This is a genomic window from Dasania sp. GY-MA-18 (assembly GCF_024734385.1).
Taxonomy (GTDB): domain Bacteria; phylum Pseudomonadota; class Gammaproteobacteria; order Pseudomonadales; family Dasaniaceae; genus Dasania; species Dasania phycosphaerae.
On sequence record NZ_JANHAP010000012.1, the window covers coordinates 57,672 to 115,342 of the forward strand.

General features: G+C 48.6%; 55 protein-coding genes (2 of these 55 cut by a window edge). 31 read left to right on the forward strand and 24 right to left on the reverse strand.

The genetic code is table 11. From position 1 onward, the window contains the following. From apbC to NO559_RS14210, 3 genes are all read left to right on the forward strand, one after another. Positions 1–17 carry the 3' portion of an iron-sulfur cluster carrier protein ApbC gene (apbC, locus tag NO559_RS14200; protein WP_258332529.1) on the forward strand. Its footprint begins 1,081 nt before the window's first position, so only the last 17 of its 1,098 coding nucleotides appear in the window; its start codon lies beyond the left edge, outside the window; its stop codon occupies positions 15–17. A gap of 28 nt (positions 18–45) precedes the next feature. Further along, positions 46–615 (forward strand): dCTP deaminase, encoded by a 570-nt coding sequence (gene dcd, locus NO559_RS14205; RefSeq protein WP_258332530.1) that lies wholly within the window; start codon positions 46–48, stop codon positions 613–615. Between the two features lie 272 nt (positions 616–887). Then, entirely contained in the window at positions 888–1,172 is a 285-nt protein-coding gene (locus tag NO559_RS14210; protein ID WP_258332531.1) for a hypothetical protein, read from the forward strand. 141 nt (positions 1,173–1,313) lie between these two features. Here NO559_RS14210 and NO559_RS14215 read toward each other — a convergent pair whose 3' ends face one another. The 3 genes from NO559_RS14215 to NO559_RS14225 all read right to left on the reverse strand — a co-directional run bounded on the left by NO559_RS14215 (position 1,314) and on the right by NO559_RS14225 (position 2,513). Next, positions 1,314–1,610, reverse strand: coding sequence for a DUF6122 family protein (locus NO559_RS14215; protein WP_258332532.1), 297 nt, complete (start codon positions 1,608–1,610; stop codon positions 1,314–1,316). Between the two features lie 9 nt (positions 1,611–1,619). Beyond that, a complete protein-coding gene (locus tag NO559_RS14220; RefSeq protein WP_258332533.1) occupies positions 1,620–2,162 on the reverse strand; it encodes a YaeQ family protein in 543 nt (180 codons plus the stop codon). 117 nt (positions 2,163–2,279) lie between these two features. Beyond that, entirely contained in the window at positions 2,280–2,513 is a 234-nt protein-coding gene (locus NO559_RS14225; RefSeq protein WP_258332534.1) for a hypothetical protein, read from the reverse strand. A gap of 403 nt (positions 2,514–2,916) precedes the next feature. On the opposite strand from NO559_RS14225, the gene NO559_RS14230 reads away from it, so the two are divergent. Next, on the forward strand, positions 2,917–4,548 hold the full coding sequence (locus tag NO559_RS14230; RefSeq protein ID WP_258332535.1) for a methyl-accepting chemotaxis protein: 1,632 nt from the start codon (positions 2,917–2,919) through the stop codon (positions 4,546–4,548). Between the two features lies 1 nt (position 4,549). Here the strand turns inward: NO559_RS14230 and NO559_RS14235 are convergent, their stop codons facing one another. From NO559_RS14235 to NO559_RS14270, 8 genes are all read right to left on the reverse strand, one after another. Next, positions 4,550–6,517, reverse strand: coding sequence for an acetoacetate--CoA ligase (locus NO559_RS14235; RefSeq protein WP_258332536.1), 1,968 nt, complete (start codon positions 6,515–6,517; stop codon positions 4,550–4,552). Between the two features lie 174 nt (positions 6,518–6,691). Then, the gene (locus tag NO559_RS14240; RefSeq protein WP_258332537.1) at positions 6,692–6,904 is read right to left on the reverse strand and encodes a DUF3820 family protein; all 213 of its coding nucleotides are present in this window, start codon (positions 6,902–6,904) and stop codon (positions 6,692–6,694) included. A 17-nt stretch (positions 6,905–6,921) separates the two neighbouring features. Further along, positions 6,922–7,956 (reverse strand): nucleoid-associated protein, encoded by a 1,035-nt coding sequence (locus tag NO559_RS14245; RefSeq protein ID WP_258332538.1) that lies wholly within the window; start codon positions 7,954–7,956, stop codon positions 6,922–6,924. Between the two features lie 25 nt (positions 7,957–7,981). Continuing rightward, entirely contained in the window at positions 7,982–8,266 is a 285-nt protein-coding gene (locus NO559_RS14250; protein WP_258332539.1) for a hypothetical protein, read from the reverse strand. Positions 8,267–8,401: 135 nt separating this feature from the next. After that, entirely contained in the window at positions 8,402–8,959 is a 558-nt protein-coding gene (locus NO559_RS14255; protein ID WP_258332540.1) for an NAD/FAD-utilizing enzyme, read from the reverse strand. Between the two features lie 213 nt (positions 8,960–9,172). After that, a complete protein-coding gene (locus NO559_RS14260) occupies positions 9,173–9,517 on the reverse strand; it encodes a cupin domain-containing protein (protein WP_258332541.1) in 345 nt (114 codons plus the stop codon). Positions 9,518–9,636: 119 nt separating this feature from the next. Next, on the reverse strand, positions 9,637–10,080 hold the full coding sequence (locus tag NO559_RS14265) for a TlpA disulfide reductase family protein (protein WP_258332542.1): 444 nt from the start codon (positions 10,078–10,080) through the stop codon (positions 9,637–9,639). An 8-nt stretch (positions 10,081–10,088) separates the two neighbouring features. Further along, positions 10,089–10,925 (reverse strand): YihY family inner membrane protein, encoded by an 837-nt coding sequence (locus tag NO559_RS14270; RefSeq protein WP_258332543.1) that lies wholly within the window; start codon positions 10,923–10,925, stop codon positions 10,089–10,091. 129 nt (positions 10,926–11,054) lie between these two features. On the opposite strand from NO559_RS14270, the gene arsC reads away from it, so the two are divergent. From arsC to sppA, 4 genes are read left to right on the forward strand one after another with little or no spacing between them, the layout of a single operon-like run. After that, entirely contained in the window at positions 11,055–11,405 is a 351-nt protein-coding gene (gene arsC / locus NO559_RS14275) for an arsenate reductase (glutaredoxin) (RefSeq protein ID WP_258332544.1), read from the forward strand. A 28-nt stretch (positions 11,406–11,433) separates the two neighbouring features. Further along, the gene (wrbA, locus tag NO559_RS14280) at positions 11,434–12,039 is read left to right on the forward strand and encodes an NAD(P)H:quinone oxidoreductase (protein WP_258332545.1); all 606 of its coding nucleotides are present in this window, start codon (positions 11,434–11,436) and stop codon (positions 12,037–12,039) included. Between the two features lie 26 nt (positions 12,040–12,065). Next, positions 12,066–12,470, forward strand: a complete 405-nt coding sequence (locus NO559_RS14285) for a DUF2069 domain-containing protein (RefSeq protein WP_258332546.1) — start codon at positions 12,066–12,068, stop codon at positions 12,468–12,470. Between the two features lie 9 nt (positions 12,471–12,479). After that, positions 12,480–14,333, forward strand: a complete 1,854-nt coding sequence (gene sppA / locus NO559_RS14290; protein WP_258332547.1) for a signal peptide peptidase SppA — start codon at positions 12,480–12,482, stop codon at positions 14,331–14,333. A 14-nt stretch (positions 14,334–14,347) separates the two neighbouring features. Here the strand turns inward: sppA and glpE are convergent, their stop codons facing one another. Continuing rightward, entirely contained in the window at positions 14,348–14,665 is a 318-nt protein-coding gene (glpE, locus tag NO559_RS14295; protein ID WP_258332548.1) for a thiosulfate sulfurtransferase GlpE, read from the reverse strand. Positions 14,666–14,782: 117 nt separating this feature from the next. Here glpE and yeiP point away from each other — a divergent pair, with 117 nt between their 5' ends. Further along, positions 14,783–15,349, forward strand: a complete 567-nt coding sequence (gene yeiP / locus NO559_RS14300) for an elongation factor P-like protein YeiP (protein ID WP_258332549.1) — start codon at positions 14,783–14,785, stop codon at positions 15,347–15,349. 93 nt (positions 15,350–15,442) lie between these two features. Continuing rightward, positions 15,443–16,123: a PilZ domain-containing protein gene (locus tag NO559_RS14305; protein ID WP_258332550.1), complete on the forward strand. Its 681-nt coding sequence runs from the start codon at positions 15,443–15,445 to the stop codon at positions 16,121–16,123. Position 16,124: 1 nt separating this feature from the next. On the opposite strand, the gene NO559_RS14310 is transcribed toward NO559_RS14305, so the two are convergent. Further along, positions 16,125–17,843, reverse strand: coding sequence for a bifunctional diguanylate cyclase/phosphodiesterase (locus NO559_RS14310; protein ID WP_258332551.1), 1,719 nt, complete (start codon positions 17,841–17,843; stop codon positions 16,125–16,127). A gap of 220 nt (positions 17,844–18,063) precedes the next feature. On the opposite strand from NO559_RS14310, the gene NO559_RS14315 reads away from it, so the two are divergent. After that, a complete protein-coding gene (locus NO559_RS14315) occupies positions 18,064–18,678 on the forward strand; it encodes a hypothetical protein (protein ID WP_258332552.1) in 615 nt (204 codons plus the stop codon). 104 nt (positions 18,679–18,782) lie between these two features. Next, entirely contained in the window at positions 18,783–23,816 is a 5,034-nt protein-coding gene (locus NO559_RS14320; protein WP_258332553.1) for a response regulator, read from the forward strand. Positions 23,817–23,827: 11 nt separating this feature from the next. Here NO559_RS14320 and NO559_RS14325 read toward each other — a convergent pair whose 3' ends face one another. Genes NO559_RS14325 through dapE form a run of 3 tightly spaced genes read right to left on the reverse strand, consistent with a single transcriptional unit; the run spans position 23,828 to position 26,061 of the window. Then, on the reverse strand, positions 23,828–24,070 hold the full coding sequence (locus tag NO559_RS14325; protein ID WP_258332554.1) for a hypothetical protein: 243 nt from the start codon (positions 24,068–24,070) through the stop codon (positions 23,828–23,830). Beyond that, a complete protein-coding gene (locus NO559_RS14330) occupies positions 24,067–24,903 on the reverse strand; it encodes a putative RNA methyltransferase (RefSeq protein ID WP_258332555.1) in 837 nt (278 codons plus the stop codon). Before NO559_RS14330 ends, NO559_RS14325 begins: the two co-directional genes overlap by 4 nt. Before the next feature lie 15 nt (positions 24,904–24,918). Beyond that, on the reverse strand, positions 24,919–26,061 hold the full coding sequence (gene dapE / locus NO559_RS14335; protein WP_258332556.1) for a succinyl-diaminopimelate desuccinylase: 1,143 nt from the start codon (positions 26,059–26,061) through the stop codon (positions 24,919–24,921). 130 nt (positions 26,062–26,191) lie between these two features. On the opposite strand from dapE, the gene NO559_RS14340 reads away from it, so the two are divergent. Further along, the gene (locus NO559_RS14340; protein WP_258332557.1) at positions 26,192–27,271 is read left to right on the forward strand and encodes a cyclic nucleotide-binding domain-containing protein; all 1,080 of its coding nucleotides are present in this window, start codon (positions 26,192–26,194) and stop codon (positions 27,269–27,271) included. A 42-nt stretch (positions 27,272–27,313) separates the two neighbouring features. Here NO559_RS14340 and dapD read toward each other — a convergent pair whose 3' ends face one another. From dapD to map, 8 genes are all read right to left on the reverse strand, one after another. Continuing rightward, on the reverse strand, positions 27,314–28,348 hold the full coding sequence (gene dapD / locus NO559_RS14345; protein ID WP_258332558.1) for a 2,3,4,5-tetrahydropyridine-2,6-dicarboxylate N-succinyltransferase: 1,035 nt from the start codon (positions 28,346–28,348) through the stop codon (positions 27,314–27,316). Positions 28,349–28,373: 25 nt separating this feature from the next. Next, positions 28,374–28,721: an ArsC family reductase gene (locus tag NO559_RS14350; RefSeq protein WP_258332559.1), complete on the reverse strand. Its 348-nt coding sequence runs from the start codon at positions 28,719–28,721 to the stop codon at positions 28,374–28,376. 138 nt (positions 28,722–28,859) lie between these two features. Next, on the reverse strand, positions 28,860–30,521 hold the full coding sequence (locus NO559_RS14355) for a fused response regulator/phosphatase (RefSeq protein WP_258332560.1): 1,662 nt from the start codon (positions 30,519–30,521) through the stop codon (positions 28,860–28,862). A 2-nt stretch (positions 30,522–30,523) separates the two neighbouring features. Continuing rightward, entirely contained in the window at positions 30,524–30,820 is a 297-nt protein-coding gene (locus NO559_RS14360; protein ID WP_258332561.1) for an STAS domain-containing protein, read from the reverse strand. Positions 30,821–31,015: 195 nt separating this feature from the next. Then, a complete protein-coding gene (gene nth / locus NO559_RS14365) occupies positions 31,016–31,669 on the reverse strand; it encodes an endonuclease III (protein ID WP_258332562.1) in 654 nt (217 codons plus the stop codon). Between the two features lie 29 nt (positions 31,670–31,698). Further along, the gene (dapC, locus tag NO559_RS14370) at positions 31,699–32,898 is read right to left on the reverse strand and encodes a succinyldiaminopimelate transaminase (RefSeq protein WP_258332563.1); all 1,200 of its coding nucleotides are present in this window, start codon (positions 32,896–32,898) and stop codon (positions 31,699–31,701) included. 26 nt (positions 32,899–32,924) lie between these two features. After that, on the reverse strand, positions 32,925–35,603 hold the full coding sequence (locus tag NO559_RS14375) for a [protein-PII] uridylyltransferase (protein ID WP_258332564.1): 2,679 nt from the start codon (positions 35,601–35,603) through the stop codon (positions 32,925–32,927). A gap of 3 nt (positions 35,604–35,606) precedes the next feature. Beyond that, a complete protein-coding gene (gene map / locus NO559_RS14380; RefSeq protein ID WP_258332565.1) occupies positions 35,607–36,476 on the reverse strand; it encodes a type I methionyl aminopeptidase in 870 nt (289 codons plus the stop codon). Between the two features lie 283 nt (positions 36,477–36,759). On the opposite strand from map, the gene rpsB reads away from it, so the two are divergent. The 18 genes from rpsB to tilS all read left to right on the forward strand — a co-directional run. Then, a complete protein-coding gene (rpsB, locus tag NO559_RS14385; protein WP_258332566.1) occupies positions 36,760–37,512 on the forward strand; it encodes a 30S ribosomal protein S2 in 753 nt (250 codons plus the stop codon). A gap of 107 nt (positions 37,513–37,619) precedes the next feature. Further along, positions 37,620–38,486 carry a translation elongation factor Ts gene (tsf, locus tag NO559_RS14390; protein ID WP_258332567.1) on the forward strand — a complete coding sequence of 289 codons (867 nt, stop codon included), beginning with the start codon at positions 37,620–37,622 and terminating at the stop codon, positions 38,484–38,486. A gap of 176 nt (positions 38,487–38,662) precedes the next feature. Beyond that, the gene (gene pyrH / locus NO559_RS14395) at positions 38,663–39,400 is read left to right on the forward strand and encodes a UMP kinase (protein ID WP_258332568.1); all 738 of its coding nucleotides are present in this window, start codon (positions 38,663–38,665) and stop codon (positions 39,398–39,400) included. A gap of 82 nt (positions 39,401–39,482) precedes the next feature. Continuing rightward, positions 39,483–40,004 carry a ribosome recycling factor gene (gene frr, locus NO559_RS14400; protein WP_375542743.1) on the forward strand — a complete coding sequence of 174 codons (522 nt, stop codon included), beginning with the start codon at positions 39,483–39,485 and terminating at the stop codon, positions 40,002–40,004. 7 nt (positions 40,005–40,011) lie between these two features. Continuing rightward, on the forward strand, positions 40,012–40,794 hold the full coding sequence (gene uppS, locus NO559_RS14405) for a polyprenyl diphosphate synthase (RefSeq protein WP_258332570.1): 783 nt from the start codon (positions 40,012–40,014) through the stop codon (positions 40,792–40,794). A 25-nt stretch (positions 40,795–40,819) separates the two neighbouring features. Continuing rightward, complete coding sequence (locus NO559_RS14410) at positions 40,820–41,653, forward strand: phosphatidate cytidylyltransferase (protein WP_258332571.1); 834 nt, start codon at positions 40,820–40,822, stop codon at positions 41,651–41,653. Between the two features lie 3 nt (positions 41,654–41,656). After that, positions 41,657–42,877, forward strand: a complete 1,221-nt coding sequence (ispC, locus tag NO559_RS14415) for a 1-deoxy-D-xylulose-5-phosphate reductoisomerase (RefSeq protein WP_258332572.1) — start codon at positions 41,657–41,659, stop codon at positions 42,875–42,877. A gap of 44 nt (positions 42,878–42,921) precedes the next feature. Further along, positions 42,922–44,277, forward strand: a complete 1,356-nt coding sequence (gene rseP / locus NO559_RS14420; RefSeq protein WP_258332573.1) for an RIP metalloprotease RseP — start codon at positions 42,922–42,924, stop codon at positions 44,275–44,277. Positions 44,278–44,346: 69 nt separating this feature from the next. Next, positions 44,347–46,983, forward strand: coding sequence for an outer membrane protein assembly factor BamA (gene bamA / locus NO559_RS14425; protein ID WP_258332574.1), 2,637 nt, complete (start codon positions 44,347–44,349; stop codon positions 46,981–46,983). Positions 46,984–47,057: 74 nt separating this feature from the next. Further along, positions 47,058–47,567 carry an OmpH family outer membrane protein gene (locus NO559_RS14430; protein WP_258332575.1) on the forward strand — a complete coding sequence of 170 codons (510 nt, stop codon included), beginning with the start codon at positions 47,058–47,060 and terminating at the stop codon, positions 47,565–47,567. 23 nt (positions 47,568–47,590) lie between these two features. Further along, a complete protein-coding gene (gene lpxD, locus NO559_RS14435) occupies positions 47,591–48,613 on the forward strand; it encodes a UDP-3-O-(3-hydroxymyristoyl)glucosamine N-acyltransferase (RefSeq protein ID WP_258332576.1) in 1,023 nt (340 codons plus the stop codon). Between the two features lie 85 nt (positions 48,614–48,698). Further along, positions 48,699–49,136 carry a 3-hydroxyacyl-ACP dehydratase FabZ gene (gene fabZ / locus NO559_RS14440; protein ID WP_258332603.1) on the forward strand — a complete coding sequence of 146 codons (438 nt, stop codon included), beginning with the start codon at positions 48,699–48,701 and terminating at the stop codon, positions 49,134–49,136. 14 nt (positions 49,137–49,150) lie between these two features. Next, positions 49,151–49,924, forward strand: coding sequence for an acyl-ACP--UDP-N-acetylglucosamine O-acyltransferase (lpxA, locus tag NO559_RS14445; RefSeq protein WP_268904993.1), 774 nt, complete (start codon positions 49,151–49,153; stop codon positions 49,922–49,924). A 160-nt stretch (positions 49,925–50,084) separates the two neighbouring features. Continuing rightward, the gene (lpxB, locus tag NO559_RS14450; protein ID WP_258332577.1) at positions 50,085–51,260 is read left to right on the forward strand and encodes a lipid-A-disaccharide synthase; all 1,176 of its coding nucleotides are present in this window, start codon (positions 50,085–50,087) and stop codon (positions 51,258–51,260) included. Between the two features lie 23 nt (positions 51,261–51,283). After that, positions 51,284–51,889, forward strand: coding sequence for a ribonuclease HII (gene rnhB / locus NO559_RS14455; RefSeq protein WP_258332578.1), 606 nt, complete (start codon positions 51,284–51,286; stop codon positions 51,887–51,889). A gap of 36 nt (positions 51,890–51,925) precedes the next feature. After that, positions 51,926–55,537, forward strand: a complete 3,612-nt coding sequence (gene dnaE / locus NO559_RS14460; RefSeq protein ID WP_258332579.1) for a DNA polymerase III subunit alpha — start codon at positions 51,926–51,928, stop codon at positions 55,535–55,537. Between the two features lie 221 nt (positions 55,538–55,758). Beyond that, complete coding sequence (locus NO559_RS14465) at positions 55,759–56,709, forward strand: acetyl-CoA carboxylase carboxyltransferase subunit alpha (RefSeq protein ID WP_258332580.1); 951 nt, start codon at positions 55,759–55,761, stop codon at positions 56,707–56,709. A gap of 18 nt (positions 56,710–56,727) precedes the next feature. After that, positions 56,728–57,671, forward strand: partial view of a tRNA lysidine(34) synthetase TilS gene (gene tilS / locus NO559_RS14470; protein WP_258332581.1) — the 5' portion only. Its footprint extends 424 nt past the window's final position; 944 of the gene's 1,368 nt are visible here — the first part of the coding sequence; it begins with the start codon at positions 56,728–56,730; the stop codon falls past the right edge of the window.

Here is a 57,671-nt window from a genome sequence, read left to right on the forward strand (position 1 = left end):
TGATAACTAACGATTAATTGATTGAGATAACAGATAGGAAAGCACATGAGTATTAAATCAGATCATTGGATACGCCGTATGTCAGAGCAGCAGGGCATGATAGAGCCCTTTGAGGCTAGCCAGGTGCGCTACGGCGAGAATGGCGACCGCTTGATCTCTTACGGTACTTCCAGCTACGGCTATGATGTGCGCTGCTCTAATGAGTTTAAAATATTTACCAATGTACACTCCGCCACGGTAGACCCTAAAAACTTCGACGAAAATAGCTTTGTCGATGTGGTGGGCGATGAGTGCATTATCCCCCCCAACTCTTTTGCGCTGGCGCGCACAGTGGAATATTTTCGTATACCGCGCAGCGTGTTAACGGTGTGCTTGGGTAAATCCACTTATGCCCGCTGCGGCATTATTGTTAACGTCACGCCCTTAGAGCCTGAGTGGGAAGGCCATGTGACACTGGAGTTTTCCAACACCACCAACTTGCCGGCAAAAATTTATGCCAACGAAGGTGTGGCGCAAATGCTGTTTTTTGAATCGGATGAAGTGTGTGATATCAGCTACAAAGACAGGGGCGGCAAATACCAAGGCCAAACCGGGGTGACGCTGCCAAAAACCTAAGGCTTTTTCACGGTTTATAGCTGTAAGCCTATAAGTAACAAACTTAATTAAGCACGGCGTAAGCCGTGCTTTTTTTATGCCTTTTCGAAAAAAGCAAACTGATAAAATTTGTTAGGACGGCGCTGTCACTATAGGGCTGTGACGCTGCTCTCATTTCTGGGTATGGGTAGGCTAATATCGGCTTTGCACCATGACAAGCTCTAGCTCTAGGGCTTTACTGTGAGGACTTAGCCCCTTTTACACAGAGGCGCCTCCGACAGTAGGAAACTCTCATGAGCATAATCTTTACGCAGGCTAGTATTTTTCATTTGTATCGTTTGGGTTTAGTGGTAATGGGTAAAACTGGCGAAAAGTATCGTTTAAGCGATGAAGGCGATATGAACGCCTTAATTCGATACTGTGATCAAACCCGTGACCCCAGTATTAGCCGTCAGTTTGATGCTTTTTTAGATTCTGTAGACCCCGCCACCCTGGCGCTAATGAAAGCCAAGCGGTTAATCAGTTATGGCAGTGAGGCGCGTAGTGATAATAGGGGGCGCTTGCGTAGCGTAGGTTAGCAAAGCCTTTTTAGTAAGTTGATGTAAGTGTTGGTAGTTGATGTAGCGTAAGTAGTAACCAGGTCCTTCATCCCTGTTAGCCTTAATACTTAGTATTAGGGCTTTTTTTATGCCTAGGGTTTGAGTTAAGAGATAGAGGCCTTATAGACAATCTATGCCATCTAACAGCATATGTATGATTAGCCCCAAGCCGATTAAACGGCTGGGCTGATAAAAACAGGCGGCGGTATAAACGGCTATGGCCCAGTAATGATGTAAGGGATGAAAGCCTATACTGCAGCGCTGGGGATCGTAGATAGGGTTGGCTAATAGGTGGTCGGCATCGACCAGCATGGTGGCCAGCATAATGGCAAAAGCCCGCTGCCAATGCGCTCTAAAGGCAATAAGCGCCACAGCCAGCGGCACAACAACATGTAAAGCTAAGTGCAGGTATTGCATGGCAGTCGCTTAGCGGCGCAGCCAGTATTGCGGGCTGAGGGTGACGCTGCCTTGCTCGCTGCTAAACCACAGTTGCTCATCTTGAATATTGCACTGTAGGTGCATGGTGCGCTGGGTGAGTTCGGTTAAGGCCTGGCTTTCTTCGCTGGCTATATTGACGATGCTTAAATTTTGGCAGCGCTGCAGGGCGTTGGCGTTTTTCTCGTACCAGTGTTCGGCGGGGTTACCGCCATAGCAGACTATAGTTACTCTCTGTGCGCGGCCACAGGCTTTGCGTATGCGTTTTTCGTCGGGCATGCCCAGATCTATCCAATGCAGGATTTCGCCCGAAAGGCTTTTGTGCCACAGGTCGGGCTCATCATCGGTGCTAATACCCTTAGTGAGCTGTAGTTGTTCGTGGGCGTTGAGGGCAAAGGCGGCTAGCCTAACCATCATGCGCTCGTCGGTTTCGGAAGGATGACGGGCGATGGTGAGGTTATGCTCGTGGTAATAATGCCTGTCCATGTCGGCAATATTAAGCTGGGCTTTAAATATAGTTGCGTTTTGGGCCATGAGTTACTGCATCTGTGTGCTTATATAAAGCGGCGCAGTGTACCGTAAATCTCCTAGGCTGGCCTGTAAAAAAGTAGCTTCCTTGCTAAAACAGTGCCTGGGGTAAAACGCTGTAGTTTAAGCTGCCAGCATGACTGAGCCGTTGTGGCCTTGGCTGCGGATAAAGTATTCGGCAGGGTAGCAGCGGCCGTTTTCATCTATGGCGGCGGCATGCACTATGGCTTGTATGGTGCCGCGGTTATCGTAGATAGCGGTTTCGTAACCCTTGCCTTTGATTTTGTTGCCATCGATATTGCTTAAGAACTGGCGAAACTGGCGATAGTTAACAGGGGTAAATACGGACTTATTCATAATTGGCTCCAGCAGCATGGTGGTGCAAGGCACCGTTAGCTTATTTATACGTGCTTTGATAAGTTCTGTTGTTATATACATACTGTATGTAGATACAGCATAGTTATCTATACAGTGAATGCAAGTTTTTTTTCTGTTTTTATAAGGCCTGTTGCAGGGGGTTAACTGTGGCGTTTAGTCACCATAGCTTTTAGCTATCTTTATCTTATTATTTATTGTTTGGGGCTATCTTTTGCTGATGGCTGCAGCGGGCAGCCAATGTGGCGGTAAATTTGGGCTATGCTGAATTAGCTATCGGTTTTGAGGTGGTTAGCTAGGGCTAATAATGCCGCGCATGGGGGGCTAAATTTGTTGCCTGTCTCATGTCTCAATGTTTAACGATCTGACTTACGGGCTTAATTGTATGTTTATTAACAAGCTTCAAATGCGCAATAAGTTTTTATTATTGGTGGCTGCGATTACTTGTATCTTTGTGTTGGCGATGTTTTTTATGAAGTCAGCGAATGATCGTATTGCTAATAATTTTACGCGTTTTTATCAGGACCATTTTACGGTTTCGCAGTTATTGGAAAACATCCATGCGTTGCAGGTGGATTTAGTCGTTAATATACGGGGCTTACAAATTGTTTACTTATTGAACTTGGATGAGCAGGTGCCGGCTAATGTGGCAGCCATTAAAGCTAATTTTGACCAAACCCCGGCGTTACTGGCCAGGTTAAAAACAGAGTATGTGGGAGATCCAACCAAGCTGGAAAGCTTAATTGCTTTAGTAGAGCGTTACCAGGTGAACGCTAGGGCCTTTGTTATAGCTATGGAAGATTCTCCGATTAACAAAGCGCCCTACGAGGTGTTTGCCACTTTTGTTAACTCATATGAAGCGTTGAAAAAAACATTTCATAGCTTTCAAGAATACACAGATCAGCAAGCACAGTTAGCCAATAAAGATACTCAGCAGGCTATTAGCTCAGCCAATAATTTGTTTTTTATTGCCATTATTGTCGCTGCTTTAGTTTCGGTGTTATTTAGTGCTTATATCTCTAAGCAAGTGGTTTCCTCTTTGCAGCAGGTAAAGGATGTAGCGCAACAATTAGCCACAGGTAATTTGCAGATGGTGGTAGGTTTGCAGGGCAGTGATGAAATTGCACAGTTGGGCCAAGCTTTAGATAGCACCATTGTGCATCTAAAGAAAACCTTGTCAGATATTCAAAATTCTACTCAGGTCGTTAGCAATAATAGCTCAACTCTGCTGAGCTCAAACTTGGCGATACAGAATGCGGCAGCAGAAGTTTCTGATCACACCTTGCAAGTAGTGACGGCTATAGAAGAGTTTTCTATGACCAGCAAAAGCATAGCCGAAAACACTACTGAGTCGGCCAGAGCTACCGATGATATGAATGTTTTGGCCGCTAAGGGGATTAGCTCTTCGGTAGATACCATGAATACGGTGATGTCATTAGTGGGTAGCTTAAAAGAAGCCGCCGATGTGGTTAACGCCTTACAGGATGAGTCGCAAAGAATAGAAAGTATATTGGATGTAATACGTAGCATCGCCGAACAAACTAATTTGCTGGCGCTAAATGCCGCCATAGAGGCTGCCCGTGCCGGTGAGCAGGGGCGGGGTTTTGCGGTGGTAGCTGATGAGGTGAGAACCCTGGCGCAGCGCTCGCAGGTGTCGGTTAATGAAATAGAAACCATGTTGTCAGAGCTTAGCGCTGCCAGTAAAAATGCGGTAAAAATTATGACGGAAAGCTCGGCTATAGCTAACTCTACTGAAGCGCGCATGATAGAAAACAACCAAATGATAGAAGAAATACAGCGCATGATAGATAGGGTAAATGGCCAAACCCAACAAATAGCCACAGCCGCAGAACAGCAAAGTGTGGTGGCCGATGATATTAGTAATAATATGCACACCGTGCAGGAGCTAATGAATCAAACCGCTAAAATTTCTAATGAAACTGCGCAATACAGTGAGGAAATGAGCGAGGTAGGGCGGCAGGTGATGCAGCAGGTGCAGTTTTTTAAATTGCATTAGATTAATGCTTGAGCTCTGCTAAATCGCTATAGCATTGCAGTGATTCGGGGTTGACGATATCAGCAATATTACTAATGGTTTGGCCGTGTACTAAGTTGCGCACGGCCAGCTCTAAAATTTTGCCAGAGCGTGTGCGTGGTACATCGTTTACTTGAATAATCTTGGCGGGTACATGCCTTGGGCTGGTATTGGCACGTATGGTGGTTTTTATTTTATCGCTTAAAGCTTTATTCAGCGTTAGGCCTGTGCGCAGCATTACAAATAAGACTATGCGCACATCCCCTTGCCACTCCTGGCCAATAACCAGCGACTCCAAAACCTCATCGACTTTGGTGAGCTGCCGATAAATTTCGGCGGTGCCTATACGCACGCCGCCGGGGTTGAGGGTGGCATCGGAGCGGCCATAAATAATTAAGCCTTCATGTTCGGTGAGTTCGGCGTAGTCACTTTGGCACCAGACCTTTGGGTAGCGGCTAAAATAGGCTGCGCGATATTTTTTTTGCTCAGGGTCGTTCCAAAAACCTATAGGCATGCTGGGGAAGGCTTGAGTGCAAACCAGCTCGCCTTTTTGTTGGCTGATGGCCTGCCCCTGCTCATCAAAAATGTTTACCGCCATGCCCAAGCCGCGGCACTGTAACTCACCGCGCCACACCGGTAATACCGGGTTGCCCAAGGCAAAACAGGAGATAATATCGGTGCCGCCAGAGATGGAGCTAAGGCAGAGATCTGTTTTTATATGCTTATAAACATAATCAAAGTTTTCAGCTAATAAGGGTGAGCCAGTAGAGAGTATGCAGCGCAATGCCGATAAGTCGTGGCTGTGTTTGGGCTGTAGCTGTTGCTGCCGGCAGCTATCGATAAACTTGGCGGAGGTGCCGAAAATATTAATGGCCTCTTGTTGCGCATAATCAAATAAATGCTGTGGGCTGGGGTAAAAGGGCGAGCCATCGTAAAGCATTAGGGTGGCACCCGCTGCCAAACCTGAGGCCAGCCAGTTCCACATCATCCAGCCGCAGGTGCTGTAATAAAACAGCTTGTCGCCGGGCTTGATATCCACATGTAATAAATGCTCTTTTAAATGTTGCAGCAGGGTGCCGCCAGCGCTATGCACTATGCATTTGGGTATGCCCGTGGTGCCCGAGGAGTAGAGTATGTATAGCGGGTGATTAAAGGGCAGCTGCACAAAGGGTATAGACTGGGCTGAATAGGGGGCAATAAAATCCGCCAGCCATGTGGCTTGTTTAAGGTTTTGTGCTGGGGTAGTACCTGCGTAGGGCGCGACGATGACTTGCTCTACGCTGGCTAATTGCGCGGCTATGTTTTGGGTTTGCAGTAGTGAATCCTGCCATTGGCCATTATAAAAATAACCATCGGCGCTAAACAGTATGCGCGGTTGGATTTGTTGAAATCTATCCAGGGTGCTGGCCACGCCAAAATCGGGTGAGCAGGAAGACCATATTGCCCCTAAGCTGGTAGCGGCCAGCATGGCGATAAGTGTTTCGGGCATATTGGGCATGGTCGCGGCTACCCTATCGCCCGCAACTACCCCTGCCGCTGCCAGCGCTTGTGCGGTGCGCGATACCTGTTGATAAAGCTGGCCATGGCTAAGGCGGCGTTGTACTTGGTCTTCGCCCCAAAACACGATGGCATCGCTATCGTCTTGGCGGCGCAATAGGTTTTCGGCAAAGTTTAACTGCGCTTGGGGAAACCACTGCGCCTTGAGCATATCCTCACCATTGTGCAACACGCTGTTGCCGCGCTGGCCGCGAACTTGGGCGTAGTCCCATAGCGCGCCCCAAAAAGCTTGCGGCTGCTGTAACGACCATTGGTAGAGTTGCGGATAATCCTGTAACGGGGTTGGTATCTGCTTGTTAACGTAATGGCGAAAGGCGCTGAGGTTGGCCGCTAGTATTTGCTGCTCGCTGGCTTGCCACAGGGGCTGATGATTATGGCTACTGGTTGGGCTCAAGAGCGCGTCCTCAAACGGGCAGTGGTGGCTGCAAGGGGGCGCGGGTAGCAAAAAATGCTGACTAGCTTAATGCAGCCGGATATTTATAGGGTAGACCATGGGGCTGCCTTGTTTAAATTAAAAACGTTTAAATTAAAAACGTTTAAACCAAAAACCTTTAAACTAAACGTAATGCTACTTTTTTAAAGGCTCTATCACGCTTTCTAGGCCGTTGATTTTTATTTCTAAGGTGAGCTGTAACAGGCCGCCTAGTTTGCCTTCGGGCCAGCCTTTTTTAGCAAACCACAGCAGGTATTCTTCGGGCAGGTTGATAAGTGGGCTGCCTTGGTATTTGCCAAAGGGCATAGCCATATTGGCTATGCTGACTAAATCCTGTTTTTCAAACATGGTTTATGCTACCGGGCTTATTCGTCTGCGGGCTGCTCGTTGCTGCTGGCCTGGGGTTTAAGGTGTTTATTTAATTGCTGGCGCAGGGATTTGGGGATTTGATTAAGGGTGAGCCTGCCCGACATTTCATCAAAGGTTATATCGCTGCCGAAACGGCCCGATGAAAAGCTAATACTCATATCCTTGTCGCGGCCAAAGAAGCGTATAAAACGTTTTAGGCTGCTGCGGTCGGTGTGTATGGCGGCTAGCGGCGTTTCTTGTTTATCGCTAACAAAGCTGGAGAACTCTAAGGGCGCAGATTCATTGAGCTGGCTGGATAGGTCTTTAATCACCACCGGTTCGCCTACGCTATCGCGCTCTACGCAGTAGTCTATAACTTTTTCTTTATATTCTTTGGCTTGCTGTTCCGGCAGTTTTTCGGCGAATTCATTAACTATGGTTAAAAACTCTTTGGTTTCGCTTTTGACATCTACGCCAACGGCAAAGCCTATGCTGTTGGTAAAGGCTTCAGTAATAACTTTGTTACCGCGGCTGGTAATCATGGTGAGGTATTTTTGGTTGTCCTCTTCCAGCCATTCGCTGAGTTGGCACTTAATGGCGTAGTGCATTTTTTTGCTGTTGATAAAGCTGCTGGTGCTGACTTCTAGATTGGAGTCTATATACAGGGCTTCGCTGTGTTCCAGCCAAAATACATAGAGCATTTTTTGCTCCATGACGGTTTCCAGTGCCACTAAGATGTGGGCGCTGAAAGCATCTTCGCTGCTGTCCAGTTTATCGCTTAGGTCGCTAACCAGGTTTTGACTAAGGCTGATAAAGCTGATGGATTCCTGTTGCTGTTGTTTAATCCATTGCGGAAGTGGGTTTTCTTCCAAACTGCTATCAAAATGGCCAAATTGTTTTTGCGCTGAGCGCTGAAAACTGTGCTTGAGTTGCTCAAACAGCGAAAAAATAGGGCCGCTGCTATTGGCTTCTTCGCTGCTTAATTGGCTGTTGATATCGCCGCCGGGGGCGCTGCGTTCGAGTTTGTGCAGTATGCAATGGTTTAAAGGCATAGGGGGAGTCGTATTATTGGTTTAATTAATGGGCGCTAAATACTTGTATGGCGTAACCGGTTTCCACCGCATCTTTCATATTGGGGTCGGCAGCGATAAGCTTGGGGTCGGCTAAAAAATGCTCGGCAATCATCTTGCGCTTGTCTATTTTAACGTTATCAAAACCCGCTTGCTCTACATAAAATTTGCACAGTAACTCGGCACCGCTGAGGTCCTTAAAGTTCACATACACCATAAAGGGGACTTCGTCGCCAGCTTTAAAATCATCAAAGGGCTGGGGCGTGTTGGCGTTAACCGAGAATACGTACATAAATAGGCCTGTGCTGTTAGCGATTGAATGCAGGCTGGGATTCTAACGGATTGCAGAGTTAACCGCGACTGTGTTTTGCGGCCATAAAAAAACCACAGCCGGGCTGTGGTTTTACAGGGTTTGCCTGAGGGCTGCTTAGGGCATGGCTTTAATAAAGCTGCGCCATTTTTTCTGTGCCTCTACCACCATGCTGGGGGTGGCTTCGCCTATGCCGGCAATTTGTAGCTTGGGGTGGCGGCTGACCACTTGGCAGAGGGTGTTTTCCTGGTTGGGCGCTACGTCCACAAATAGTACGTGTTTGCCTTCGTGCAGGGCTTTTTGGAAGCGCTTAAACTGGTAGTGCGGCTCTTGTATGCCAAATAGGCCGCCCTCCCAGGTGCAGAACCCCAGCACCACTACAGCTAGGAAAATAAAGGGCACCCAGCCTGCCGCTGATTCGGTCCAGCCCGCTAGGTAGGCCACCAGTAACACGATGATGGCGGCGACTATGCCGGTTACGGCGCCTATTTCCATGGAGTGTACAACATCCTTTTTTAACACCGCTTCAACTTCGTGCAGGTGGTGATTTTCTACGTCGGCATCATTTTCGCTAAGAATATGAATTTGTGGCGTTTCAACACCGCTACTTTCTAGTTCTTGTTCGACTAGCTCTAAGTCGTCCAAGTTATCGGTAATATAAAAGTGCCTTTTCATTATTAGACCCTCATAGGATGTGGCTTGTATAAATTATAGTCATCTGTGAGGCGCAAATATCCCTAGTTCTAGGACTAAATGGGGATAATGGGGGCAGTACTTAGAGGGTGGGTTTATTAATAAGAGACTAACGCTATTAAAAAATAATACTTATACCTCAATGCTTTGAGGCATAAGTAAATAGGCTGCGGGGCTGATGGCCTATGTGAGGGCTTATTCTATGATGGTGTAAACCTTGCGCACGGTTTCTACCACTTCGCTGGTGCCTTGCCAGCCCTTGTCAAAAGCAAAGCTATCGCCAGCTTTCACTTCGGTGACTTCGCCACTATCGGCGGTAAGTATCCAGTGGCCTTTAATAATATGGCAGAACTCGGTAACCGCTAAGTTGAGCCTAAGCTTGCCCGGCTCGCATTCCCACGTACCCATGGAAATGCCGTCTTTTTCGTAAAAGCCACTATAGCTCTGCTTGGGCAGCTCGCCTATGGGCTCGCCAAAGGAGGGGCAGGCTTGCAAGTCGTTAAGGGCCAGGGCTTGTTGCTGCAGAGGTAAAGACGACATAAAAACTCCAAAACTTTATTTCAATAGAGCCAAAAGTCTAGAGTATTTACCGGGCTGCTGATACGAGGCTATGGAAAATGACAGTTTGAGTATAAAAACAGCGCCTGCGGTATAGCCCGTTATTGCATGGCCGCCTGCAAGCTGGCGATGGTTTGTGGGCCCAGTAGGGTTTTGTGTAGCTTGCCTTGGGGGTTGTAAACGTAGGTGGTTGGCAGGGCTATGGGGATGGCGTGGTTGAGGCTAGGTGCGGGGTCTTGCTCTAGCACATGGTAGTTAATGGCAAATTTTTGCGCTTGCTGTTGTAGTGCTGCCCCTTGTAAACCATCAAAATTAACCGCAAAAACCTGCGCCTTGCCTGCCTGTTGCTGCGCAAAGTGGTTGAGTTCGGGGATTTCCTCTATGCAGGGCTTGCACCAGCTGGCCCAGTAATTAATAAACAACCATTGCCCCTGATAGGCGCTAAAGTCGGTGTTGGCGGTGGCTGTTTTTGCGCTGTTGCTAGCTTGTTCACAGGCGCTGAGGCTGGCAGCTAATAACAGGGCTAGGCTAAGTCGTATTATCATAAAGCGGCTCACGGTTGTGCTTGGCTGGCTTGGTCGCCAGGGTAATAGCCCAAGGCATGTACCCACTCGGCTCCGGCTAGAATAATTAGCCAGCTGGTATAGATCCAAATTAAAAATAAGGGGATGGCGGCAAAGGTACCGTAGATCAACTCAAAGCTGGTAAAGCCAACCAGCCAGCTGAATAAGCTGCGTGCCCCTTCAAAGGCGGCCGTGGTTAGGATTGCACCTATCAAGGCATGTTTTATTTTGACATGGCAATTGGGTACTAAGGCAAACAATAGGGTTAGGCCTATTACCATAAGGGCAAAAGGTGCCAGATAAAGCACTATTGGGGTGGCAAAAAACAAGTCGCTCACGGTACTAACGTATTTTAGTGAGGCCAGATAGGTTGCCAGCAGCAGCGCTAGCCCCAGGCAAATGGGCCCCAGACTAAGAATGGTCCAGTGCATAATAAAGCTGTTAAAACCGGGCCGTTTAGAGGCGGCCGTCCAGATGGTTTCAAACATATCCTCTATGCTTCGCAGCATTAGCCAAGCGGTGATGGCTATAAAGATAATTCCCAGAGTGGTGAGCTGGCGTGCCTGCTGTGAAAAGCTGTGTATATAGCTTTGTACACTTTGGCCAGAGCTGGGCATTAAGTGGCTAAAAATAAATTGTTCAATATCATTGCCCAGGTGTTGAAACTGGGGGATTAGCGATAATACCGAGTACATTACGGTAATAAGCGGCACTACAGCAAACAGGCTGGTGTAGGTCAGGGCTGCGGCGCGTTGGCTGCAACCATCGTTAATATACTGGCGTACGACATAAGCTATAAACTTAAAAGCGTGATGGTGGCGTAGCATAGGCTTTTTTGTGCTGTCCTTTATGTATAATGCTTTTTTATTTTAGCGGCGATGGCTGCCAGTATAACCAAGCCAGCGCTGACTACTAGAGCTAACGTTGATTACCCGCGACTTTAACCAGAGGTTTTTATGAGCCAAGTAACTATTTACCATAACCCCCGTTGTTCAAAATCCCGCCAAACTCTACAGCTAATCGAAGAGCAAGGTGTTAGCCCTGAAGTTGTGTTGTATTTAGACGATACCCCCAGTGCCGATGAAATAGCAGGCCTGTTAAAAAAACTGGGCATTAGCGCCCGCGAGCTATTGCGCAAAGGTGAGGATGCCTACAAAGAGCATAATTTATCCGATACCAGTTTGGATGATGCCGCTATTATTGCGGCCATGGTGGCCTCGCCTAAATTAATCGAGCGCCCCATAGTTGTTAAAGGCAAAAAAGCGGTACTGGGTCGCCCACCGGAAAATGTTTTAGCTTTGCTATAAACACCGCAACTATTTAGTAGAGCTAAAGATGAATAATAACCCCTATGTATTGGTGTTGTATTACAGTCGCCACGGTGCGGTGGCCAGCATGGCTAAGCAGGTTTGCCGTGGTATAGAACAGGTCACCGGTATAGAGGCGCGGTTGCGCACCGTGCCTGCGGTATCCACCGAGTGTGAAGCAGTAAGCGATGATATACCCGCCGATGGCCCGCTGTATTGCAGCGAGGAGGACTTGCAGCATTGCTCAGGTTTAGTGATGGGTAGCCCTACGCGCTTTGGCAATATGGCTGCGGCCTTAAAGTATTTTATTGATGGCACCTCTAGCCTGTGGCTAAGCGGGGCGTTAATCAATAAACCGGCGGCGGTATTTACTTCTACCGCCAGCATGCACGGCGGCCAAGAGAGCACCTTATTAAGCATGATGTTGCCGCTAATGCATCACGGCATGGTCTTAGTCGGACTGCCTTATAGTGAGCCTGCATTAATGAAAACAGCGGCTGGTGGCACGCCCTATGGCGCCTCCCATTTGGCGGGGCAGCAGGGGCGACCCTTAGATACTGATGAGCAGGCTCTGTGCCTGGCTTTAGGCAAACGTGTGGCCACACTGGCTTTACAACTACAACCCAGCGTGTGATTAGCGCGTCAGCTTATAGGTTTACTATGTCCAATAATTATCAGCGTTTAAGCGGCTACACTTTTTATACCGTGCTGTTTAGCTACGCCAGCTTACTGGTGCTGTATGTGCTGACGCTATTGATGTACCCCAGTTGTGGCCGCTCCGGGAATTTGCTGATTGCGGGTTTACACCTAGTACCGCTGTTGTGCTTTTTGCCCAGCCTGATGCGCCAGCATATACGCAGCTATGTGTGGTTTTGTTTTATGTTACTGGGTTATTTTTTAGTCGCAGTGCCCAATGCTTTAGGGTGTAGCACCGTGTTAAATATTTTAGAGCCTATACTGGTGGTGATTTTATTTACTGCTGCCATGATGCATGTACGCTGGCGCTCGCGAGCGCTTAAAGCCCGCAGCGCGGTTGCTGAGCACGATAACGAGAGTGAAGTATAAGGAAGTCATATGACAGAAAAAAAACCGGGCATTATTCGTAGAAGCTTTGGCTTTTTAGGCCGCTTAATTTCATGGCTGCGGGTGATTATAGTCAATGGTGTTTTTGTATTGATGCTGTTGTTTGTTATTTCGCTTTTTTCTAGTAAAAAAATGCCCTCCATACCCGAGCAGGGAGCTTTGATACTTGAGCCTAAGGGTACAGTAGTGGAACAGCTCAGCTATATAGATCCGCTGATGAATTTAATGGCGGATAATAATCCTAGAGAGCAAGAAACCTTACTGGCCGATATGATAGACGCCATATTGCTGGCCAAAGACGACCAGCGTATTAATAGCCTGGTGATTAAAACCGATTACCTAATGCGCGGCGGCCTCAGTAAATTACAAGAAGTGGCAGCGGCCTTAGCAGAGTTTCGCAAAAGCGGTAAAAAAATTGTGGCGGTGGCGGATTATTACAGCCAAGACCAATATTTATTAGCGGCTCAAGCTGATGAGATTTACATGCACCCCATGGGCGGCGTAGCCATACAGGGTTATGGTTTGTACCGCAGCTATTACAAAGAAGCGCTGGATAAATTATCGGTAGATTTTCACGTGTTTCGGGTGGGTGAGTTTAAATCCGCACTAGAACCCTTTATGCGCAATAATATGTCTGAGCCAGCGAAAGAGGCCAACCTGGGCTGGTTAAACCAATTGTGGCAGCAATATAGCAATGCTATCGCCCAGCGCCGTGGTTTAGAGTTAGTCGACATTAATACCTATGTTAACGAAATAGATAAGCTACTCGCACGTCACAATGGCGATAGCGCACAGGCGGCTGTGGCTGCAGGTTTGGTCGATGGTTTGAAAAGTCGCGATGAAATCAATCAAACCTTAATAGAATTAGCCGGTGGCGAGAATGACGAGGGCAGCTTTCAAGGTATCGCCTTTGAGCGCTATCTGTGGTTAAAAAAACACGAGCTGAAAAAACAGCAAAGCAAGAATGTAGTGGGGGTGATAGTAGCCGCTGGTAATATTAGCGGTGGCAAGCAGCCACCGGGTAGCATAGGCAGCGATACCCTAAGCGAGTTGATACGGCAAGCGCGCAAAAATGATGCAGTAAAAGCCGTGGTATTAAGAGTGGACAGCGGCGGCGGCAGCGCTTTTGCCTCTGAGTTAATACGTCGCGAGCTGGAGTTGTTAAAAGCCTCAGGTAAACCCTTAGTGGTTTCTATGGGTAGTATGGCGGCTTCTGGTGGTTACTGGATTTCATCCTTGGCGGATTTTATTTGGGCAACGCCTACCACCTTAACGGGGTCTATAGGTATTTTTGGCGCCTTCCCCACCTTGGATAAAAGCTTTAATCGCCTAGGTATCTATAACGATGGTGTAGGCACTACTGCCGTAGCCGATGCTTTTAGAGTTGACAGGCCCATGAACCCCATCGCGGCCCGAGCCATACAAAAAAACATAGAGCACGGTTACCAGCAGTTTTTATCCATAGTGGCGCAGGGCCGCGATATGAGCGAAGAACAGGTGGCCGATATAGCCGAGGGTCGCGTTTGGTCGGGGCAAGATGCTGAGCGTTTAGGCTTGGTGGATGGCTTAGGGGGTTTAAAACAGGCGATAGATTCTGCGGCCAAACTGGCCAGCCTGTCAGACTACCGGGATCAGCTTATTGAACGGCCGCTATCCCCCAAAGAGCAGCTGCTGCGCCAGTTAGGCCAGGTGTTAGTGCAGCCCTTGCAAGGGGTTTTAAGCCCGGTATTACCTAGCCAGTTGCAACAGCTGATGGCTCCCTTTAAAGAGGCTAGTCAATTTTTGCAGAGCATGAGTGACCCAGCCGGTTTGTATGTGCGCTGTACGGATTGCCTGGCACCATAATTGGGCGGTAACTGCTAACTCTCGGTTACGGTGGCGTACTGTGTGCGCCACTCTTCAAAGCCGCCATCCATGCTATAAACTTCACTAAAGCCTTGGCTGGCAAAAAAGTCGGCAGCGCCCTGGCTGCTATTGCCGTGGTAGCAATACACAACCAAGGGTTTGCTGTGATCTTGCTGCTGGATAAAAGCCTGCACATTGTTGTTATCTATGTGTATGGCCCGTTCTATATGTGAGCTGATAAAAGAGGCTTGGTCGCGTATATCGACTAGGGTGGCGTCTTGTTCATCTAACAGGGTCTTGCTGTCGCTAATGGATAGGCGTTTGAAAGTCATGGCGCTGCCTGTAGTTTTTGTGAGTAAAGGTCATTATTATACGGCCCGCAGCCAGCGATAGCAGCTCAATAACATAATAATCTGAAACCGTCTGTATGATCTTAAGGGGATAGGGCAGTGCCTAAAGCCAGCGATTTAAAAAAGGGAGATGTGGTAGCAATTAAAGGTGCTCCGCATATTGTTAAGCATATAGAAGTAAAGTCACCTTCCTCCCGAGGCTCTGCGACCTTGTATAAAATTCGCTTTAAGCACGCGCAAACGGGGCAAAAAGTGGATGAGAGCCTGAAGGGTGATGATATGTTGGCGGATATAGATTTTGAGCGTCGCAAAATGCAATACTCCTTTCGCGACGGTGAAGCCTATGTGTTTATGGATGATGAAGATTACAGCCAGCACAGCTTAACTGCAGCCGAACTAGGCGATGATAGATACTATATTGTTGAAAACATGGAAAGCGTAGTGGGTATGTTAGTGGCGGGGCAGTTGCTAGGCATAGAGTTGCCACAGTCCGTTGCCATGACGATTAGCGAGACTAGCCCGGGTATTAAAGGTGCTAGCGCCTCGGCTAGAACCAAGCCCGCACACTTTGTTACAGGCTTGGTTATCCAAGTGCCCGAATATATAGATGTTGGTGAAACAGTAAAAATTAATACCGAAGATAACCGCTTTATGTCGCGGGCTTAGCCCGCTGCTTAGCAATTAGCCCACACAGCCGCAGAGCTTTCAGCTATATTAGTTAGCTATTAGCTGTAACCCGCCCAAGAGATTAGCCTTACTATGCGTTTTGAAGAATTAAAGCTAGCCATAGCCACACAATTTGAGTTAACGATTATCGGCCAGGATTATAAGCGTCATAATTGCCAGGCCAAGTTAATCGGTTATCAAAAACCTATGCGCTTAATGGTGGAGTTAATCAATAAGCCACCGCAGGTGCTACTGCATCAGGGTTTGAAAATTGAAGGTGAGGTTAACACTGCCTTGGGGCATGCGCATTTTGAGAGTGAGATAGATGAGCTGGTGCAGGGCTCGTCACCGTATTTGATTTTGGACTACCCCAGTCATATTGATTACCAGCAATTACGCGCTGAACCAAGACTGCCGGTGGATCAGCCCATAGAAGTCGTGGGCAAAACGGCTTTGGGTATGGATACCAGCCCTATGCATGGTTATATTTTGGATGTTAGTTGCTCGGGGGCACGCATAGTGGTGGAGAAAGAGTTAACCGCGATGGTAACTCATATCAGTATGGGGGTGATGTTAAGCGCTGCGGGCCTAGAGCGAGATATGACGGTTTTGGCAAAAGTAGTGGCCGCGTCTAAAACCAGTGATGAGCACCCCGATTATCACTTCGCCTATGGCTTACAATTTTTAGACTTGCAGGCTATTGATCAATACTTCTTACAGGCTTTTTGCCATAAGCTGGAGTTGCAGGCCAGGCAATTGAGCTGCTATCGCTAAGCTAGTGGGCGATGTTGCTTAGCCGTTGGTTCTGCTGCCCCATCCAGTGCATAAAGTGGTTGTGGTTTAAGGGCTTGGCGATATAAAAGCCCTGTGCCTGATGGCAATCTCTAGTGCTGATGTATTCCAGGCAGCGGCTGTTTTCTATACCTTGAGCAATAATATTTAAGTTTAATATTTTCCCCAATTGAATGATCGCCTCGGTTACGTCGGCGTATTCTTCGTTGTACTCGGCTCGCTGAATTAAGCTGCGATCAATTTTAATGGAGTCTATAGGTAGCCGGTGTAGCTGTGTTAAAGAGCAGTAATCCTTGCCAAAATTATCTATGGTCAAATGCACCCCTAGCTCATGTAGCTTATAAAGGCTGTTTTGTACTTTCTCAGAGCATTTAAAAGCATCGGCCTCGCTAAGCTCTAAGCACAGGTAGTGAGGGTTAAACTGTTGGTGGTGAATTAGCTTTTTAATAACATTGATCAGATAGGAATTTTCCAGTTGCTGCGCGGTTAAATTAACCGACACGGCGATGGCGGGTAGCCCCTGTTTCACCCAGGCTAAATGCTGCATGCAGGCATTGTGCACCACCCAGTTACCCACTTTATTCATCAGGCCATTGCTTTCTATAGCATTTAAAAATTTATCGGGTGCCAGTAGGCCCTGGCTGGGGTTGTTCCAGCGCAATAAGGCTTCAGCACCTATCAATTGCTGGCTTTTGGTATCGACTATAGGTTGGTAGTAGAGCTGCAGCTGTTTTAAAAACTTGGGGTGTTTGATATCGCTGTCTAAAGCGTGTTGAAATTTATCTTTAAAGTTAAGCTCTTGGTCAGCAAAGGAGAACTGCCGCTTACCGGCTTGCTTGGCTTTAAATAAGGCGTTGTCGGCGTGTTTGAGTAGTACGCAGTGTTCTTGGCTGTCGTTGGGGTACAGTGCTATGCCTATGCTGCAACTTACGTCTAGTTTGATGTGGGTGCCATGTTGTTGAAAATGGCAGCGCTCAATAATAGTTCTTGCCAAGGTGGCAGCATCTTTAGGGCTATGTAAATGAGTGGCAATAATGGCAAATTCATCGCCGCCTAAGCGGGCCACCAGATCACTTTCGCGCACGCTCTGCTGTAAGTGTTCGGCTGCGTCCGCCAGCACTTTATCGCCCACATCGTGGCCCAGGGCATCGTTGATAAGTTTGAAGTTATCCAGGTCAACAATCATTAAGGCTAGTAGGTGGCCTGAGCGCTTAGTTTGGGCTATGAGTTTGAGTAATTGCTTTTTAAACGCTAAGCGGTTGGCAAGGCCGGTTAAGGGGTCGTGATGCGCTAGCTTTAACAGCCTTGCCTCATCCGCTTTGTGGCGTATAGCATAACGTATACAGTGCTCCAGTAGGGCGGGGGTAAGTTCCTGTATGCGTAGGCTGTCTATGCGCGAGTGTAAGTGTTTGTGCTGGCTAAAAGCCTGCTTGCTATGGCTTAACAGTAGCGTGGCCGGCACATAAGACTCGTCATTGGGGAGGTTACTGAGTAGCTCTAGGCGCTGCTCCAGTTCAGACTCGGTGCCTATCAGTAAGATATCGTAGTGTTTTTCGCTTAAACACTGTTGCGCGAGCTCAGCGCTAGCGCTGTAAGAAATTTCGATTTCGCTGTATTCAAACTGCTTACACAGCTTGGCTAGTAATTGCCTATGATTTGGGCTGCTACTAATGAATAAAGCATTAACACAGGTGATAGACATGGATCATCCTTAATATTCATTGTTATTGGCCTGCTGTCCCTAATAGCAAATATAGCCAAAGTCACACCGAAAGGTTAGAGGGTACGTCACATTGATATGCTATAGGCGTAGTGTTTTATATAAGCTAAAGTTAGCAGATATAAGAAAAAGTTTCGATAGTGTACAAAGCACAGGCTTTTGGCTATGGAATAAGCAAATACGCACAGCCACGAGAGTTTTAATGATGTTTCGCAATAAGTTGCCCCTATGTGGGTTGATATTAATCGCGTATAGCCCGCTGCTAATGGCGGTAACAGAAAGTGATATTTGGGTACCCAAACGCTATACGGCTGCTAAAAATAAGCTGCTTAGCACCGCCGTTGAAGCTGAGCGAACCACTCGCTGCGCTCAGGTGATACAGGGCTCTTTAGTGGTAGAGAAAACCACCCCGCAGGCCTATTACTTTGTGGTGACCTGCAGAGACAAAAACCGTAAGTCTTACAACCTTTCTTATAGCTACCCCGTCAACGGGGCTGAGCCCATATTACTGAATGAGCAGTTTGTTGTTGCCCCTGAGCCGGTAGTCATCGCTGCAGAGTCGGCAGAGCCTACGATTAGTGCTAATCGCGCATGGCCACTGTGTATAGCTGCATTAAAAAAGAAAACCCGCACCATGTTAGATGTACTGATGCTAGAGAATAACCCGCGCCCTAGTGACGATGGGCTGGCTAGGCAGGTTTTTGATATTCCCTTTGATGCCAAAAATCCCCAAGGCTTACTTTTAAAGTATCAGGGCCATTGTGAGGTCGATGCAGAAGGGGAGCTAACCTTGGCTATATCGGGGCGCAAGAGCTAATCTGTGTTGGGCAATAATGCCTTTAGTAAGCATACAGGTTGAAAGCTAACTGCCATAAACTAGAATAAAAAACAGACATTTTTAAAAATATAGGTATAAAAATAATGCCGGATACGATGGCCCGCGCTTTTGGATATGAGCAATATACTCGTTACGTATTGCTAGCCGCTATTTTATTGATTTGTATTGCCCCCTATTTGCTCAACTTGGCGGGTGTTGATTTTGCGTCGTTTTCTGCCCCGTTAGAGCTGGCCAATGGGGCACAGCCCACCGAGGAGGCTTTGTTTTATGCGGTGGCAGGGGGCATACATCATGCCTTACTGGAATGGAGCGCGGTGACTATAGCGGTCATTACGGCTATCGTCTCTCTGTTTCACTACGCTACTCACAGGGATTTAACCGTTCCCATTATTGGCTTGGCGTTATTAGCTGCAGGCATTATTGACGCATTTCATGCTTTGGCAGCAACCCGCATTATCCATGCCCAAAGTGGCAATATGGACTTCATACCTTTTACTTGGGCTATTTCGCGAATATTTAATGCCAGTATCATGGTTATGGCTGCGCTGCTTAGTATGTGGCTAGTACGTCAGCAGCTGCTACGCGATCAACTTTATCAAAAACACGGTGTGGCCGTTATAGCGGGATTTGCTTTATTCCTTATGGCGGTCTGTAGTGCCGTTATCCTATGGGTAGCTAACGCCGAAACGTTGCCGCAAACAACCTATCCTACGGCCGTTATTACTAGGCCTTTTGATGTGCTCCCTTTAGCGCTATTTATGTTGAGTGGCACGCTGTTTTGGGCTTGGTATCGCAGTAATGAAAGCTTAGTAAAATTTGCGTTGATGCTAAGTATTATTCCAGGGATAGCCACGCAGCTATATATGGCTTTTGGCTCCAAGGCCTTATTTGATAACCACTTTAATATTGCGCACTTTTTAAAAGTAATCGCCTATGGCTGTGTTTTACTGGGTATGTTGGCCGAAACCCTAAAAACCAGTAAGCCATCCGCCACAGTGGCAGACGACAATATTAATAGCAGTAACCCTATCCAGAGCTCAAAAGCCAATGAAGATATAAAAATCCTCGATGTGGGTGACCCCAAGATTAGGCTAAACCTCTTGTTGCCTGCAGTCGCTTTTTGTTTGTCTTTATTTGTGGCCTTGGCGGTAGGCTTAACTTTTTACATGGAAAGTCGTCACATAGTTGAAGAGAGAGAAATCGGCGACTTAGATCATAAGGCCTCCGTAATAAAAGCTGAAATAGAGCAGGTCTATGAGGCTGCGGCTGCTGGTGTTAGTTTTTTAAGCCAAACGCCCGCAGTATTAGCAATAGCGGAGCATGCGCGCTTGGGTGAAGATGAACAAGTACAGCAGTGGCGCGAGCGCTTAGAGGTTATCTTTATTGGGGTGTTAAACGTAAGGCCTATTTATTCAAAGATTTCCTATGTGCAAGCTGATCAACTCGCTAGCGAGATAGTGGCGGCTAGCAACCCTTATAGTGGTGCCCAGGCAATCCCTATACAAAACTATAAAAATTATACTGATTCTGTAGTGTTCAATAAAACCTTGTCACTAAACGAGGGGCAGATATATTTTTCCGATGTTACCATTGAGCCCGCTGATGCGCAGTCGGGTAATGCTAGGCGGTTAAGTTTTACGGTGTCTACGCCTGTTTTTGACTCGGCATCGGGCGAATTGTTTGGCGCTGTATTGATAGAGGTTGATTTTGGTGAGTTGCTGAAACGACTTGATATAAAGCCGTTACAAGGCCTAGATTTTTATCTGGCTAATAGACAGGGCGATTATTTGTTACATCCTAAACAGGCTAAAACCTTGCTGTTTAGCAACAGCTTAGGTGGAGGTCTGCAAAACGATTTTCCGGCATTACAGGACTCTTTACTCAATAATATTAAGTCTGAAAGTTTTAGAGGAGTGCTGGATAATAGTACTTATTTAGCGGTTTATAAGCAGTTAGATTTTTCGCAATATGGCCTGCATCAACCGTTGACTATGCTGCTGACTATGCCGGTAGGTGGCATTGATAAAATGCTACAGGAGATCAGAAATAGAAGTATTATTCTGGCTGTCTCACTTTCATTCTTAGTGTTGGCTTGTTCGATATTTTTATCGCGCCGTTTAATTAATAGCTTGGTTACGATGACCCATGAACTACAAAATTATGAGGTTACGGGCAAGGTGCATAATCTACCCGTAGAGGCCAAGGATGAAATAGGGGTTTTAGCGAGAAGTTTTCATAATCTATTGACCTTAATAGAGTTTAAGTCACGTCGCCAAGAGGAGTTGGCTAGGCAGTCTGAGCTTATGTCTACCCGCATGAAAAATATTTTGAGCTCTATAGAAGATGCGGTGATTAGTATTGATGAGCAGGGTGTTATTCAATCTTATAATAGAGCGGCGGAAGGTATTTTTGGCTATAGCGAGCAGGAAGTCATAGGGCAAAAAATAACCCTGCTAATGCCTGAGGAGTACGCTCAGCAGCATCAATACTTAGTAGAGGAGTATTTGCGCACAAAGATCAGTACCATTCTTGGCAAAGGGCGGCAGCTGAGTGCAGTAAGAAAAAATGGTGAAGAGTTTCCCATTTATTTGTCAGTGTCTGAAATTGATACCGACAGCGGCAAACTGTTTAGTGGTTTGATTAGGGATATTAGCGAGCAACTAGAGCTAGAAGCTGAACGGGCTAAGTTGTATGCCGACAGAGCCAAGGAAAAACAGCGTTTAGATGAGATTATTCGCGGTACTGATGTAGGCACCTGGGAGTGGGATGTAAGCACGGGTGAAATGTTTATCAACGAGCGCGGGGCGACCATGCTAGGTTATAGCCTGGCGGAGCTCAGCCCTTTGACTATCGAAAAATGGACTAACCTAATACACCCAGAAGACCTGCCAGCTAATAACGATCAGCTCAGCAATCATTTGTCGGGTATCACCGAGTCCTTTTCCGGGGACGCGCGTATGCGGCGTAAAAATGGTAGCTGGGTATGGGTGATGGCCAGAGGCATGGTAGTAGAGCGAGATGCTAGGGGTAAGCCTTTGCGTATGTCGGGCACCCATCAAGATATAGATGAACGTAAACGCTTAGAGGCAGAGCGCGAGCAAGCCTTAAAAGAAGCGCAGGTGTCCGCCAGGCTAAAAGCAGAATTTTTAGCCAGCATGAGCCATGAAATACGAACGCCCATGAATGGGGTGTTGGGTATGTTAGACCTGCTAATGCGCAACCATTTATCCACTGAGCAAATGCACTATGCCTCTCTAGCTAAAACTAGCGCGCAATCCCTGTTATCGATTATTAATGATATTTTAGATTTTTCTAAAATCGATGCCGGCAAGCTAGAAATGGAGTCAATAGCCTTTGATTTACACAGCCAGCTGGATGAGATTGTTGAATCTATGGCCTTTAAGGCGCAAGAAAAAAATATTGAACTGGTGGTGGATACTCAAAAAGTATCTCCGGGTATGGTTAAAGGTGATCCGGGTCGTTTGCGACAAATTCTTAATAACTTAATCAGTAACGCGATTAAATTTACCCCTGAGGGTGGTGAAGTGGTAATTAGTGCTCAGCTGCAAGAGCAAGATGAAGATGAAGACTTTTTACTACGTTGTTCTGTAACAGATACCGGCATAGGCATACCCGAGGACAAGCAGGCAAGTTTGTTTGACAGTTTTACTCAAGTGGATGCTTCAACCACCCGGGAGTATGGCGGCACGGGTTTAGGCTTGGCTATATGCAAGCAGTTGTGTGAGTTAATGGGTGGGGATATTAGCGTAAGCAGTGAGCTGGGTAAGGGCAGTGTATTTAGCTTTACTGTGAGCTTGCAAAAAAGTGCCTATGGTTTAGAAGCTTTACCGGTAATTGATATGAGTGGTAGAAAAATTCTAATCGTAGATGATAATTCAACTAACCGAGAGATTTTACAAGGGCAGTTGGCTATCTGGGGCGCCGAAGTTAGCTCCGCAGATAGTGCTGAGTTAGCCTTACAATTATTAGAACAGCACGTTGATGATTTATTTGATGTTGCGCTACTAGATATGCAAATGCCAAATATGGATGGTGCGGAATTAGGTCGGCGGATTAAAGCGGATCAACGTTTTGATGCCATGAAGATGATTATGATGACTTCTATGGCGGAGCGGGGTGATGCAAAGTTCTTTTCGGATATAGGGTTCTCGGCTTATTTTCCCAAGCCGGTTACCAGTGCCGATTTATTTAATGCTCTAAGTGTAGTGATTGAAGGTGGTAGTGCTCTAGAGCATGCCCAGCCACTGGTTACCCATCATAATGTGAAAAGCTTATTGCTACAGTCTCAAGCTGAAAATACCAATGTATTGCTAGTTGAAGACAACCATATTAACCAAGAGGTGGCATTGGGCCTGCTGCAAGATTTACCCTGCCAAGTAGAAGTTGCCAACCAAGGCGCAGAAGCCTTAGCACTGTTACGGGAGAAAAGTTTTGATCTTGTGTTAATGGATTGCCAAATGCCGGTCATGGATGGCTATGAAGCTACCGGGCGTATACGAGCAGGTGAGGCTGGCGAACGCAATAAGGCTATAGTTATTATTGCGATGACAGCAAATGCCATGAAGGGCGATAAAGAGCGTTGTATTAATGCGGGTATGAATGATTACCTAGCTAAGCCTGTAGATGTAGAGCATTTGGCTGCCGTGTTAAAAAAATGGCGTGGTGCTAGTTTTAGGGTGACTGCTGTGGAAGAGGAGAAGGGCGTGGATACTGTTAGTGATGATAGTAGTGGGAATCAAACCGTAGAGGTTTGGGACAGGCCCAGTGCCTTGCAGCGCATGGGCGGTAAGCCTGAGCGCCTGAAAATGATGATAGGGATTTTTATTGAAGAGTCGGAAAGCTACATGCAGAGCCTAGCGTCAGCCTTTGAGCAAAAATCCTTAGATGAATTAAGAGGCAGCTCGCATGCTATCAAAGGCGCCTTGGGTAATTTAAGTGCTAACGCCTGTTTTGAGCTGGCTAAGGCCATGGAGATGCATGCCTTAGAGAACAATTTAGAGGCGGCCAAGTCAGTGTGGCCGGTATTTATTGAACAGTTTGAGCTCTTAAAAGATCGCTTAGAGCAGGAATTACTGCAAGCCAGTGACGTGGAATAGGGAGGCGTTTATTAGGGCTTTTTTCCCATATTTTTAAAGCGCTGCACAATGAGTAAACACTGCCCCAGCATGGCAGTGCTAAAACCCACTACCGCTAAGCTCAAACCTAGTAGCATGACCAGCTCTTGCTGTAGTGAAGGAGGTAACAGACCGTCTGCCCACTGCATAAAACCAACGCCAATAAAAAACAATATCGCCCCTAGGCCATAGAGTTTTAAAATTTTTCTAGTATCGTTTAGCAGAGTTTTAATCATGGCTGTTTGAGTTGCAGGCCGTATAAGTTGATATCAATAGTTACAGTGAGCTGCGATAGTTGGCTGAGTTGTTGTTTTTTTTCTACAGTGGCGCGCCAATAGTGTGGGGTCATACTCAGCAGGTCAGTGATGCTTTCGCTGCTGTTTAAGTCTAGGGTATAGCTAATATTTTGCTCATGGCTTTTAGTAAAGTGCGCCGCCAGTTTTTGACAAGGGTCTAAGGCCTCACTGCTAACAGTTTGATACAGTTTTTCGCGCAGTTCTATTAAATGCCGCTGCCCGGTAGAGGCCACAATTAATAGGCCGTCGTTTTTTAATACTCTTTTAAATTCTTGTTCGGGTAATGGCGAAAACAGGCTGAGTACTAAGTCGTTGCTATTAGGCTCTACCGGTAAATGGCTACTATTAGCCACAAACCACTGTATGTTTTTGTTACGTCCGGCGGCTGCTTTAACGGCAAACTTAGAAATATCTATACCCGTAATATCTGCACTTTGTTCTGCAGCTATACAGGCCTGCGCCAGTTGCTGGGTGTAATAGCCCTCGCCGCAGCCGGCATCAATTATTACTAGTTTGCGTTTGCTGTCAGCATGTTTTAAGGCCAGAGTATTGATGGCCTGAGATAAAGGGCGATAAAAATCCTGATTTAAAAAACGCCTGCGGGCGCTGACCATTTGGGCATCGTCGCCGGGAATTTTAGAGCGCTTATGCTGCACTAATAGCAGGTTGGTATAACCCTGTTTTGCCCTATCAAAGTGATGGTTCTGCGCACATTGCCAATGCTTGTCGGCTTGCTGCAAGGGCTGTTGGCACTGTGGGCAGAGTATCTTCATGGCTGAGCTTAGCTGTTAGTTTGCCAACAGGTTGGTCATCACACCTTGGTACATGGTGGTGAGGGTATCCAGGTCGGCGGCTTTTACGCACTCATTGACCTTGTGTATGGTGGCGTTTACCGGCCCTAGCTCTACCACTTGGCTGCCGGTAGGCGCAATAAAGCGGCCGTCAGAGGTGCCGCCGGCGGTAGATAGCTCGGTTTCTAGGCCATTGGCATCGCGTATAGCTTTCACTGTGGCATCAACTAAGTCGCCTTCGGCGGTTAAAAAGGCCTGGCCGCTGAGATTCCAATCTATGTGGTAATCAAGCTGGTGCTTGTTGAGTATGGCCTCGGTGCGGGTTTGCAGTTGCTGGTCGGTAAGCTCGGTGGAAAAACGGAAGTTAAATACCACGGTTAACTCGCCGGGTATGACATTGGTCGCGCCAGTACCGCCATTGATATTAGAAATTTGAAAGGAGGTGGCAGGGAAAAACTCATTGCCCTCATCCCACAGTTCAGTACTTAGCTCCGCCAGGGCGGGGGCCGCTAAGTGTATAGGGTTAGCCGCTAAGTGGGGGTAGGCTACGTGGCCCTGTATACCCTTAACCGTTAAGGTGGCGCCTAAAGAGCCACGGCGACCGTTTTTAATCACATCGCCTACTTGGCTGGTGGATGAGGGCTCGCCGACTATGCACCAGGTAATTTTTTCATTTTGCTCTTGCAGCCATTGCATCACTCTTACGGTGCCGTTAATAGCGGGGCCTTCTTCATCGCTGGTGATTAAAAAGGCAATGCGGCCACTGTGGTTGGGGTGTTCGGCCACGAAGCGTTCGCAGGCTACGACCATGGCGGCCAAGCTGCCTTTCATATCGGCTGCGCCACGGGCATAGAGCATGCCATCATCGTCTAGGGTGGGCTCAAAAGGGGGGAACTTCCACTGCTCGGCAGGGCCGGTAGGTACCACATCGGTGTGGCCAGCAAAGCAGAGTATGGGGCCGCTATCGCCGCGCACCGCCCAAAAATTGTCGACCTCACCAAAGCGTAGGCGCTGCACAGTAAAGCCTATGGCCTCTAGCCGGTCTATCATTAAGTCTTGGCAGCCGTCGTCTTCTGGGGTGATAGATTGCCTGCTCAGTAATTCGCAGGTTAGCGCTAGTGTGGCTGAGTTTTGAGCCATAGTATGCATTCCAAAATTGTAAAAGGCGCTATTCTATCATGCTGCTAATCCGCTGTTACCCAAAATTCTATAAATAAGCGAGGCTGGCGGGGCTAATTAATAACGCATATATAAAGAGGTAGTTATGCGAGTGAGTGAACAAATATGGGATAAGAAACGTATAGCAAGCCTATACCCACTCAATTTAATCGCCCAGCACTTGTTGGACAGATTACTGGCACAGGCCAGCCTTGTGCACCCTAAGCCTGGGCGCTCAGTGATTAAACGCGGTGAAGCTGCCGCTAGCCACTACCACTACCTATTAGCGGGTGAGGTAGAGTACCGGCTTTCTTTTGAACAGCGCCAGACTATAGATACCAAAGCCAGTGCCAGTCTTAATCCCTTAGATGAATTATTGCAGCAGGGCGGCAGTGTTAAAGCTGGGCCTGAGTGCAGTATTTTGACGCTAGAGAGAGGCACGGTAGAGCAGTTTTTATCCTGGAGCGAAAGCCAGGCCTTTCGCGTGGTGCACATGGATGACGACCCCATAGTTGAGCTAAGCGATGTGGCCATCGATGACAACTATGAGGATGATTGGTCAGAGGTGTTTTTAAAATCCCCTTTGGCTGCCCATATACCAGCAGCTACCTTAATGCAGCTATTTTCGGCTATAGAGGATGTAGAGCTGCAGCAGGGCGAGGTGGTGATTAAAGAGCATAGCTCCGGCGATTATTTTTACCTATTAAAAAAAGGCGTGGCGCAAGTGCTGACCAGTGCCAGAGGCCCTTTTGAGGGCGCCAGCTTTGAACTTACCGCAGGCAGTTATTTTGGTGACGAGGCGCTGGTGGCCGACACCCCGCGCAATGCCACCGTGGTGATGGCCAGCGACGGTGTATTGGGCCGTTTGGCTAAAGAACAGTTTGAGCAAATCATACTGCAGCCCTTAATGCATAGATTAAGCGAGCAGGAGCTGCAGCAAATACCCGAACCGCAGCGCTGTTATTTAGATGTGCGCCTAGCGGCAGAGTATAAGCACGGCCATTACCCTAAAGCACAGAACTTCCCTATCGCCTACATACGCAAGCACCTAGCTACATTCAGTACCAACAATACTTATATTATTGCGCCGGGCTGCGGCAAGCGGGGGGAGCTGGCTTTGTACTTATTAAAGCAGGCCGGCTACAAGGTGTTTTTAATGGAGGAGTTACAGTCGCTAGACTCTAGTTGCTAGTAAAAGCGTTTAGAGACTAGCGGCTGTGAACTAGCGACTGGCCTAGTTATTGGTGTGTAAAGCTTCGTTCAGCTCTATGGCTGTTTTGTTAGTTTTGCACTCTATAGCGCCAGTGATGGAGTTGCGGCGGAATAGCAGGTCGCTTTTGCCTACCAAATCACGGGCTTTAACAGTTTCTACCGCTTGGCCTTGGTCGTCTAACACAATAACTTTGGTGCCAGCTGTGATGTATAGGCCCGCCTCGACTATGCAGCGATCCGCTAAGGGTATGCCTATGCCTGCATTGGCGCCTATTAAGCACTCGTCGCCTACGGAGATAACAATGTTGCCGCCGCCCGATAGGGTGCCCATGGTTGAACAGCCGCCGCCTAAGTCAGAGCCCTTACCTACGAATACCCCAGCTGATACACGGCCTTCTATCATGCCTGGGCCTTCGGTGCCGGCATTAAAGTTAACAAAGCCTTCGTGCATTACAGTCGTGCCTTCGCCTATGTAAGCGCCTAAACGCACACGGGCAGTGTGGGCGATGCGTATGCCTGCAGGCACTACATAGTTAGTCATTTTGGGGAACTTATCTACGCAATCAACGCTAATGGTCTCACCGTTTAAGCGCGCTTCTAGCTGCGCTTGCGGTAACTCGGCTAAATCGATGGCACCTTTGTTGGTCCAAGCAACATTGGGTAGCACCCCAAACAAACCGTTTAGGTTAACGCCGTGCGGTTTAACTAAGCGGTGTGATAGTAGATGCAGCTTTAAATAGCCCTCGGGTATGGAGCTGGGGTTGTCATCGCTGGCTAAAATAGTGGCCACTAAGGGGCGGCTGCTTTGCTTCATGGCCTTAACGATATCGGCTTGGGCGGCTTCGCCGGCCTCACGTAAATTGGCTTCTAAAGTGCCTAATTGGCCTTTATCCAGACTTAACGCCTGGTTGCCTTGCTGATAGCCGGTGGCAGCTATCACAGCCTTGCTTAGGCCTTCGGAGGGTTTTAGTACCGGCTGGGCGTAGAAAACTTCTAGCCATTCGCCTTTTGCGTTTTGGGTGCCGACCCCTAGGCCTATGCTGAATAATGCGCTCATGTTGAGTTACCTATAGTTGAAGTAGTTAGGAGTTAAAAATTTGTTGATAGTCGCTATCTTTAAAGCCCACGCGGTAAGCTTTGCCGGTATCTAATAGCGGCCGCTTGATTAAGGTGGGCTGCTCTAATAGTTGTTTGGCAGCTAGTTTGGCATCCATGGCTAGGCGGGTGGCTTCGCTAAGCTGTTTCCAGGTGGTGCTGCGCTTATTGACCAAGGTTTCCCAGCCCAAGGCTTCCAGCCAGCTGTTAATCTGTTGGGCGTTAATGCCATCGGCGCGAAAGTCGTGAAAGCAGTAGTCTATATCATGCGCTTCCAGCCATTTGCGGGCTTTTTTGACGCTATCGCAGTTTTTTATGCCGTACAGTGTGACCACAGTTTACCCATTGCTCTTAGTGATAAAAGAGCGCAAGGATAACAAAAAACATAGCTCAGCCGCTAGGTTACTAGCTGCTGAGCTTGATAAGTTTGTCGATGGAGGGGGTGTATTGTTCGGCTTTTAGCCAGTGCGAGTTTAGATATCGTACAGGGCGATAACAGTTTTACCATCCTCGGAGATATCCAAGCTATGGCATAGTTTTTTAATGAGCATTAAACCGCGGCCGTGGCTGTCTTGCTCCTTGAGGCGGTTGCGCATGGCCAGGTTATAGCCCTGGCCACTATCACTAACCGTGATTTTGAGCTGGCTGTTTTGCGGCTGGGGCAGGCACTCTAAGCTAATGTTTATATAGCCTTGTTCCAGTTCGGCCAGCCTAGTTAGGCGCTGCTGGTAATATTCTATAAAACCCGAACTGTCATCTTTAATATTGGAATCTAATTGTAATAAGCCGTGTTCTAGGGCATTGCTGTATAGCTCGGTAAGTATAGTGGCTATAAAATCTTGATGCGCGCTAACGCCGTCGGCGCTCTCTATAAATCGAATAATCGGTGGTATGGGATCGCTGTGGCGCAAGGTGTCGGCGGTTAGCTGTAGCTCTAGCTTCCAGGGTAACAGCGCCATGTGGTCAGCGCGCGGCGGTTTGACGGGCTCTTGGTTGGCTAGGCCATGATAGCTAAACTCTACTAGGGTTATGTCATCATCTTGACAAGTGTTGCGGGTAAAGTTTTTAAGTGCGCTTAATATTTTTTCAAATAGATCCTCGCTTGCGCCATCAAATAAATCCAGCAACCGTTGTTCGCCAAACATCTCACCTTCCTGGTTGTTGGCTTCTTCTATACCATCGGTAAAAAGATAGATGCGATCGTTTTCAACTAGCTCATAGATTTCTATGTTTTGTAAAAACTCGGCTTCGCTAGTGGCGGCCAGTGGCGGATGAAAAGCGGGGATAATCGTTTTGATGCGGCCCTGGCCGTTATCAATAATTAAGTTGGGGATACCACCAGACCAAACAAATAATTGATTGGTATGGGTGTTGATCTCTAGTACCGCAGCTGCCAGCATCATGTGATCGGGCAATATCTGTAATAGGCTTTTGTTAAGCTCGGCGGCGATAGTGCCTACCGTTAAACCTTTACTGGCCATGGTGCGAAAGGCTGAATAAATGGGGATAACACCTACCGCAGCGGCCAAGCCGTGGCCGGTAGCATCGCCTATTAATAAGTAGGTGTTATCCGCGGGGCCGTTGGCAGCAAGTAACACATCGCCGTTAAATACCGACACCGGCGACATATGGTATTTTAAATGGGGGTGATTAATCTGTTTTTTAAACTGATTGGTAAAAATACTTTCAACGACGCGGTGCTCATTTTGTGTGTTTTTGTCTCGGCGCAACAGTTCGAGATTGGTTTCGTGCATTTTTTGGGTGAGTTGGGCTACCCGTAACTGGGCTTTGATTTTTAAGGTAACGATTTCAACGCTAAAGGGCTTGGATATATAGTCCTCGCCTAGGCTTAAGCATTTATTTTGGGTGTTGGCTTCGGTAGAGCCGGTGAGAAAGATTATGGGTAAATGTGCCTCGCCAGCCAGTTGTTTGAGTTGCTTGGCTGTTTCGTAGCCATCTATGCCAGTCATTTTTACATCAAGCAAGACTAAGTCCGGTAGTTGCTTGGCATTTTGTAGGTGCTCTAGCGCTAACTCACCACTTTTAGCAATAATGGCTTGATGGCCCAAGTCTTCAATAATGCATTCCAGCAGCACGGTAATGGAGTGGCTGTCATCTACAATTAATATATCCATTGTTAGGCGATAATAAACTTGCTTTCAAAACGGGAAATAATCAGTACTTTTTTAATTTGTGGCCTGCAGTTAATTAATTTTATAGTGCTAATGTTTTTCTCTGTGAGGTAACGTCTCATATTAAGCAGCATGCCTAAGCCGGAGCTATCCATATATTCTGTGGCTCTAAAGTCGACGATATAAGTTTCAGCGTTTTTATCGGTATAGGCCTCCCTAAATTGCTCTACCGAATCAAAGTTAAACTTTTCGTCTAAGGTAATGGTGAACTCTTGCTCTTGCTGGGATGTTGCTATAGGCATTCTTATCTCCGTGACTGTGCCATGGGTCAGAGTGGCAGTTGTTTATAGTGTTTGCGGTTGTTTTGTTAATCTTAGACGGGAGTTAAGCAATAGCAACTTTCATAACTACTAAATATAAGCAGCTATGATTGAAGTGATGAGATATAGGTTTAATAAAACCTAGCAACCATCCGCAGGTTTTGCGGTTGCTGGCTGCTAGGCTTTAAGGGTTTTTTTAGGTTTGCGGCGGTTGGGGTAGCAGCTGCTGCAGATGGGGCATACCGTGCCGTCACAGCCGCGGGCCGAGCAGTACTCGCGACCGTAGTAAATAAATTGTAAGTGCAGGGCGTTCCAGCGCTCTTTGGGGAATAGTCGTTTTAAGTCTTTCTCGGTTTGCGCTACCGACTTGCCGCTAGTGAGGCCCCAGCGTTGCGCCAGCCGGTGTATGTGGGTGTCTACGGGAAAGGCGGGCTGGTTAAAGGCCTGGGCCATGACTACGCCTGCGGTTTTGTGGCCTACGCCGGGTAGTTTCTCTAGCTCATCCATATCGGCGGGCACTATGCCGTTGTGAAACTCCACCAGCATTTCTGAGAGTTTTTGTATGGCCTTGGACTTCTGAGGTGATAAGCCGCAGGGGCGTATGATGGCCTGGATGTCTGCTACCGATTGTTTGGCCATAGCAAAGGGGTTGTCAGCCAGCTCGAATAAAGCGGGGGTAACTGTATTGACGCGCTCGTCGGTACATTGCGCTGATAGCAATACTGCCACCAATAGGGTGTAAGGGTCTTTATGATCCAGTGGTATAGGTGGCTCTGGGTATAAGGCTTGCAATTGTTCGAGTATAAAGGCGACTCGCTCGGCTTTTAACATAGTCTGTAACTTACTATTAGTACGGCTGTTTACTTCAGGCTATTTACAAAGTGCTTAATGCGGTGGGCGGCTTCTATGCACTCGTCTAGCGAGGCGACTAAAGCCATGCGCACCCGTTGCTGGCCGGGGTTGCTGCCGTTAACTTCGCGCCCCAAAAACTGGCCAGGTAATACGGTGACGTTTTGCTGAGCAAATAATTGCTGGGCAAAATCTTTGTCGCAAATAGGGGTTTTGGCCCATAGGTAAAAGCCCGCATCGGGTTTTGCCACCTCTAGGCAATCCCCTAAGATATCTAGCACGGCAGTAAATTTTTGTCGGTATAGCTTGCGGTTTTGTTTAACGTGGGCTTCATCCTGCCAGGCGGCTATGCTGGCAAGTTGGTGCTGTATCGGTAGGGCGCAGCCGTGGTAGGTGCGGTATAGCAAAAAGGCTTGCATGATGTCGGCATCGCCAGCCACAAAGCCCGAGCGCAGGCCCGGTAAGTTGCTGCGTTTAGACAGGCTGTGAAACACGGCGCAGCGTTTAAAATCATTGCGGCCCAACTCGGCACAGGCTTGTAATAAACCGGCGGGGGGCTGTTGTTCGTCAAAATACAGTTCGGAGTAGCACTCGTCGCTGGCGATTACAAAATCGTATTGATCGGCCAGGGCGATTAATTTTTTTAACACGCTGGTATCAATCACGGCACCGGTAGGATTGCCCGGCGAGCATAAAAATAATAATTGGCAGCGCTGCCAAGTGGCGGCATCTACCTGGTCGAAGTCGGGAATAAAGCCGTGCTGGTCTAAACAGGGTAGGTAGTGGGGTTCAGCGCCGGCTAGCAGGGCTGCGCCTTCATAGATTTGGTAGAAGGGGTTGGGGGTGACTATTAATGCATCGTCACGGCGATCGATTACCGCTTGGGTAAAAGCAAATAGCGCTTCGCGAGTGCCGCTAACAGGCAGCACATGTTGTTCGGGGTTGAGGCTGCCGGGAGCTAGTTGAAAGCGTTGGCTGGCCCAGTTGGCGATGGCGCTGCGCAACTCCGGCAGGCCTTTGGTGCTGGGGTAGTTGCTCAGCAGCTGTAAATTATTAGCCAGTGTTTCAGTAACAAAGCTGGGGGCTGGGTGTTTGGGTTCGCCTATGGATAGGGCTATATGGGCCAACTCGGCTGGCGCTGTAACGGCAGCTTTTAAAGCATTGAGTTTTTCAAAGGGGTAGGGGTGTAGGCGTTGTAAATCTGAGTTCATGGGTTTATAGCTTCGCTACTGGTCGATTATATTTGCGCTTGTTCGTCTAGTTCTTTGCAGATGGCGCGTTGAATTTTTTCTGCCAATTCGTTATCGGTAATGGGCTTGTGCTGGTAGTCAGTAATAAAAAATACATCTTCTACTTTTTCACCTAGGGTGGTGATTTTGGCGTTTTGCAGCATGACATCATGCTCCATAAAAATTTTACCCACGCGGGCTAATAAGCCTGGTCTATCGGGGGTGATGATTTCTAGCACGCTGAAGTCTAAATCTTCATCGTTGTGAAAGCGGGTGCGGGTGGGTATAGAGAATAGTCGCATTTGCCGCGGGGTGCGCTTGGAAATCTTGGCTAAATAATGTTGCGGGTTTTGTATTTTTTCCTGCAGCAGTTGTTTAATGGCCGCTAGCCGCTTGGGGTTGTCACCTATGGGTTTGTTGTCGGCATCCAGCACATAAAAGGTGTCCAATGTGTAGCCATCACCCGAGCTGTAGATGCGGGCGTCCATGATATTGAGGTTGAGTTGCTCCAAGGCTGCCGCGGTGAGTGCGAATAGCGAGGGCCTATCATGGGTGTGTATAAAAATTTGGGTGGCACCTTCGTTATCTAACTCGCCGCTTTCTTTGGTGAGTATCAGCGGTGCATTTTGGTTGAGGCTTTGGGCTATGGCTTCAGTGTGCCAGACTATGTCCTCTACACTTTCGCGTAAAAAATATTCTTCGCCCACTCCCGACCACAGACCGTGAATTTTTTCTTCGCTAAAGCCCAGCCCCAGTAATTTTTCCATGGCGCTGGTTTGAGTTTCTTCTATCCACTCATGTTTATCGGCGGGATTTTCCAGGCCGCGACGCAAGGCGCCGGTGGTCTCGGTATAGAGCTGGCGCAGCAGTGAGGCGCGCCAGCTATTCCATAGGCTGGGGTTGGTGCCGTTAATGTCTGCCACCGTTAGTGCATAGAGATAATCTAGGCGGCGTTGGCTGCCTACCACATTGGCAAAGTCGCGTATCACGTCGGGGCTGGAAATATCTTTGCGCTGCGCCACCGAGGACATTAGCAGGTGGTGTTGCACCAGCCAGGCCACTAGGTTGGTGTCTTTTTTGCTGAGTTTATGGCGCTGCGCAAAACGGGTGACATCAGCCACTCCTAGCTCTGAGTGATCGCCGCCACGGCCCTTGGCTATATCGTGATACAGCCCGGCTATATACAGCAGCTCTACCTGCTCCATGCGTTGTACTATGCGCGCGGCCACAGGAAAGCGTTTTTGAAACTTGGGGTAGTGAAAGCGGCGCAGGTTTTTAACCACTTCCATGGTGTGGGCATCCACGGAGTAGATGTGAAATAAGTCGTGCTGCATTTGCCCTATGATGGCTTTAAATTCGGGCAGGTACATTTCCAACACGCCAAAGCGCAACATGCGTCGTAATTGCAGGGCGACCTTTTCTTTGCAGCGCAGCAGCGCCATAAAATATTCGGCTATTTGTGGGTCGCTGCGAAAGTCATCATCTATAGTGGCGGCGTATTCGCGTATCAGGCGTATAGTGGTGGCGCGCAGGCCGTCTATGTTGGGGGATTGCGCAATTAATAAAAACACTTCCATTAAGGCGGCAGGGGTTTGCGCAAATACTTGGTTGTGGGTGACTTCTATATGGCCGTTGCGCACCCGAAAGCGCGGGTTGATATCGATGATGGTTTCGTCTTCGCTGGCGCGTAGTATGGTTTCATCAAAATATTGTATTAGCAGGTCGTTGAGCTGGCCCAAGGTGATAGCCCAGCGGTAATACTGCTGCATAAAGCCTTCTACCGCCAGCCGTATGTCGTCGTCTTCAAAGCCAAACATTTTGGCTAGAGTGCGCTGGTGGTCAAACAGCAGCCGGTCTTCGGCGCGGCCGGTGACCATATGCAAGGCATAGCGCACCCGCCATAAAAAATCTAAACCCTGGTTGAGAGAGTTAAGTTCAGGCTTTAATAAAAAGCCGCGCTCTACTAGGTCATCCATGGCTTGGGCGTTGAAATGGCGCTTGGCTATCCAGCCTATCATTTGTACGTCGCGCAGGCCGCCGGGGGAGCTTTTTACATTGGGCTCTAAGTTGTATTCGCTGTTGCCGTGCTTGGAGTGGCGCTTGATCTGCTCGCGCCACTTGGCGCGAAAAAAGGCGTGGCTGGGCCAGCTGTGTTGCTCGGTATTGCTAACGGCTTTGGCCAGCATTGCTGGTGGACCGGCCAGGGTTCTGGATTCCAGCAGGCTGGTGGCTATGGTGATATCCTGCTCGGCCTGCTCAAAACACTCCTGCAGGCTGCGTACGCTGTGACCTATGTTGAGCTTCATATCCCACAGCAGGGTGACAAATTCACCTATGGCTTGCTGGCAATCCTGTTCGGCTTGCTCGTTGATTAAGATCAGTAGGTCTATGTCAGAGTGCGGGTGCAGCTCACCGCGGCCATAGCCGCCTACGGCGTTAAGGCTAATGGAGTCAGGCCAGTCGAATAATTGCCAGGCGCATTGCAGTAGTTGGTCTATATAGTGGGCGCGGCCCCAGATTAGCTGGCGTATATCGCTGCCTTGTTGAAACTGCTGGTGAAAATAGTCGGTGACTCTAGCTATGCTGTCTTTGAAGAGTGGCAGTGGCTGGCGCGCGCTTTTGACCGCGCACAGAAAGTGCTCGCGATCAAAAATATCCGATGGAATCGCTAGTGGCAGTTTGTTCATGGCCTAGGCTAGGTAAAAGGGCTCGTCCGGTCTGGCGGTAAGCACCTCTACGCCATCGCGGGTCACTGCCAGCGTGTGTTCCCACTGGGCCGAGGGGCGGCCGTCTTTGGTGGTCACGGTCCAACCGTCTTTTTTGTTGAGTTTTACATGGCGTTTACCGGCGTTGAGCATGGGCTCTATGGTAAAGGTCATGCCCTCTTTAATGACCATGCCTTCGCCCTTGTTGCCGTAGTGTACGACCTGCGGGTCCTCGTGAAACACCTTGCCTATGCCGTGGCCGCAGTATTCGCGCACTATAGAGTAGTAGTTGGCTTCAGCGTGCTTTTGGATGATGTGGCCTATGTCGCCCAGGGTACAGCCGGGTTTGACTATCTCTATGGCTTTATACAGGCACTCTTGGGTGATGTTCACCAAGCGCTCGTTGTGGGGCTTAGGCTTGCCTACATGAAACATTTTGCTGGTGTCGCCGTGGTATTGATCTTTAATCACGGTGATATCTATATTGATAATATCGCCATCACGCAGGGTTTTCTTCTCGTGGGGTATGCCGTGGCACACCACTTCATTAATCGAGGTGCAGATAGATTTGGGAAAGCCGTGGTAGTTTAGCGGTGCCGGTATGGCCTTTTGTTCGTTGACGATATAGTCGTGGCAGATTTGATCCAGTTCGCCGGTGGTCACACCGGGCACCACGTGGGGGGCGATCATATCCAGCACCTGGGCGGCGAGGCGGCCAGCTACACGCATTTTGGCAATTTCATCGGCGGTTTTTATCGTAACGCTCATATAACTATCTGTTTTGTAATGGGTTTGTGTGTTTTTTAGGCGTCGGCTGGTGGGTCCTAGCCGCTGCGCCGGGCTATTGTAAACCATGGCTTGTAGGCTTGGCTAAATTATATGGCGCTGCTGGCAGGCGGATGTTGTTTTTATTGCTAAAAATAGCCGTTTTTCTTCCAGTTGCGGGGCTGTTGTGGTATAAAGCGCGCACTCAAATGGCCGGGTTATTTTGATCGGGTGAATTTGAGCAATAAATCCGCACATATACCGTCACATTGTTCTGGGTGCTCTGTAGGCTCTACCTATCTAATAAGTAGAACTGAAGGGGTTGAATAATGGGGTATATGGAGGCCTAACCCTAACTTATTAAAGGTATATTATGACTACTCAAGTAAGCATGCGCGAAATGCTGCAAGCTGGTGTGCACTTTGGCCACCAAACTCGTTACTGGAACCCTAAAATGTCTGAGTACATTTTTGGTGCCCGCAATAAAATTCATATCATTAACCTGGAGCAAACTGTTCCTGCGTTTAATGAAGCTTTGGCGTTTATTCAGCGTCTAGCTAACAGCCGCAACAAAATTCTTTTTGTTGGTACTAAGCGCGCTGCTAGCAAAATCATCAAAGAACAAGCTGAGCGTGCTAGCCAGCCATACGTTAGCCACCGCTGGTTAGGTGGTATGTTGACTAACTACAAAACTATCCGTGGTTCTATCAAGCGTTACCGCGATTTAGAAGCGCAAGCAAAAGACGGTACTTTTGATGCGTTGACTAAGAAAGAAGCGCTAATGCGTACTCGCGATATGGAAAAGCTAGAGCGTTCTATAGGCGGTATTAAAGATATGGGTGGTTTACCTGACGCCTTATTCGTAATCGACGTAGATCACGAGCGTATCGCTATTCAAGAAGCTAACAACCTAGGCATACCTGTTATCGGTATCGTTGATACTAACAGCAACCCCGATGGTGTTGATTATGTTATCCCTGGTAACGACGATGCTATCCGCGCTATCAAGCTATACACCACGGCTATGGCTGATGCGGTAATTGCTGGTCGTGCTGCTGACGGTGCTGTTTCTAAGAAGAACGAATTCGTAGAAGAAGCTGCTGAAGAGAAGCCTGCTGCTGAATAAGTAGCGTTTCCCAGCAAGAAAAGGGGGCTAGGCCCCCTTTTTTGAAACTTAAGTTTGAATATATCGGTAATTAACTCGCGTTGGTTATCGCATTGGAGGATATCTCAATGGCTGCAATTTCTGCTGCAATGGTTAAAGAACTGCGTGAGCGTACTCAGCTCGGCATGATGGAATGTAAAAAAGCCCTACAAGAAGCTGATGGTGACATCGAAAAAGCGATTGAAGAGCTACGTAAAAACAGCGGCATGAAGGCTGCTAAAAAAGCTGGTCGTACTGCCGCTGAAGGTGTTGTGGTTGCGCGTGTTGCCGAAGATGGCAGCTACGGTGTATTGGTTGAAGTTAACTCTGAAACTGATTTCGCTGCTCGCGATGCCAGCTTCTTAGAATTTGTTAACAAGGTGGCCGATAAGGCTTTTGCTGATAAGCAAACCGATGTTGAAGCTATCATGGCTGGCGAAATGACTGAGGCTCGTGAAGCCTTGGTACAAAAAATCGGTGAGAACATCGGTTTGCGTCGCATCGAGCTAGTTGAAGCCAGCAATGGCGTTGTGGGCAGCTACACCCACTCAAACAACAAGATTTCGGTATTGGTTTCTCTGCAAGGTGGCGAAACTGAATTGGCTAAAGATGTGGCCATGCACGTTGCTGCTGTTAATCCGCAGGTGACTAAGCCAGAAGATATGGATCAAGCTGCTGTTGATGCTGAAAAAGCTATTATCAAGGCACAGCCAGACATGGCTGGTAAGCCAGAAGCTATAGTCGAGAAGATGATGACTGGCCGTATCCAAAAGTTCTTGAAAGAGAACAGCTTGGTTGAGCAGGCTTTCGTTAAAAACCCAGAGTTAACTGTGGGCCAATTGGTGAAAGATGCTGGCGCAGAAGTACAATCATTCACACGCTTTGAAGTGGGTGAGGGTATTGAAGTTGAAGAAGTAGACTTCGCTGCAGAAGTTGCTGCTCAGTTAAAAGGTTAATTTTAATTGAGTCAAAACGGGGCCTTTTGGCCCCGTTTTAGTATTAGAGTTGCTCAATTCCACGCAGGGTGGAATCGTGTTAGATTGAGCCTTTTGAATGCCGCAACCGGTGGGTATTTAAGAGCTTTAATCTAACGCTAGTTATCAATGATCATAATTGTGTAGAGGGTTTATCAATGCCAGTAAAAGCCAGCGATAGAAAGTTTAAGCGTATTTTATTGAAGCTGAGTGGTGAAGCCCTAATGGGGGCCGAGGGCTTTGGTATAGACCCCAAGGTGCTAGACCGCATGGCCCTAGAAGTTGGCCAGCTGGTAGGCATAGGTGTGCAAGTGGGTTTGGTGATAGGTGGTGGCAATCTATTTCGCGGGGCTTCTTTACAGAAGGCTGGCCTAGATAGGGTCACCGGTGATCACATGGGCATGTTGGCCACAGTAATGAACGGCCTGGCTATGCGCGATGCTTTGGAGCGCTGCAATATAGTTTCTAGAGTGATGTCAGCTATACCCATGAGTGGGGTGGTGGACCACTACGACAGACGCAAAGCCATGCGCGCCTTGCAGCGCGGTGAGGTGGTAATTTTTTCCGCGGGTACTGGCAATCCCTTCTTTACTACCGACTCTGCCGCATGCTTGCGCGGTATAGAGGTAGATGCCGAGTTAGTGTTAAAGGCTACCAAAGTTGATGGTGTGTACAGCGCAGACCCTGCTATAGATCCCACAGCCACTAAGTACGACCGCTTAAGTTATGATGAAGTGCTAAACAAAAAATTAGGGGTGATGGATTTAACCGCTATTTGTTTATGTCGCGACCACAATATGCCGCTGCGCGTTTTTGAAATGGAAAAGGCCGGCGCCCTGCTTAATATTGTGGTGGGTGGCGATGAAGGTACTTTAATAGAAGAAATTGCTGAATAAGCTGTTAAGTAAAAGAAAGCAAAAAATAGTTTTAGGAGATTGAATCGTGATTGAAGAATTAAAACAAGATGCCGAAGAGCGCATGCAAAAAACCATCAGCGCTTTGGGTGTTAGTTTAAATAAAATTCGCACAGGCCGAGCTCACCCCAGCATACTGGATGGTATACGCGTGGATTACTATGGTTCTGAAACCCCGCTTAGCCAAGTTGCTGCAATTAATGTTGAAGATGGTCGTACCTTGTCGGTAGTGCCCTGGGAAAAGCCCATGGTGCCGGAAGTAGAAAAAGCCATTATGAAATCCGACTTGGGTTTAAACCCTTCTACTGCCGGTTCAGTAATACGCATACCCATGCCTATGCTGACGGAAGAAACGCGTAAGGGTTACACCAAGCAAGCTCGCGCCGAAGCCGAGCACTCGAAAGTGTCTATACGCAATATACGCCGCGATATACTCAGCGATATTAAAGACTTACAAAAAGAGAAAGAAATTTCTGAAGATGATGAGCGTCGCGCGCAAGATGATATTCAGAAAATCACTGATAAGTACGTGGCCGAGGTGGATAAGGCCTTAGCGATCAAAGAAAAAGACTTAATGGAAATATAAGTACATTATGCCGGAATCAAGTGATAGCGACTCTGGTGTTGCCATTGAGGTAACTGGGAAGGCGAGTGATTTTGCAGTAATACCGCAGCACATCGCCTTTATCATGGATGGTAATAGCCGCTGGGCCAAGCTGCGCGGCAAGTCCACCACCGCGGGGCATACCGCTGGGGTGGAGTCGGTGCGGCAGGTGCTGCAGTTGGCCATGGGTTACGGCATTAAAGTGGTAACCCTGTTTGCCTTTAGCAGTGAAAATTGGCAGCGTCCCGCCCTAGAGGTAAAAGCGCTGATGCGCTTATTTGCCACTTACTTAAAAAAAGAAATGAAACGCTTGCATGCCGATGGCGTACAAATGCGTTTTATAGGCAATCGCGATAATTTTAGCGACGCTTTGCGTAAGCAAATGGCTGAGGCCGAAGCGCTTACCGCCAATAATGATAAAGCGATATTGGTACTGGCGGTGGATTATGGCGGCCAGTGGGATATTGCCAATGCGGCTAAAATTTTAGCAGGGCAGGTGCAGCGCGGTGAGTTGGCGTTGGATCAGGTCGATGCTCAGCATATGGCTAAGCATATGGCCTTGGCTGATTTGCCCGCTCCCGATCTCTGTGTACGCACTGCCGATGAACATCGCATTAGCAATTTTTTACTGTGGCAACTGGCCTATGCAGAATTGTTTTTTTCAAAAGCTTTATGGCCGGATTTTTCCGAGCCCGACCTGCGTGAGGCACTGACCGCCTATGCGCAACGTGATAGACGCTTTGGCGCTCGTAAAGACGCCGACAGCAAATAACTAGAATAAACAAAAGAGGGCTGTCGTGCTTAAACAGCGAATAATTACAGCATTGGTATTAGTCTGCGTAATGGGCAGTGCCATAGTTTTTCTTTCCCCTTTATATTTTGCCGCGCTGATGACGGCGGTTATTCTTGCGGCCAGCTGGGAGTGGTCGGCACTGGCAGGCTTAGCTGGCAGCCTAAACCGCGCAATTTACAGTGCTTGCAGCTTGTTGTTAATGGCCTTGGTGGCCTGGTATTGCCAGCTACTCAGCGAACAGCTGGCTTGGCCGCGAGTGCGCGATGTGCTGGGCTTGGGCTGTCTGTGGTGGGCGGTAGCGCTGTTATGGGTTAAAAGCTACCCCTATAGCGGCAAGCTTTGGGGCGCCGTACCGGCCCGCTTGCTGATGGGGTTTTTAGTGTTAATCCCTGCCTGGTTGGCGTTTATCTCGCTGCGTTTTAATGCCCATGGTACTGCCTATATTTTTGTATTGCTGGCCTTGGTGGCTAGTGCCGATACCGGCGCCTATTTTAGTGGCAAGGCTTGGGGCAAATCCAAGTTGGCGGTGGCGGTGAGCCCGGGTAAGTCTTGGGCGGGTTTTTGGGGCGGCTTAGTGGCAACCAGCAGCTTAGCCTTGCTGCTGTGGTTGTACTACGGCAGTGCAGCCATGCGCTTAGAGCAGGTATTAGTGGTGGCGGTGTTAACCGGCTTGGCCTCGGTATTGGGCGATTTATTAGAGAGCATGGTCAAGCGCCATCAAGGTGTTAAAGACAGCGGCACGCTATTGCCCGGCCACGGTGGCATTATGGATAGATTGGATAGTTTAACGGCAGCAGCGCCGGTGTTTGCGCTGTGCATTATATTGGTGGGTTGGTAATAGGTGGATAAGGCTGTCGCAATAGAAAATATCACCGTTTTAGGGGCCACCGGCTCTATAGGTATTAGCACGCTGGATGTTTGCGCCAGGCACCCACAGCGCTATCGCTTGTTTGCCCTTACGGCCAATAGCAGTGTGGCTGAATTGGCCGAGCAAGTTATTGCCCATAAGCCGCGCTATGCGGTGATGCGCGAGCCGCAGGCGGCAGAGCAGTTGGCGGCCCTGTTACAGCAACAGGGTATTGATGATACCCAAGTGCTTAGCGGTGACGAGGGCTTAAACGCGGTTGCCAGCCATGCCGAGGTCGATACTGTTATGGCGGCCATAGTGGGTGCAGCGGGTTTAGCGCCCACCATGGCGGCGGTAGAGAGCGGCAAAAAAGTGTTGTTGGCCAATAAAGAGGCGCTGGTGATGGCTGGCGGCCTGTTTATGGAGGCGGTGAAAAAAAGTGGCTCGGTGCTACTGCCCATAGATAGCGAGCATAATGCTATTTTTCAGTGCATGCCCGCCCAATACCAAGAGGAAGGCGGTAGCCACCAGCTAGCCAGCAGCGGCATACGTAAAATTCTGCTTACTGGCTCAGGCGGGCCGTTTCGGCAGACCCCTTTAGAGCAGCTGGCGGCGATGACCCCCGATCAGGCCTGTGCCCACCCCAATTGGTCTATGGGGCGTAAGATCTCGGTCGATTCCGCTACCATGATGAATAAGGGTTTAGAGTTTATTGAGGCCTGCTGGCTGTTTAATGCCCAGCCTGAAGATATAGAGATAGTGGTACACCCGCAGAGCATTATTCACTCTATGGTGGAATATGTGGATGGCTCGGTGCTGGCGCAGTTGGGTAACCCCGATATGCGCACCCCTATAGCGCATGCTATGGCCTGGCCTGAGCGTATAGAGTCTGGGGTGGCCAGTTTGGATATTATCGCCACCGCCACACTGGATTTTGAGGCCCCCGACTATCAGCGTTTCCCCTGCCTAGGTTTGGCGGCGCAGGCGGTTAAAACCGGCAAGACTGCAATGGTGGCGTTGAATGCCGCCAATGAGGTGGCGGTAGAGGCTTTTCTCAATCAACAGATACGCTTTACTGATATCCCTGTTATTATCGAGTCCGTGTTGGCGGCTGTTGAGCTGGTTGAACCCTCGACTTTAGCCGTTGTCCAATTGGCCGATCAGCAGGCCCGGGACTTAGCCCTGCAGCAGGTTGCTAACCGCGCCTGCGCCTAATCATTGACTGAAGTTGCCATAATAAAAGGTTGTTGTCTCACTCCATGGAATTACTGCAAACCATATTAATTACTCTCTTCACCTTGGCGATATTGGTGTCTATACACGAGTATGGCCATTTTTGGGTGGCCAGACGCTGCGGCATCAAGGTGCTGCGCTTTTCTGTGGGCTTTGGCAAACCGCTGTACCGCTGGCGCGATAAACTAGATACCGAATATGTGATTGCCGCCATACCCTTGGGTGGCTATGTCAAAATGCTGGACGAGCGCGAGGGCGAAGTGCCCGCCGAGCTGCGTCATATGGCGTTTAATAACAAGCCCGTGGGTCATCGCCTAGCCACGGTTGCGGCCGGGCCTTTAGCTAACTTTATCCTCGCCATTATTGTGTATTGGTTTGTATTTGTGGCTGGGGTTAGCGGTGTGGCCCCGATTATCGATAAGGTAGAGGCAGGGTCGGTAGCCGAGTTGGCAGGTTTAGAAGCCGGCCAAGAGATAGTTGCGGTTGACGGTGAGCCTACCCCCACTTGGGAGGCGCTGCACTTACAGCTGCTAGAGCGCATAGGTGATAGCGGTGAAATAGAGTTTACCGTCAAATATGCCGATTCCGATTTAACCTACAGTTCTAGCGCTACCGTTGATGCCTGGCTGGCGGGGGAGGAAGTCACCGACCTAATGGCGGGTATAGGGGTGGAACTGTATAGGCCCAAGCTGATTGCCCAGATAGATCAAGTAGTAGCCGAAAGCCCGGCGGCGCAGGCCGGTTTTGAAACCGGCGATATTATTGTGCAGGCCGATGAGCAGCCCATAGCCGAGTGGGGCGACTGGGTAGAGTATGTGCGCGAGCGCCCCCAGCAAGCCATACAAGTACAATTTTTGCGGGCAGGGCAGCCGCTTAGCGCTGAACTTACCCCCGCTAGAAAAATTGACGAGCAGGGCCGGGCCTATGGTCAGGTTGGTATGGGGGTAAAGTGGCCAGAGTGGCCAGCAGAGTTGCGCCGAGACTACCAATATAACGCTGTTAGCGCGTTTACTGCTTCATTAAATCGCACCTGGGATATGAGCGTTTTTACTCTGCAATCCATTAAAAAGATGTTAATGGGGCTAATCTCGCCAAAAAACTTGAGTGGCCCGATAACCATTGCTAAAGTGGCGTCCGCCTCGGCAAACTCTGGTCTAACTAGCTATCTCAGCTTCTTGGCTTTATTGAGTGTGAGTTTGGGGGTGTTAAATCTACTGCCTATACCGGTTTTGGATGGCGGCCATATTTTATTTGGGGTGGTAGAACTAATAATAGGCCGTCCAGTATCAGACCGTATTCAAGCACTGGGCTACCAATTGGGCTTTGTTATTGTCATTAGCATGATGATGCTGGCTTTATATAACGATATTAGTCGACTCTAATGAACAGCAGGCTAGCTTTGAACACGCGAGAATCCCTGTGCTAATGAATTTTGTGGTAATAAATAATCAATGAGACGTTTTCTTACAGTATTCCTGTTAGCCCCTTTGTGGCTGTTTTCCTCTATTAGTGTTCACGCTGAAGAAAGCTTTGTGGTGTCAGATATACGCGTGCAAGGTTTGCAGCGGGTGTCGGCGGCCAGCGTGTTTACCTCCGTGCCTATTAATGTAGGTGATACAGTAGATCAGGCGGCTATTAGCAATGCCATACGCAGTTTGTTTCGCAGTGGTAATTACGATGATGTAGAGATAGGCCGCGATGGCACCGTGCTAGTGGTGGCCGTGGTAGAGCGCCCCTCTATTAGCGAAATTGTATTAGAGGGTAATAAGGCGATTAAATCTGAGGCCTTATTAGAAGGCTTAAAAGGTGCTGGTTTGGCTGAGGGGCAGGTGTTTAAACGCTCAACCCTAGAGACCATGAAGCTAGAGCTGACTCGCCAATATGTATCCCAAGGCCGTTACGATGCTGGCATAGATACCGAAGTGGTGTCGCTGCCCCGCAACCGCGTAGCGGTGAATATCAATATTGATGAGGGTAATACCGCTGCGATTAAGCACATCAATATAGTAGGCAATAAAGATTTTAGCGAAGAAGAGCTATTAGATTTAGTAGAGTTATCCACTACCGGCTTTTGGTCGTGGATTACCAGCGATGATAAATATGCCAAAGAGGCTTTGGCGGGTGATTTAGAAACCCTTAAATCTTTCTACCTAGACCGGGGTTATTTAACCTTTGCCATAGATTCTACCCAAGTGACGGTTACCCCCGATCGCAAAGCGGTATACATCACCATCAATATAAAAGAGGGTGAGGTTTACACCGTTGATAAAGTGGACTTATCCGGTGACCTAGTAGTTAAAGAAGAGCAGCTATGGCCCTTTGTATTAATACAGTCGGGGCAAACTTTTTCGCAAACGGCAGTCACCAATAGTGAAGAGTGGCTGACCAAGCGTTTAGGTAATGATGGCTATAATTTTGCCAAAGTTGAAACCATTACCGATATAGACCAAGAAAACCAAACCGTTAATCTTAAGTTTTTTATAGACCCTGGCAAGCGCACCTATGTACGCCGCATAGAGTTTGATGGCAATAGTAAAACCGCCGATGAAGTACTGCGCCGTGAAATGCGGCAAATGGAAGGTGCGCCTGCGTCTTCCTCGCGCATAGAACAGTCGCGTATACGCTTAGACCGTTTAGGTTATTTTAAGGATGCCAAGGTAGAAACCTTAGAAGTACCCGGCAGCGACGATCAAATCGATATTAAATACAAGGTGGAAGAGCAGCCTTCAGGCAGCATAGGCGCCAGCATCGGTTACTCGCAGGACAGCGGTATTATATTCGGCGCTAACGTACAGCAAGACAATGTGTTGGGCACCGGCAAGCAGGTAGGCATAGGCTTAAACAAAAGCCGCTATATGACTAATGTGCGCTTTAGTTATACCAATCCTTATTACACTGAAGACGGTGTGAGCCGCGGTTTCTCGGTGTTTTATCGCAAGGCTGACCTGTCAGAAATCAACGTGTCTAACTACACCACCAATACCTTGGGTACCTCGATGAATTTCAGCTACCCCATCAAGGAAACCGAGCGGGTAGGTTATAGCTTCACCTATACCAATACCGAGATAGAGGCCGGTGATTTTGCGGTGCAGGAGATATTTGCCAGCCCGCGCGCTGATTCAGACTTTATCAATCACTATTACGACAGCGAGTTTGCTGGCAATGTAAATGGCGTTAGCACCTATGCCCAGGCTGAATTACCTAAGACTTTCGATCCAGTGGCCAATGCCGATCTGTTAACGCCACCGACGCAACCCGGCTTTATCGATTTGTACGGCAACGAGTTCAACGACTTTACCTTTACCACCAGCTGGTCGCAGTCCACCTTAAACCGTGGCCGCATGGCAACCCGTGGTGCTTCGCAAAGCCTGGCCTTAGAGGTCACCATACCGGGTAGTGACTTAGAGTTTTATAAGCTTACCTATACCGGCCAAGTCTTTTTACCCATTACCAATAACTGGATAGTACGCCTGCGCGGTGACTTAGGTTATGGCGATGGTTTTGGCGATGTAGAAGAGCTGCCTTTCTTCCAAAACTTTTACTCCGGTGGTTTTGGCTCGGTGCGCGGCTTTAAGAGCAACACTTTAGGCCCAAGAAGTACGCCAGCATTGCGTTATGACAGAGGTCAAGCAGTGGTAGCTGTTTGTAGCCAGACCGATGTGGATAATAGTGTTAGTAATTGCTCGGTAGTGGGCCAAGCGAAACAATTAGATGATAAGTTTTCGTATATAGCCAGCGACGGTTCATTTAATGCCAGCTCAGTCGATAATAAGCCCGACCCCTTTGGCGGCAACTTGCTGGTAGAGGCCAGTGTGGAATTACTGTTCCCCTTGCCCTTTATTAAAGATCAAAGCTCCATACGCTCGGCTTTTTACTTTGACGTAGGTAATGTATTTAGCACTGATTGCCGAGCAACTCAGGTGAACTGTACTAATTTTGATATGGACGAGTTGCGCTATTCGGTAGGGGTGGGCATGACGTGGATTACCGGCTTTGGCCCGCTAACCTTTAGTTATTCTAAGCCCATGAATGAAAGTGAATACGATGAGACTGAAAACTTCCAGTTCTCTCTAGGCCGCAGTTTTTAAACTATTTAAGTTTACTGCTGGTAGCCTGCCCGCGATACGGATAGTATTGATTTAAAATAATGAGGAGAAAACCCATGAAAAATTTATTAAAGCTAATGGTGCTAGTCACAGCTGTGGCAGCGCCGTTAATGGCAGCAGCACAGGGCAAAATTGCCGTACTAGATGTGCAAACCGCTATCTTGCAAACCGAAGCCGCCAAAAAAGAGTTTAAAGAGTTACAGGCGCGCCCCGATTACGCCGAGAGCGTTAAGCAGTTAGAGAAATTGCAAAAAGACTTTATGGCCAATAAAGAAAAGCTACAAAAAGATAGCGCCGTAATGAGTGACGAGCAAAAACAAGCCGAGGCGCAAAAACTGCAAAGCAGCGCCACTGATATTCAGCATGTACGTAAAAAATTGCAAACAGCTGAACAAGAATTAGCCAAAAAATTAATGCAAGCTTTTTACCCCAAGCTGCAGCAAGTAATGCCTGAAGTGATTAAAGAAGAAAGCCTAGGTTTATTATTGGATAGAAAAACGGCCTTGCATGTAGATAACGGCTACGATGTAACCGGTAAAGTCACTGCCAAACTTAATCTGCAATAAACCTAGGCTATTTTCACCCAGCCATGACAGCGCGTGATTACTCCCTAGCTGAATTAGCAGAGCAGCTACAATTAGAATGCGTAGGCGATTCCAGCCTGCGCATTGTTGGTTTAGCGACTTTAGCATCGGCAGCGACTGGCCAGCTTAGTTTTTTGGCTAATCCCCGCTATCAAAAAGAATTAGCTAATACCGCCGCTAGTGCGGTTATTGTCAGCCCTGCTATGTTGCCACACTGCCCGGTTGCGGCGTTGGTTTCCGACAATCCTTATCTTAGTTACGCGCAAGCTACCCAGCTGTTTAAAAAACAGAGTGAGGCAGTGGCCGGTATCGCGGATACTGCGGTAGTTGCCGCTAGCGCTGATATTGCCAGTAGCGCCAGCATAGGTGCTAACTGCGTTATTGGTGAGCGCGTGCGTATAGGTGAGCAGGTAGTAATAGGGCCAGGCTCAGTAATTGGGGATGATGTTGTTATAGGCCCACAGGGTTTATTACACGCAAATGTGACACTGTATCACGGCGTGAGTATTGGTCATTCTGTTATATTACACAGCGGCGTGGTGATAGGCGCCGACGGTTTTGGTTTTGCCCCCACTCAACAGGGCTGGCAAAAAATTGAGCAATTAGGTGCTGTGGTGATTGGCGACCATGTGGAGATAGGTGCCAATAGCTGTATAGATAGAGGGGCTTTAAACCCCACGATTATAGGCAACCACGTCATCATCGATAACTTGGTGCAATGTGCTCACAACGTACAAATTGGTGATGGCACGGCCATAGCCGGTTGCACGGCCATTGCCGGCAGTACCCGTATAGGTAGCCGCTGCACTATAGCCGGTGGCGTGGGTATAGTGGGGCATATTAGTTTGGCGGATAATGTCCATATTACCGCTCATACCTTGGTGACTAAGTCTATTAGCCAGCCCGGCTCTTATTCATCGGGTACGCCCATGCTGGAAACCCAGCAATGGCGTAAAGCTGCTGCGCGCTTTGCGCAACTAGACGCATGGATCAAAAAATTAAGCCGCTTTATCAAGGCTAATAACTAGGCCGGGCTTGCTATTAAGCCTGTGCGTTACAGATTATTACCGTGCTATAACAGCACCGTGTTATTTATAGGGATCAAACTCCATGATAATGGACGTGAAAGAAATAAGAGAATATTTGCCCCACCGCTATCCCTTTTTATTGGTTGATCGCGTTACTGAGCTGGTTTTAGGTGAGTCTATTACCGCCATTAAAAACGTCAGCGTAAACGAGCCTTTCTTTAATGGCCACTTCCCCGATAAGCCGGTCATGCCCGGCGTCTTAATTATCGAAGCTATGGCTCAAGCCGCTGGTATATTGGGCTTTAAAACCCAGGATAAAAAGCCTGCTGATGGCTCTATATATTTATTTGTTGGTGTGGATAATGTGCGCTTTAAGCGTCAAGTGGTACCCGGCGATCAGTTAGAGCTTAAAGTTGATTATGTTTCGGACAAGCGCGGCATTTGGAAATTTCAATGCAGCTCCTATGTCGATGGGCAATTAGCCGCATCTGCCTCTATATTATGTGCAGATAAAAAAGTTTAAGAGTAAACAGTTGAATGTTGATAGACAGTAGAGCCATTATCGACCCCAGTGCCAAGCTGGCCGATGACGTAGAGGTCGGCCCCTGGAGTATTATAGGTCCCAATGTAGAAATAGGGGCGGGCACCGTGATTAAGTCTCATGTGGTGGTTAAAGGCCCCACGGTGATAGGTCGCAACAATACCATTTATCAGTTTGCTACCGTGGGCGACGATACCCCCGACCTAAAATATAACAACGAGCCTACACGCTTGGTGATAGGCGATAATAATGTAATACGCGAAGGTGTCACCATACACCGAGGCACCGTGCAGGATAGAGCCGAAACCACCATAGGCAACGACAACCTGATTATGGCTTATGTACATATAGGCCATGACTCGGTAGTGGGTAACCACTGTATATTGGTGAACAACGCCGCCTTAGCTGGCCATGTGTATATAGGCGATTGGGCCATAGTCAGTGGCTATACCTTGATACACCAGTTTTGTCATATAGGCGAGCACTCCTTTAGTGGCATGGGTACGGCTATAGGTAAAGATGTGCCAGCCTATGTTACCGTTATGGGTAGTCCGGCAGCGGCCAAAGGGATTAATACCGAAGGTTTAAAACGCAGGGGCTTTAGCAGCGAGGCCATAGCCACCATACGCAAGGCTTATAAAATCATCTATCGCCGCGGCCTAACCACCGAAGAAGCCCTGCAGGAATTGGAAAGCATGCAAGCAGACTGCGCTGAGTTGGGGCCATTAATACACTCTATACGTGTTTCTAAGCGCGGCATAGTCAGGTAGCACTAGCTAATTCAGAAGGGCCTGGCTAACAAGGCTGCGGTAAAAGCTTAACTAGACACAGGCTGATAATAATTCCACGCCTTAAGCCGCTACTTTAAGCCATCATCATCGCGGCATTTGGCTTGTAGTCATTGTTATCAACCCTCCACAAGGTTACATCATGGCGGAAAGTTTACGCATAGGGATAGTTGTTGGTGAGGCATCGGGGGATATACTCGGTGCCAGCTTGATCAAGGCTATAAAACAACAATACCCACAAGCTCAATTTGAAGGTATAGGCGGCCCCTTAATGTTGGCCCAGGGCTTTAACAGCCACCACCCCATGGAGCGTTTGGCGGTGATGGGCATAGTAGAGCCCTTAAAACGCCTGCCCGAACTACTGCGCATACGCCGCAGCCTAAAAGAGCATTTTATTGCTAAGCCGCCAGATTTATTTTTAGGCATAGACTCTCCCGATTTTAACCTGGATCTAGAGCTGGCCCTGCGTAAAGCAGGCTTGTTAACCGCGCATTATGTCAGCCCCTCGGTATGGGCTTGGCGCAGCGGTCGGGTACATAAAATCGCCAAGGCAGTGGATAGAATGCTGACCTTATTCCCCTTTGAGGCCCAGTTTTATCACCAGCATAATGTGCCGGTGTCTTTTATTGGTCATCCTTTGGCCGATAAGTTTCCCCTGCAAAATGACCAGCAGCAAGCGCAACAGGCCTTGGGGCTTAGCGCTGACAAGCCTTTGGTGGCGCTATTGCCGGGCAGCCGCGGTGGCGAGGTGGCTATGTTGGGCGAGGCATTTATAGAAACCGCTCGCTGGTGTTTACATCAGCGCTCAGATTTACAGTTTATTCTGCCAGCCGCCAACGAGGCTCGTTATCAGCAATTGCAAACCCTGCTCAGCCAGCGCGGTGCGGGCCTGCCTATTACCTTAATACAAGGCGATTCACAAACCGCTATGGCCGCCGCCGATGCGGTATTAATGGCCTCGGGCACCACTACCTTAGAGGCCATGTTATTAAAACGCCCCATGGTAGTGGCTTATAAAATGGCGGGGTTGTCTTACGCCATAATCTCGCGCATGGTTAAGTCTAAATATATTGCTCTGCCTAATTTATTGGCGGGTGAGATGCTGGTGCCCGAGGTGCTACAGCAGGATGTGCGGCCAGAAATGTTAGGGCCGTTAGTGTTAGACGCGCTGCAAAATAAAGCTAAGCGCGCCGCGCTGATAGAGCGTTTTACCGAGATACACCAAACATTAAAAATGAACGCCAGTGAGCGCGCCGCCGAGGTGTTATTAAAAATGATACGCCACCGGCACAATGAATCTCACGATGCTCAGTCATAAAAAGAATAGTTAGGAATAGAGTGATGGACGTTTTTCATAGCAGCTACCAAGGTATCTTGGTGGCGGGTACCGATGAGGTGGGACGCGGGCCTTTGGCTGGCGATGTGGTCGCCGCGGCGGTAATTTTAGATCCCAATAAACCTATAGAGGGTTTAAACGATTCTAAAAAACTCACCGAAAAAAAACGCGAGGCCTTGTTCCCTATTATTCAAGAGCAGGCCTTGAGCTGGTGTATAGCCAGAGCAACGGTACAAGAGATAGACGAAATTAATATTCTGCACGCCAGCCTGTTAGCCATGACCAGAGCGGTGCAAGGCCTGGCCGTGCAACCTGAGCATGTGCTGGTGGATGGTAATAAAATTCCGCAATGGTCATATCCTGCCGAGGCGGTAGTTAAAGGCGATAGCCGGGTAGCAGCCATCGCGGCGGCATCTATTTTGGCCAAGGTGACTAGGGATAGAGAGATGCTAGCTATGGATGAGTTATACCCCGGTTATGGTTTGGCGGGGCATAAGGGCTACCCCACCAAGGTGCATATGCAGGCCTTGGAAACCTTAGGCCCCACGCCTATACACCGGCGTTCTTTTGGCCCCGTAAAAAAACAATTAGAGCAACTGAGTTTGCTATAGCAAGCTATGCCATAACACGATACAGAGCAGCACTTTATGACCCCATCTTTTGTCCATTTGCGCCTACATAGCGAGTTTTCGTTAATCGACGGTTTAGTGCGCTTAAAGCCCCTGGCTAAGCGCGTGGCGGAGCTGGGCATGCCGGCGGTGGCGTTAACCGACCATACAAATTTTTATGGCCAAATTAAATTTTATAAAGCGGCCGTGGCGGCGGGTGTAAAGCCTATCTACGGCAGTGACTTTTTTCTTAAAGATGACGAAGACGAAACTCAAATCTCCAAACTGTGCTTGTTGGCGCAAAACGATAAAGGCTACCGCAACCTTACCGAATTAATTTCCATGGCCTATCAGCAGGGCCAGTATTTGGGAGTGGCTTATATTAAACGCTCCTGGGTGCAGCAAAAATCCGAAGGTCTGATTGCATTATCGGGTGGCAAAGACGGCGAGGTAGGGCGCGCTTTATTGGCGGGCAAGCAGGCCTTGGCGGCTGAGCGTTTACAGCGCTGGATGACTATGTTTCCAGATCGTTTTTATTTGGAGCTGCAGCGCACCGGCAGAGAAAACGAAGAGAATTATTTACATCAAGCCGTAGCTTTAGCCGGGCAGTATCAATGCCCAGTGGTGGCCACTAACGAAGTTTGTTTTATAAAGGCGGGCGAGTTTGAGGCCCATGAAGCACGGGTATGTATTAACGAGGGGCGCACCTTGGATGATCCGCGCCGAGTTAAAAAATATTCCGAGCAGCAATACCTACGCTCGCCAGAAGAAATGCAAGAGCTGTTTAGTGATATCCCCGAAGCGCTGCAAAATACCGTAGAAATTGCCAAGCGTTGTAATGTGGAAATCAAACTGGGTACTTACTATCTGCCAGAATACCCTATACCAGAAGACTTAGAGAACGATCCCTATTTTCAGAAAGTCCCCTACGAAACCCTAAAACAGCAGACCATCAAGTCGCTAGCTAAAAACTGGGCGGGTAAAGAAGATACCCCCGAGTATGAAAAAGAGCTGCGCACTGGCATCTTTTTTAGAAAAATTTCCCGTGAAGGTTTGGATGAGCGTTTAGCCTTTTTAAAAGAAAACCGTAAGCCCAGCCTGCCACCTTTGGTGGATCAAGAATATATAGAACGACTCGATTTTGAGTTGGATATTATTTTGGAAATGGGCTTTCCCGGTTATTTTCTTATCGTGATGGACTTTATTCAGTGGTCCAAAGATCACGATATCCCCGTAGGCCCGGGTCGTGGTTCCGGTGCGGGGTCGCTGGTGGCCTATGTGCAAAAAATTACTGACTTAGACCCCTTGGAATACGATCTGCTATTCGAACGTTTTCTTAATCCCGAGCGGGTTTCTATGCCGGATTTCGACGTAGACTTTTGCATGGATAACCGCGACAAGGTAATCAGCTATGTGGCCGACAACTACGGTCGTGAGGCGGTAAGCCAAATCGTAACCTTCGGTACCATGGCCGCCAAGGCGGTGGTGCGCGACGTGGCTAGGGTGCAGGGTAAGTCCTATGGCTTGGCCGATAAACTGTCAAAAATGATTCCCTTTGAAATAGGCATGACGTTATCTAAGGCCATAGAGCAAGAGGAATTATTGCGCGACTTTATACGCGAAGACGAGCAGGCCGCCGAAATTTGGTCTATGGCTACCCAATTAGAGGGCGTGACCCGCAACGTGGGCAAACACGCCGGTGGTGTGGTTATTGCACCTTCTAAGCTTACCGATTTTGCGCCCCTGTATTGCGATGAAACCGGCAGCGGCTTGGTTACCCAGTTTGATAAAAACGATGTGGAAGAAGCGGGCTTAGTTAAGTTCGACTTTTTGGGTTTGCGTACCCTCACCATTATCGACTGGGCGGTGAAAATGATAAACCGCCCCAAGTCTGATGGCAGTGTGGTAGGGCTGGAAATAGAGCGCATCAATTTAGAAGATGTGGAAACCTTCAAGCTTTTAAAACGCGGCGAGACCACTGCGGTATTCCAGCTGGAATCGCGCGGCATGAAAGAGCTAATCAAAAAGCTCAAGCCCGATAACCTGGAAGACATGATCGCACTGGTGGCACTGTTCCGCCCCGGCCCGTTGGATTCGGGCATGGTAGAGGACTTTGTTAACCGTAAGCACGGCATGGCCGAAGTGGCCTACCCCGATGTGCAGTATCAGCACGAATGGCTGAAACCTATATTAGAACCCACCTATGGCGTTATTGTTTACCAGGAACAGGTAATGCAAATCGCTCAGGTGTTGGCGGGCTACAGCTTGGGTGGCGCAGATATGCTGCGTCGCGCCATGGGTAAGAAAAAACCCGAGGAAATGGCCAAGCAGCGCAGTATCTTTAAAGAAGGCGCGATCAAGCAGGGTGTTGATGGCGATCTGGCCATGAAGATCTTTGACTTGGTGGAAAAGTTCGCCGGTTACGGTTTTAACAAATCCCACTCGGCCGCCTATGCCTTGGTGTCTTACCAAACCGCGTGGTTAAAAACCCATTACCCCGCTGAGTTTATGGCCGCCACCATGAGCTCGGAATTACAGAACACTGACAAAATCGTAATCTTCATCGAAGAATGTAGAGAGATGAAGCTGCCGCTAAAACTGCCCGATGTGAACGAGGGTGAGTATATGTTTACGGTAAACGATAAGGGCGAAATTATTTACGGCTTAGGGGCGATTAAAGGCTTGGGCGAAGGCCCCATAGACAGCATTATCGCCGCCCGCAACGAGGGAGGCCCCTTTAAAAATCTGTTCGACTTTTGTGAGCGGGTAGACCCGCGCAAGGTGAATAAGCGTGCCTTGGATGCGCTAATACGTTCGGGTTCTTTCGACAGCCTGGGGGTAGAGCGGGCGGTGTTAATTGCCAGCACTCAAGAGGCGGTTAAGGCAGCTGAGCAAAGCGCCAGCAATAAAAACGCTGGCATGATGGATTTATTTGGCGATGTGGTACCCAACGGCGAGGGGGATAATGTTTATGCCGATTTTGAAAATGTACGGCCGCTAACCCCCAAAGAGCGTCTAAAAGGCGAAAAGGATACCCTAGGTTTGTACGTTACCGGCCATCCCATAGACGAATACGAAAAAGAGCTAAAGAAAATCGTACGCAACCGCATAGTCGATTTAAAAGCCGACCGCAGCAGCCAGCTAATAGCGGGACTAGTGGTAGACATGCGTACCATGAAGACCAAGCGCGGCGACACTATGGCCTTTGTGCAGCTGGATGACAGAACCGCGCGCATAGAGATAGGTCTATTCTCCGATGCCTACGAGCAGGCCAGGGATTTGCTCAGCAAAGACACGGTTATTCTGGTAGAGGGCGAGGTAGAGTTTGACGAATACCGCAAGCAGACCAAGGTGCGCGGTAAAACCGTGCGCAGCCTGCTGCAGGTGCGCGAAGAGCTGGCCCAGTCGCTGACATTGAGCCTCAGCCCTGAGGATTTTCAGTCCAGCCATAGACGCGGCTTTAGCCAGGAATTTAGCGATATGCTGTCACCGGCTTTAGGTGGCCGCTGCCCAGTGCATATAGCGTATCAGCAGGCGCAGGCGCAGGGGGAGTTGACCTTGGGCTCAAATTGGCAGGTGAGCCCCAGTGATGAACTAATACAATGTTTAAAAGATCGCTTCGGAAATGAAAAAGTTGAGCTAAAGTATTAGTAGACTCGCTGAATATTTTTTGCCCTTTTCTCCGACGATGGCGACAGTTCGCATATTAGCGTGGTTAAATGTTGCGAACTGGTCGCTAAAATCCGGTTTCGGCTGGTTGTGCTATAGGGCTGCAAGCCTTTAATTATGCGGCCTTAGCTGTCGACTCTAGGAAAAAATTCAAGTAGAGTCTGCGCCTTTAACTGTTTCGTAAACTGAGTTTTTTGCCCCCTATGAATCCAAATTATCTCGATTTTGAACAACCCATTGCCGATCTCGAAGTTAAGATTGAAGAATTACAGCTAGTAGGCAGCGACAACGACCTGAATATCGTTGAAGAAATTGCCAAGCTGCGCGAAAAAAGCACCAAGCTCACCGAAAAACTTTTCGCTAATCTTACCCCTTGGCAAACAGTTAAGGTCGCCAGGCACCCCCTGCGCCCCTATACGCTGGATTACATCAATCGCGTATTTACCGATTTTCAAGAGTTACACGGCGACCGCCACTTTGCCGATGATGCCGCTATTATCGGCGGCATGGCCAGGCTTAATGGCAAGCCGGTAATGGTTATAGGCCAAGAAAAAGGCCGTGGTGTACAAGAGAAGGTACGCCGTAACTTTGGCATGCCCAAGCCCGAAGGCTACCGCAAGGCCCAGCGCCTAATGGAAATGGCCGAGCGCTTTAAACTGCCGATTATTACCTTAATTGATACCCCGGGAGCCTACCCCGGTATAGACTCAGAGGAACGCGGTATCAGTGAGGCCATCGCCAAAAACTTAGCGGTTATGTCCCGTTTAAGCACGCCTATTATCTGCATAGTAATAGGTGAGGGTAGCTCTGGTGGTGCCTTAGGTATAGGCGTAGGTGATCACCTGGCCATGCTGCAATACTCTACCTACTTTGTTATCTCGCCCGAAGGTTGCGCCAATATTATTTGGAAAACCTCAGAGAAAGCACCGGATGCCGCCGAGGCTATGGGCTTAACCTCTACCGTGCTAGAGGACTTGGGTATTGTTGATGCCACTATCCCCGAGCCACTAGGTGGCGCACACCGTGATATAGACTTAATGGCTGAGCGCATTAAGGATCACTTGGTTGAGCGTTTAGCGGTATTAGAGAATTTACCCGCTGCGGACTTGCTAGAAAAACGCTATGAGCGTTTAATGTCGTACGGTAACGAATAAACTCATCAGGGAGGCCGATTGGCTACAAACGCAACGCTAGCACCGCTTTCAGCCTCCCAACTCTTATCCCCCCTGCTCACAGACTACCCCAACGCCAAGCGCTGGGTGGTGGCTTATAGTGGCGGGGTAGATTCCCATGTTTTACTGCACCTCTGCCATCACTTTTTAGCGCAGCAGCAAGGCCAAAGTTTGCCGGCTTTGTGTGCAGTGCATATCAATCATGGCTTACAGCAACCCGCAGAGGCTTGGGCGCAGCATTGCGCGCAGCAGGCTCAGGCTTTAGCTGTGCCCTTGCATATAGAGGCCGTCACCATAGAGCAGCAAGCTAGGCAGAGCTTAGAAGAGCAGGCCAGGCAGGCGCGCTATCAGGTATTTGAGCAGGCCCTGCAGCCCGGCGACTTATTATTACAGGGTCACCACGCCGATGATCAGGCGGAAACCCTATTGCTGCGCCTGCTGCGCGGCAGTGGCAGCCAGGGCTTGGGGGCTATGCCGCAGGCTAGGGCGCTGGGGGCAGGGCAGTTGGTGCGGCCATTGTTGGCGGTGTCCAGGGCGGCTATAGAGGCCTATGCCCAGCAACAGCAGTTGCGGTGGATAGAAGACCCCAGCAACCAAAGCAGTGATTTTGATCGCAATTTTTTACGCCTAGAGTTGCTCCCCAAATTGGCCCAGCGCTGGCCGCAGTTTGCTGAGAGTTTTGGCCGTTCAGCCCGGCTCAGTGCCGAGGCCTACCAGCTTAATCAAGAGTTGGCCGCTATGGATGCCCAGCGTTTGGGTTTTACTGGCCCAGGAAAGGGGCTGGCGGTAGCGGGCTTAAACACGTTGAGTTTGGCGCGCTGCAAAAATCTGCTGCGTTACTGGTTGGCGCAGCAGCAGCTGCCTATGCCCAGTGAGGCGCAGTTGCTGGCAGTGATAGATACGGTGATTTCCGCTCAGGCCGATGCCAGCCCCACGGTGTCTTG

What these genes read in the sequence shown, in the direction of transcription:
- dcd (WP_258332530.1), top strand. Translation starts at nt 46, where the DNA reads ATGAGTATTAAATCAGATCATTGGATACGCCGTATGTCAGAGCAGCAG.
- NO559_RS14210 (WP_258332531.1), top strand. Translation starts at nt 888, where the DNA reads ATGAGCATAATCTTTACGCAGGCTAGTATTTTTCATTTGTATCGTTTG.
- NO559_RS14215 (WP_258332532.1), bottom strand. Translation starts at nt 1,610, where the DNA reads ATGCAATACCTGCACTTAGCTTTACATGTTGTTGTGCCGCTGGCTGTG.
- NO559_RS14220 (WP_258332533.1), bottom strand. Translation starts at nt 2,162, where the DNA reads ATGGCCCAAAACGCAACTATATTTAAAGCCCAGCTTAATATTGCCGAC.
- NO559_RS14225 (WP_258332534.1), bottom strand. Translation starts at nt 2,513, where the DNA reads ATGAATAAGTCCGTATTTACCCCTGTTAACTATCGCCAGTTTCGCCAG.
- NO559_RS14230 (WP_258332535.1), top strand. Translation starts at nt 2,917, where the DNA reads ATGTTTATTAACAAGCTTCAAATGCGCAATAAGTTTTTATTATTGGTG.
- NO559_RS14240 (WP_258332537.1), bottom strand. Translation starts at nt 6,904, where the DNA reads ATGTTTGAAAAACAGGATTTAGTCAGCATAGCCAATATGGCTATGCCC.
- NO559_RS14245 (WP_258332538.1), bottom strand. Translation starts at nt 7,956, where the DNA reads ATGCCTTTAAACCATTGCATACTGCACAAACTCGAACGCAGCGCCCCC.
- NO559_RS14250 (WP_258332539.1), bottom strand. Translation starts at nt 8,266, where the DNA reads ATGTACGTATTCTCGGTTAACGCCAACACGCCCCAGCCCTTTGATGAT.
- NO559_RS14255 (WP_258332540.1), bottom strand. Translation starts at nt 8,959, where the DNA reads ATGAAAAGGCACTTTTATATTACCGATAACTTGGACGACTTAGAGCTA.
- NO559_RS14260 (WP_258332541.1), bottom strand. Translation starts at nt 9,517, where the DNA reads ATGTCGTCTTTACCTCTGCAGCAACAAGCCCTGGCCCTTAACGACTTG.
- NO559_RS14265 (WP_258332542.1), bottom strand. Translation starts at nt 10,080, where the DNA reads ATGATAATACGACTTAGCCTAGCCCTGTTATTAGCTGCCAGCCTCAGC.
- NO559_RS14270 (WP_258332543.1), bottom strand. Translation starts at nt 10,925, where the DNA reads ATGCTACGCCACCATCACGCTTTTAAGTTTATAGCTTATGTCGTACGC.
- arsC (WP_258332544.1), top strand. Translation starts at nt 11,055, where the DNA reads ATGAGCCAAGTAACTATTTACCATAACCCCCGTTGTTCAAAATCCCGC.
- wrbA (WP_258332545.1), top strand. Translation starts at nt 11,434, where the DNA reads ATGAATAATAACCCCTATGTATTGGTGTTGTATTACAGTCGCCACGGT.
- NO559_RS14285 (WP_258332546.1), top strand. Translation starts at nt 12,066, where the DNA reads ATGTCCAATAATTATCAGCGTTTAAGCGGCTACACTTTTTATACCGTG.
- sppA (WP_258332547.1), top strand. Translation starts at nt 12,480, where the DNA reads ATGACAGAAAAAAAACCGGGCATTATTCGTAGAAGCTTTGGCTTTTTA.
- glpE (WP_258332548.1), bottom strand. Translation starts at nt 14,665, where the DNA reads ATGACTTTCAAACGCCTATCCATTAGCGACAGCAAGACCCTGTTAGAT.
- NO559_RS14305 (WP_258332550.1), top strand. Translation starts at nt 15,443, where the DNA reads ATGCGTTTTGAAGAATTAAAGCTAGCCATAGCCACACAATTTGAGTTA.
- NO559_RS14310 (WP_258332551.1), bottom strand. Translation starts at nt 17,843, where the DNA reads ATGTCTATCACCTGTGTTAATGCTTTATTCATTAGTAGCAGCCCAAAT.
- NO559_RS14315 (WP_258332552.1), top strand. Translation starts at nt 18,064, where the DNA reads ATGATGTTTCGCAATAAGTTGCCCCTATGTGGGTTGATATTAATCGCG.
- NO559_RS14320 (WP_258332553.1), top strand. Translation starts at nt 18,783, where the DNA reads ATGCCGGATACGATGGCCCGCGCTTTTGGATATGAGCAATATACTCGT.
- NO559_RS14325 (WP_258332554.1), bottom strand. Translation starts at nt 24,070, where the DNA reads ATGATTAAAACTCTGCTAAACGATACTAGAAAAATTTTAAAACTCTAT.
- NO559_RS14330 (WP_258332555.1), bottom strand. Translation starts at nt 24,903, where the DNA reads ATGAAGATACTCTGCCCACAGTGCCAACAGCCCTTGCAGCAAGCCGAC.
- dapE (WP_258332556.1), bottom strand. Translation starts at nt 26,061, where the DNA reads ATGGCTCAAAACTCAGCCACACTAGCGCTAACCTGCGAATTACTGAGC.
- dapD (WP_258332558.1), bottom strand. Translation starts at nt 28,348, where the DNA reads ATGAGCGCATTATTCAGCATAGGCCTAGGGGTCGGCACCCAAAACGCA.
- NO559_RS14355 (WP_258332560.1), bottom strand. Translation starts at nt 30,521, where the DNA reads ATGGATATATTAATTGTAGATGACAGCCACTCCATTACCGTGCTGCTG.
- NO559_RS14360 (WP_258332561.1), bottom strand. Translation starts at nt 30,820, where the DNA reads ATGCCTATAGCAACATCCCAGCAAGAGCAAGAGTTCACCATTACCTTA.
- nth (WP_258332562.1), bottom strand. Translation starts at nt 31,669, where the DNA reads ATGTTAAAAGCCGAGCGAGTCGCCTTTATACTCGAACAATTGCAAGCC.
- dapC (WP_258332563.1), bottom strand. Translation starts at nt 32,898, where the DNA reads ATGAACTCAGATTTACAACGCCTACACCCCTACCCCTTTGAAAAACTC.
- NO559_RS14375 (WP_258332564.1), bottom strand. Translation starts at nt 35,603, where the DNA reads ATGAACAAACTGCCACTAGCGATTCCATCGGATATTTTTGATCGCGAG.
- map (WP_258332565.1), bottom strand. Translation starts at nt 36,476, where the DNA reads ATGGTTTACAATAGCCCGGCGCAGCGGCTAGGACCCACCAGCCGACGC.
- rpsB (WP_258332566.1), top strand. Translation starts at nt 36,760, where the DNA reads ATGACTACTCAAGTAAGCATGCGCGAAATGCTGCAAGCTGGTGTGCAC.
- tsf (WP_258332567.1), top strand. Translation starts at nt 37,620, where the DNA reads ATGGCTGCAATTTCTGCTGCAATGGTTAAAGAACTGCGTGAGCGTACT.
- pyrH (WP_258332568.1), top strand. Translation starts at nt 38,663, where the DNA reads ATGCCAGTAAAAGCCAGCGATAGAAAGTTTAAGCGTATTTTATTGAAG.
- frr (WP_375542743.1), top strand. Translation starts at nt 39,483, where the DNA reads ATGCAAAAAACCATCAGCGCTTTGGGTGTTAGTTTAAATAAAATTCGC.
- uppS (WP_258332570.1), top strand. Translation starts at nt 40,012, where the DNA reads ATGCCGGAATCAAGTGATAGCGACTCTGGTGTTGCCATTGAGGTAACT.
- rseP (WP_258332573.1), top strand. Translation starts at nt 42,922, where the DNA reads ATGGAATTACTGCAAACCATATTAATTACTCTCTTCACCTTGGCGATA.
- bamA (WP_258332574.1), top strand. Translation starts at nt 44,347, where the DNA reads ATGAGACGTTTTCTTACAGTATTCCTGTTAGCCCCTTTGTGGCTGTTT.
- NO559_RS14430 (WP_258332575.1), top strand. Translation starts at nt 47,058, where the DNA reads ATGAAAAATTTATTAAAGCTAATGGTGCTAGTCACAGCTGTGGCAGCG.
- lpxD (WP_258332576.1), top strand. Translation starts at nt 47,591, where the DNA reads ATGACAGCGCGTGATTACTCCCTAGCTGAATTAGCAGAGCAGCTACAA.
- lpxA (WP_268904993.1), top strand. Translation starts at nt 49,151, where the DNA reads ATGTTGATAGACAGTAGAGCCATTATCGACCCCAGTGCCAAGCTGGCC.
- lpxB (WP_258332577.1), top strand. Translation starts at nt 50,085, where the DNA reads ATGGCGGAAAGTTTACGCATAGGGATAGTTGTTGGTGAGGCATCGGGG.
- rnhB (WP_258332578.1), top strand. Translation starts at nt 51,284, where the DNA reads ATGGACGTTTTTCATAGCAGCTACCAAGGTATCTTGGTGGCGGGTACC.
- dnaE (WP_258332579.1), top strand. Translation starts at nt 51,926, where the DNA reads ATGACCCCATCTTTTGTCCATTTGCGCCTACATAGCGAGTTTTCGTTA.
- NO559_RS14465 (WP_258332580.1), top strand. Translation starts at nt 55,759, where the DNA reads ATGAATCCAAATTATCTCGATTTTGAACAACCCATTGCCGATCTCGAA.